The 57,671-nt window shown below is 36.1% G+C and carries 49 protein-coding genes (2 of these 49 cut by a window edge); 47 read left to right on the top strand and 2 right to left on the bottom strand.

The window, feature by feature from the left end:
• From G634_RS0101460 to G634_RS0101395, 14 genes are all read left to right on the top strand, one after another.
• Positions 1–1,210: the 3' portion of a nucleotide sugar dehydrogenase gene (locus G634_RS0101460; protein ID WP_026503797.1), read on the top strand. It extends 110 nt beyond the left edge of the window; the window shows 1,210 of its 1,320 coding nt (coding positions 111–1,320); its start codon lies off the left edge, out of view; its stop codon occupies positions 1,208–1,210.
• 60 nt (positions 1,211–1,270) lie between these two features.
• Entirely contained in the window at positions 1,271–1,444 is a 174-nt protein-coding gene (locus G634_RS21065; RefSeq protein ID WP_155830485.1) for a hypothetical protein, read from the top strand.
• Between the two features lie 76 nt (positions 1,445–1,520).
• Positions 1,521–2,636 (top strand): glycosyltransferase family 32 protein, encoded by a 1,116-nt coding sequence (locus G634_RS20000; RefSeq protein ID WP_026503796.1) that lies wholly within the window; start codon positions 1,521–1,523, stop codon positions 2,634–2,636.
• Positions 2,637–2,766: 130 nt separating this feature from the next.
• Positions 2,767–3,168: a glycosyltransferase family 2 protein gene (locus tag G634_RS0101445; protein WP_026503795.1), complete on the top strand. Its 402-nt coding sequence runs from the start codon at positions 2,767–2,769 to the stop codon at positions 3,166–3,168.
• Positions 3,169–3,548: 380 nt separating this feature from the next.
• Entirely contained in the window at positions 3,549–4,859 is a 1,311-nt protein-coding gene (locus G634_RS0101440; RefSeq protein WP_026503794.1) for a phage integrase central domain-containing protein, read from the top strand.
• Positions 4,860–5,192, top strand: a complete 333-nt coding sequence (locus G634_RS0101435) for a helix-turn-helix domain-containing protein (RefSeq protein ID WP_026503793.1) — start codon at positions 4,860–4,862, stop codon at positions 5,190–5,192.
• Positions 5,193–5,233: 41 nt separating this feature from the next.
• Positions 5,234–5,497, top strand: a complete 264-nt coding sequence (locus G634_RS0101430; RefSeq protein ID WP_026503792.1) for a hypothetical protein — start codon at positions 5,234–5,236, stop codon at positions 5,495–5,497.
• A gap of 209 nt (positions 5,498–5,706) precedes the next feature.
• Entirely contained in the window at positions 5,707–6,024 is a 318-nt protein-coding gene (locus G634_RS17550) for a flavodoxin family protein (RefSeq protein ID WP_051233618.1), read from the top strand.
• A 155-nt stretch (positions 6,025–6,179) separates the two neighbouring features.
• Entirely contained in the window at positions 6,180–6,779 is a 600-nt protein-coding gene (locus tag G634_RS0101420) for a cyclic nucleotide-binding domain-containing protein (RefSeq protein ID WP_026503791.1), read from the top strand.
• Positions 6,780–6,959: 180 nt separating this feature from the next.
• On the top strand, positions 6,960–7,118 hold the full coding sequence (locus G634_RS21060; RefSeq protein WP_155830484.1) for a hypothetical protein: 159 nt from the start codon (positions 6,960–6,962) through the stop codon (positions 7,116–7,118).
• Between the two features lie 269 nt (positions 7,119–7,387).
• Positions 7,388–9,262, top strand: coding sequence for an ABC transporter ATP-binding protein (locus G634_RS0101410; protein WP_051233617.1), 1,875 nt, complete (start codon positions 7,388–7,390; stop codon positions 9,260–9,262).
• On the top strand, positions 9,240–11,057 hold the full coding sequence (locus G634_RS0101405; RefSeq protein WP_196805268.1) for an ABC transporter ATP-binding protein: 1,818 nt from the start codon (positions 9,240–9,242) through the stop codon (positions 11,055–11,057). Before G634_RS0101410 ends, G634_RS0101405 begins: the two co-directional genes overlap by 23 nt.
• A gap of 5 nt (positions 11,058–11,062) precedes the next feature.
• Positions 11,063–11,185, top strand: a complete 123-nt coding sequence (locus tag G634_RS21735; RefSeq protein ID WP_256379354.1) for a hypothetical protein — start codon at positions 11,063–11,065, stop codon at positions 11,183–11,185.
• 18 nt (positions 11,186–11,203) lie between these two features.
• On the top strand, positions 11,204–11,386 hold the full coding sequence (locus tag G634_RS0101395) for a hypothetical protein (protein ID WP_026503788.1): 183 nt from the start codon (positions 11,204–11,206) through the stop codon (positions 11,384–11,386).
• 399 nt (positions 11,387–11,785) lie between these two features.
• Here G634_RS0101395 and G634_RS17545 read toward each other — a convergent pair whose 3' ends face one another.
• Complete coding sequence (locus tag G634_RS17545) at positions 11,786–12,469, bottom strand: TIGR00266 family protein (protein ID WP_035798483.1); 684 nt, start codon at positions 12,467–12,469, stop codon at positions 11,786–11,788.
• 388 nt (positions 12,470–12,857) lie between these two features.
• On the opposite strand from G634_RS17545, the gene G634_RS17540 reads away from it, so the two are divergent.
• The 25 genes from G634_RS17540 (at position 12,858) to thiD (ending at position 47,000) form a co-directional block, all read left to right on the top strand.
• Entirely contained in the window at positions 12,858–16,493 is a 3,636-nt protein-coding gene (locus tag G634_RS17540) for a DUF4011 domain-containing protein (RefSeq protein ID WP_051233616.1), read from the top strand.
• Positions 16,494–16,517: 24 nt separating this feature from the next.
• Positions 16,518–17,504, top strand: a complete 987-nt coding sequence (locus tag G634_RS19995; RefSeq protein ID WP_051233615.1) for a DUF559 domain-containing protein — start codon at positions 16,518–16,520, stop codon at positions 17,502–17,504.
• A 189-nt stretch (positions 17,505–17,693) separates the two neighbouring features.
• Positions 17,694–19,472: an ABC transporter ATP-binding protein gene (locus G634_RS0101380; RefSeq protein WP_026503787.1), complete on the top strand. Its 1,779-nt coding sequence runs from the start codon at positions 17,694–17,696 to the stop codon at positions 19,470–19,472.
• Complete coding sequence (locus G634_RS0101375) at positions 19,469–21,208, top strand: ABC transporter ATP-binding protein (protein WP_026503786.1); 1,740 nt, start codon at positions 19,469–19,471, stop codon at positions 21,206–21,208. The genes G634_RS0101380 and G634_RS0101375 overlap by 4 nt, the downstream gene beginning before the upstream one ends.
• A 250-nt stretch (positions 21,209–21,458) precedes the next feature.
• On the top strand, positions 21,459–22,064 hold the full coding sequence (locus tag G634_RS0101370) for a hypothetical protein (RefSeq protein WP_026503785.1): 606 nt from the start codon (positions 21,459–21,461) through the stop codon (positions 22,062–22,064).
• Positions 22,064–22,741 (top strand): GNAT family N-acetyltransferase, encoded by a 678-nt coding sequence (locus tag G634_RS0101365; protein WP_026503784.1) that lies wholly within the window; start codon positions 22,064–22,066, stop codon positions 22,739–22,741. The genes G634_RS0101370 and G634_RS0101365 overlap by 1 nt, the downstream gene beginning before the upstream one ends.
• A 159-nt stretch (positions 22,742–22,900) precedes the next feature.
• Positions 22,901–24,454 (top strand): sodium/proline symporter, encoded by a 1,554-nt coding sequence (locus G634_RS0101360; RefSeq protein WP_026503783.1) that lies wholly within the window; start codon positions 22,901–22,903, stop codon positions 24,452–24,454.
• Positions 24,455–24,588: 134 nt separating this feature from the next.
• Positions 24,589–25,437 (top strand): metallophosphoesterase, encoded by an 849-nt coding sequence (locus tag G634_RS0101355; protein WP_155830483.1) that lies wholly within the window; start codon positions 24,589–24,591, stop codon positions 25,435–25,437.
• A gap of 92 nt (positions 25,438–25,529) precedes the next feature.
• Complete coding sequence (locus G634_RS0101350) at positions 25,530–26,348, top strand: hypothetical protein (RefSeq protein ID WP_026503781.1); 819 nt, start codon at positions 25,530–25,532, stop codon at positions 26,346–26,348.
• A gap of 362 nt (positions 26,349–26,710) precedes the next feature.
• Complete coding sequence (locus tag G634_RS0101345) at positions 26,711–28,228, top strand: Y-family DNA polymerase (RefSeq protein ID WP_026503780.1); 1,518 nt, start codon at positions 26,711–26,713, stop codon at positions 28,226–28,228.
• Positions 28,229–28,237: 9 nt separating this feature from the next.
• Positions 28,238–28,723, top strand: a complete 486-nt coding sequence (locus tag G634_RS17535; protein WP_051233613.1) for a hypothetical protein — start codon at positions 28,238–28,240, stop codon at positions 28,721–28,723.
• Positions 28,720–31,167 (top strand): adenosine deaminase, encoded by a 2,448-nt coding sequence (locus G634_RS0101335; protein WP_026503779.1) that lies wholly within the window; start codon positions 28,720–28,722, stop codon positions 31,165–31,167. The genes G634_RS17535 and G634_RS0101335 overlap by 4 nt, the downstream gene beginning before the upstream one ends.
• 49 nt (positions 31,168–31,216) lie before the next feature.
• Entirely contained in the window at positions 31,217–31,753 is a 537-nt protein-coding gene (locus tag G634_RS0101330) for a hypothetical protein (RefSeq protein WP_035798479.1), read from the top strand.
• Between the two features lie 95 nt (positions 31,754–31,848).
• Positions 31,849–33,954 (top strand): hypothetical protein, encoded by a 2,106-nt coding sequence (locus tag G634_RS0101325; RefSeq protein WP_026503777.1) that lies wholly within the window; start codon positions 31,849–31,851, stop codon positions 33,952–33,954.
• A complete protein-coding gene (locus G634_RS0101320; protein WP_026503776.1) occupies positions 33,941–34,792 on the top strand; it encodes a hypothetical protein in 852 nt (283 codons plus the stop codon). Before G634_RS0101325 ends, G634_RS0101320 begins: the two co-directional genes overlap by 14 nt.
• Before the next feature lie 86 nt (positions 34,793–34,878).
• Complete coding sequence (locus G634_RS0101315) at positions 34,879–36,828, top strand: fructose-bisphosphatase class III (RefSeq protein ID WP_026503775.1); 1,950 nt, start codon at positions 34,879–34,881, stop codon at positions 36,826–36,828.
• Positions 36,829–36,854: 26 nt separating this feature from the next.
• Entirely contained in the window at positions 36,855–37,754 is a 900-nt protein-coding gene (locus G634_RS17530) for a metallophosphoesterase family protein (RefSeq protein ID WP_051233612.1), read from the top strand.
• A 285-nt stretch (positions 37,755–38,039) separates the two neighbouring features.
• Positions 38,040–38,324: a co-chaperone GroES gene (locus G634_RS0101305; protein ID WP_026503774.1), complete on the top strand. Its 285-nt coding sequence runs from the start codon at positions 38,040–38,042 to the stop codon at positions 38,322–38,324.
• Positions 38,325–38,361: 37 nt separating this feature from the next.
• Positions 38,362–39,981, top strand: coding sequence for a chaperonin GroEL (groL, locus tag G634_RS0101300; protein ID WP_026503773.1), 1,620 nt, complete (start codon positions 38,362–38,364; stop codon positions 39,979–39,981).
• 316 nt (positions 39,982–40,297) lie between these two features.
• Positions 40,298–41,029 (top strand): PrsW family intramembrane metalloprotease, encoded by a 732-nt coding sequence (locus G634_RS0101295; RefSeq protein WP_026503772.1) that lies wholly within the window; start codon positions 40,298–40,300, stop codon positions 41,027–41,029.
• Between the two features lie 55 nt (positions 41,030–41,084).
• Positions 41,085–41,609 (top strand): adenine phosphoribosyltransferase, encoded by a 525-nt coding sequence (locus G634_RS0101290; RefSeq protein ID WP_026503771.1) that lies wholly within the window; start codon positions 41,085–41,087, stop codon positions 41,607–41,609.
• 113 nt (positions 41,610–41,722) lie between these two features.
• Positions 41,723–44,008, top strand: coding sequence for a RelA/SpoT family protein (locus tag G634_RS0101285; RefSeq protein ID WP_035798477.1), 2,286 nt, complete (start codon positions 41,723–41,725; stop codon positions 44,006–44,008).
• A gap of 15 nt (positions 44,009–44,023) precedes the next feature.
• Complete coding sequence (locus G634_RS0101280; protein WP_051233611.1) at positions 44,024–44,680, top strand: MBL fold metallo-hydrolase; 657 nt, start codon at positions 44,024–44,026, stop codon at positions 44,678–44,680.
• A gap of 23 nt (positions 44,681–44,703) precedes the next feature.
• Positions 44,704–46,206: a coproporphyrinogen dehydrogenase HemZ gene (gene hemZ, locus G634_RS0101275; RefSeq protein WP_026503768.1), complete on the top strand. Its 1,503-nt coding sequence runs from the start codon at positions 44,704–44,706 to the stop codon at positions 46,204–46,206.
• Positions 46,203–47,000, top strand: a complete 798-nt coding sequence (gene thiD / locus G634_RS0101270) for a bifunctional hydroxymethylpyrimidine kinase/phosphomethylpyrimidine kinase (protein WP_026503767.1) — start codon at positions 46,203–46,205, stop codon at positions 46,998–47,000. The genes hemZ and thiD overlap by 4 nt, the downstream gene beginning before the upstream one ends.
• On the opposite strand, the gene G634_RS0101265 is transcribed toward thiD, so the two are convergent.
• Positions 46,997–48,322 (bottom strand): tRNA(Met) cytidine acetate ligase, encoded by a 1,326-nt coding sequence (locus tag G634_RS0101265; RefSeq protein ID WP_026503766.1) that lies wholly within the window; start codon positions 48,320–48,322, stop codon positions 46,997–46,999. The two genes, thiD and G634_RS0101265, sit on opposite strands and share 4 nt — an antisense overlap.
• 188 nt (positions 48,323–48,510) lie before the next feature.
• Here G634_RS0101265 and G634_RS0101255 point away from each other — a divergent pair, with 188 nt between their 5' ends.
• The 8 genes from G634_RS0101255 to ilvA all read left to right on the top strand — a co-directional run.
• Complete coding sequence (locus G634_RS0101255; protein WP_026503765.1) at positions 48,511–49,704, top strand: acetate/propionate family kinase; 1,194 nt, start codon at positions 48,511–48,513, stop codon at positions 49,702–49,704.
• A 155-nt stretch (positions 49,705–49,859) separates the two neighbouring features.
• The gene (gene rpmF, locus G634_RS0101250) at positions 49,860–50,042 is read left to right on the top strand and encodes a 50S ribosomal protein L32 (protein WP_026503764.1); all 183 of its coding nucleotides are present in this window, start codon (positions 49,860–49,862) and stop codon (positions 50,040–50,042) included.
• 156 nt (positions 50,043–50,198) lie between these two features.
• A complete protein-coding gene (gene plsX, locus G634_RS0101245) occupies positions 50,199–51,224 on the top strand; it encodes a phosphate acyltransferase PlsX (RefSeq protein ID WP_026503763.1) in 1,026 nt (341 codons plus the stop codon).
• Between the two features lie 57 nt (positions 51,225–51,281).
• The gene (gene acpP / locus G634_RS0101240) at positions 51,282–51,512 is read left to right on the top strand and encodes an acyl carrier protein (protein ID WP_026503762.1); all 231 of its coding nucleotides are present in this window, start codon (positions 51,282–51,284) and stop codon (positions 51,510–51,512) included.
• Between the two features lie 106 nt (positions 51,513–51,618).
• Positions 51,619–52,323 carry a ribonuclease III gene (gene rnc, locus G634_RS0101235; RefSeq protein WP_026503761.1) on the top strand — a complete coding sequence of 235 codons (705 nt, stop codon included), beginning with the start codon at positions 51,619–51,621 and terminating at the stop codon, positions 52,321–52,323.
• An 82-nt stretch (positions 52,324–52,405) separates the two neighbouring features.
• Complete coding sequence (gene smc, locus G634_RS0101230; RefSeq protein ID WP_026503760.1) at positions 52,406–55,963, top strand: chromosome segregation protein SMC; 3,558 nt, start codon at positions 52,406–52,408, stop codon at positions 55,961–55,963.
• 53 nt (positions 55,964–56,016) lie between these two features.
• Positions 56,017–56,916, top strand: a complete 900-nt coding sequence (gene ftsY / locus G634_RS0101225) for a signal recognition particle-docking protein FtsY (protein ID WP_207637777.1) — start codon at positions 56,017–56,019, stop codon at positions 56,914–56,916.
• 64 nt (positions 56,917–56,980) lie between these two features.
• Positions 56,981–57,671, top strand: the 5' portion of a protein-coding gene (gene ilvA, locus G634_RS0101220) for a threonine ammonia-lyase (protein WP_026503758.1). The gene runs 536 nt beyond the window's last position; 691 of the gene's 1,227 nt are visible here — the first part of the coding sequence; it begins with the start codon at positions 56,981–56,983; its stop codon lies off the right edge, out of view.

Below are 57,671 nucleotides of genomic sequence, written 5' to 3'. Positions count from 1 at the left end.
TGGGTTTGATCTTAATCATGAAAAAATTAATCTTTATAAGTCAGGAATTGATCCGACAAATGAAGTTGGGGATGATGAAATCAAAAAGACGGGGATTGATTTTACATTTGATGAAAAGAGGCTTAAGGAAGCTAAGTTTCATATAATTGCTGTGCCAACGCCTGTTAATGCAGATCATACTCCAAATCTGTCACCAGTTATAGGAGCAAGTGAGATTGTCGGTCGTAATCTGAGCAGAGGGTCGATAGTGGTTTATGAATCTACAGTATATCCCGGTGTTACAGAGGATGTGTGCGTACCGATTTTAGAAAAAGAATCCGGCTTAAAGTGTGGCATTGATTTTAAGGTGGGATACTCACCTGAGAGAATAAATCCAGGCGACAAGGAACACAGACTTGAGAATATTAAGAAGATAGTTTCTGGTATGGATGGTGAGTCTACTGAAATCATTAAGAACATCTATGATTTGGTGATTGAGGTTGGTACATATCCCGTTTCGAATATAAAAACAGCAGAGGCAATAAAGGTAGTGGAAAACAGCCAGAGGGATATAAACATTGCTTTTATGAATGAATTGGCGATGGTATTCGATCGCATGGGTATTGATACCAATGAAGTAGTTGATGGAATGAATACAAAATGGAATGCGCTCAGATTCCGTCCTGGCTTGGTCGGTGGTCATTGCATTGGAGTGGATCCCTACTATTTTACATATGAGGCTGAAAAATTGGGATATCACAGCCAAATAATATTAAATGGACGAATCGTTAATGATTCTATGGGAGCTTATGTTGCTGATGCAGCAGTGCAGAAGATGATCGAGGCAGGGCAAGCACCAAGGAAATCCAAGGTGGTTATTTTGGGACTGACATTTAAGGAAAATTGCCCCGATATTAGAAACAGCAAGGTTTATGATATTGTAAAGAGATTTGTTGATTATAAGATCATTCCTGATGTTGTTGACCCTTGGGCGAACAAAGTCGAAGCCATGAGGGAGTATGGTATAAAGCTTAAGGAGCCATCTGAAATCGAGGATGCTGACTGTATAATAGTTGCTGTGGGACATAAAGATTTTAAGGATATCGGATTAAATGGAGTGATGAAAATGTTTAGGAATGACATGTCAGCTGAAAGAGTGCTATTAGATGTGAAGGGGCTTTATAGTGTTCAGGATTTGGAACATAGTGGATTAGTTTGGTGGAGACTGTGATAGACAATAGTCTTTTTTACAACATGATTGGAATAACTGTGATGCTCAGGTTTTGTATTTTTGAAATTATATTTGGAACATATCAATGAAATTGCAGAGATACTTGAAACAAGCCCTAGTTATCTGCCTTGTGGAGTAGATAATTGTGGTGAACCTTTATCAGATGCACAAAAGGCTGCTGATAAAGGAATGTACAAATGCTGGTTGTTGGACAATGGAGTTCTTATATTCTAGACGCATGAAAAGGAAGGAGGAGGGGGGACGAATTGGTTTCAGTAAGAATGAAATCGATAAAAAACCACAGTCTTAGATGAATAATATTTGTACAATATTTAAGAAAATGGCTGACCGAATAAAGGTAAGAAGTAGTAAGATTGTTCTTTTTGGATCTGGAGTTCTCGGTCAGGTGACAATGCCACAGGTTTTGAAGGAATATGGTTTATTAGACCAGGTTAGCTGCTATATAGATAATGATAGTTCTAAGTGGGGAACAAGAATCAATATCTTCGACAGAAAAATACTTATACTTAGTCCAGAGGTTCTGAATAATTATGATAGTAATACGGTTATTCTTCTTAACATTAGTAGATTCTCAAGTGTATTAGAACAACTTGAGTCTATGAAATGTACAAAAGATATGGATTGTTATATTACAGGGATGATGTGCATCCACAACTTTTGTTTAGCACCTTCTGGTGGCAGTCCGGTATTGAGTAATTATCAGATTATTCCGAAGAAACTTCATTATATGTGGTTGGGAAAGAAGGAGATGCCAGAAAATTTAAAGCTTTGCATTGAATCTTGGAGAAAGTACTGCCCTGATTATGAGATAATAGAATGGAATGAAGATAATTATGATTTCAATAAGCATCCATATATGAGAGAGGCTTACTCTGCCGGTGCGTATGGATTTGTTCCGGATTATGCAAGGCTTGATATCCTATTTAATGAAGGTGGGATATATTTAGACACAGATGTTGAGTTGAAGAGGAATATTGATCCACTACTATTTCAGGATGCCTTTTGTGGAGTGGAAAAATGGCAGGTTATTAATTTTGGAGGATGTAGTGGTGCTGTGAAGGGAAACAAAGCTATTAGAAGATTCTTGTATGCACGCGAGAATCTGCATTTCATCGATAAAGATGGAAAGCAAAACAGAAATACATGCGGATTTTATGATACTAAAGTTGCAATAGATATGGGGTATAAGCTTGATGGAACAACGCAGAATGTTCAAGGAATGAATATATATGCATCTGATTATTTCCAACCATATGATTATATGTCGGGAAATATAAACATAACAGATCATACATATTCAGTTCATTGGTTTAATGGAGGATGGCTTGATGAGGAAAGCAGAATGGCGAACCAAAAGACTGCCCAAGAGTACAATGATTTATATAAATCATGCTTGTTAGTGTAATAAAGCGATGTAATTATGTGAGGATTTTGTCAAAAAAAGGAATATACTTTAAATATTTCAAAAAGCATATAAAAAAGTGTACTTTTTACAAGGCGTTTAACGTCTTTTTTTGTACCAAAACGGGAAATAGATGAATACTAAACCAAAAGTATCAGTAATCATAGCCACACACAACAATTCAGAAACCATAAGGGAATGTATAGACATTATCTGGAGCAGGTCATTTTCTGAGATTGAAGTGATTGTAGTAGATGTCAATTCCACCGATGGTACAAAGGATGTTTTATCAGAGATTACAGCAGAGGATCATCAGATTACATACCTTGCAGACAGCATAGTCAGTATGGGACATGCAAGAGCACCATATATTATCTTTGCAGAACCGGAGGGATATTTTTCAAGTGATGCCATCGAATACATGTTTCTTGAACTTGATGATTCTCCCAATGCAGATATGTTCACCTTCGATACGGACTGTTTGGGTTCTGATTCATTTGGAAGGACTTGTGAAGATAAAAGAACTTCCATCTGAGATGCTAACCGCAAGGATTGAATAGGGAATGGCTCATGGATGAAATGTCGCGGGATTTGGCGTCACTTCGACTGCTTCTTGAAATGACAATAGATGAGATGAGCAACCTGCTCGGGGTATCCGGGAATACTTATAAGAATTTGGAATCAGGCAAGAGGGAGAACAGCAGGAATCAGTACATGGCGTTGCTTTTTGTTTTCATTATAACGATAGAACTTCTCCCGTTACGGATACACTTGGGCTGTTTCCGGAGCCTTTGAAGGTCAGAATGAAGAAAGGAACCAACTCGATATATGGCTGATATGGCATTGCAGGAATTAAATACAATAGACCGTGATACTTTGATGGAGCGCATGGCGAAAGATAGGGCAGTGTAATTAATGGCAAGAAAAGGTGAGAACATTTACAAAAGATCAGACGGTCGTTATGAGGCGAGATATATCACTTGCAGAGATGATAGCGGAAAGGCTGTTTATAAGTCTGTCTATGGCCGCAGCAAGGCTGAAGTCAGGGAAAAGGTGGAGAATGCTAGGCGTGAGATTTATGGCGAAGCATCACCTCTAAAAGGCAAGACTTTTAAGCAGGTGGCTGAAGAGTATCTAGAGGATGCCAAAAGCACGATTGCGAGCACTACATATGACAGGTATCTTGATGCGCTTGAACGTGACATTTACCCTGAATATGCCGATACCCCAATGTCTGATGTAACGTCTGCTGAGATAAAAAGATTCCTTAAAGTTGCCACTGAGTCGGCATCCAGGCGTGGGCGCTCACTGACTAAGAGCGGTCTTATGGTGATTAAAGCCGTCATGAGCAATGTGATTAATTACGCCAATGCTGCCGTGGGCTTTGAAAAAGCTGAAATCAACTGGGACAGGACATCATACGAAGAACTTACGGCACAGGAGATAGAGATGCTATGCTTCAAGGCAAAGCATAACCATTGCCCGGAACTGCTTGCGGCGCTGCTTTCGCTGTTTTGTGGTATGAGGACTGGGGAACTATGCGCATTGAAGAGTGAGGACGTAGATTCATTAAGGAATGAGATATATATTCACGAAACGGCACATAGGGTGCGAAATCCCAAAAGAGGTGAAGATGGAGAAAACAGAACAATTATCATCGTTGAGGAAATTCCGAGAAAGAAACAGATCAGAAGGGTATCATATCCTTCGGTATTAAACGACTATATTGACGAGTTCAGGATGCCAGGAAAGCCGCTTATCAGGAACAGCAGTAACGAGCAGACAGATCCAAGGACTCTAGAGAACTGGCTGAAGCGTATCATGAGCGTATTTCGGATGAAAGAGATTGTCTTTGAACGTTTGCGTAAAACCTATATGAAGGGTAAGGCTGATGAGCAGGTGCTTAATTATTTTTTCCTAGGGATACGTCCTGATTCTCCTTATGCCAATCGTGTTGATGTGAAGTGGCTGACGGAAGAATTGAGTAGGGATCTGACATCACTGAGATTATTGATTGGTCTGTCTCTGGAAGAAGCGGCGGATATCCTCGGTGTGTCCGTCGGGATGTATCGGCAGCTGGAGAATGGGAGCAGGATAGCTACATGGGATCAGTATATGTCGATTCTCTTTTTTTATCATTATAATATGCGGACAACAGAGATCGTGTCTAATCTGGGACTGTACCCGGATTCGTTGAAGGAAAAGATCAGGATAGGCGAGGTGTAGATGGCGGCAGATGTTTTGGACGAACTGAAATTACTGGACAGGGAAGCCCTGATGGAGCGGATGGCGGCAGAGCTGCCGGCTATACGTGAGAAGCTGAAAGTATCACAGGAAGCCCTTGCGGAAAAGACCGGTGTTGATGCGGCGAAGATCAAGGCGGCTGAGAGCGGGAAGCGTCCTTTCAAATGGAGCGAGTACATGTCCATCCTCTTTGTAATCTGGAACAATGACATAGGGAAGGGAATGCTGGATGCTAGGGGGCTGTTCCCAGATGTGTTGAAAAAGGCGATGTCCGTGAACAGAAATGCTCATGCACCGGAAAATGAAGTGATGTAATTGTTAATTCTGATAGGCATATTTTAGTCGCTGAGACTGATATGCCTTATTCTGATGTGCTTAAGATTTTGATCCTTTCTGATAAAATCTGCAAGGCAGGCAATGAACTTGTTGGTCTTATGAGAAAGAATTATGGTCAGCTTTTTCGAACAAAGAGGTATCGCAAACTATTATCCCTATATGGTAATACAGGAGATAAAGCTAAACGCAAAATTCGTGCGGATATTGGCACTCAGACAATTGCCTACACTTTCCGAATAACTACAGGGCTTCGCAGTATGACCATACAGCAGATGTTTATATAAAAAAGAAGCTGTCCGACAGATTGTTTAAACTACATGATGGTACTGAAGTACAGAGAGATTGGTATTCATCGTTCTTACTATCGCTTTAAAAATACACATAAAATAAAGATTGTGTAACTTTTTCTCTATGTATTTACCAGCATACTTTTTGATTATATCATTACTAAAAAGATACACAAGTGTGTATTATCTGTAGGAGAAATAATGCTATGAAAGTAATGATTATTAACGGTAGTTCTAGAACAAACGGGATAACAGCAACTGCTCTGCATATGATAGAAAACGTGCTTGTAGAAAGTGGAGCCCATGTTGAGTTTATAGATTTATGTAAGATACAGATGAAACATTGTATAGGGCGTTGCTCTTGTTACAAAACAGGTTTTTGCCACATAGATGATGATGTCGATAAGGTGATTCAAAAAATCTCTAATGCGGATGGTATTGTTTTGGGGTCTCCGACGTATGCTAGTAATGTTTCAGGGTTGGTGAAAGATTTCTGGTCATGCTCTTATCAAAGTTCCTTTTAATGATGTTAATGCAGTAAAAAAATGATGCAAAGAAATAGTCATATTTAATAAGTCGAATAGATATTGCCGATTAATTCGTATACAAGTGAATAGAAACTGCAAATATACCGATAAACAACTTGAGGCGGAATTTAAGATTTGTGAGGTATATTAGCATGGAAAAAAACGTTTTTGACGCATATACAATAAAAAATCAAAGCAAGATTATAACTGTTCCTGCAAATGTTAAGATTTTGGCCGAGGGCGAAGTGAATCTTGACATGTATAAAGTGGTCTCAGGTCATGTGGAAATGTATACCGGATATGGAACAAAATACGAAGTTCTCATAGGAATACTAGGGCCTGGTATGTGTTTTGGTGAGTTTGGGATACTTCTTCATAAGCCTGCTATTTATACGATAATTACATTCGATGAAGTTAGGCTTTTACGAGTGACAGAAGGAGCGCTTGGAAATTTTGTTCAAGAGAATCAGGATTACATCATACATATAATGCGTAATATGGCGAATATGATGATGGCTATGACTCATAACGTTGTCCAGCTTAGTAGTGAAGTGGAGAAGATTAATGATAAGGAAGAGTTAAATGAAGCGGTAAAGAAATCACCAGACATTAAGAAAGAAGAAACGAAACGTGCTGTTAAAAAGCAAGATGAAATGATATCACAGGAGAAACTTCGTGATGAGATAAAGAAGGTATTGAGAGAATATACACGAGGTTATAGATATGACTTTTTCGGTAGATATTTAGAGTGACACAACACAGGTTCTTGATTTTCCAAGTGAAAACAAGAACCTGTGTTTTTATGTAGAAAGGTTATGTGACATTATAAAAATCAAAGAATCGGTGTAGTTTTTAGAGCGTGTGAAAGTTTTTCTGTAAATATCGCGATGAGATTATTATGGTAAACATCTTTGAGTGAGGAGGAGTGGACTATGTTGAAAGACTTTTATGATGATAAGACCGAATCAATAGTAAAACTGGAGCATTTTTATGGAGAACAAAAGCATCTGGTTAATAAGTGCCTGATTATTTTTTCAAAAGTTATCCATGATTATCTCTTGGAAGAATATGAGATCAAGGGGCGTGTTTAATTAACTGATGATATAGAATAGAATGGAAAGGTGAGGGGAAATGAAATGAGTTTTAAGGAGCTTCACGATGCTGAGGCTCCTTTTAGAAGCGGTCGACTTGAAAAATAGATAGCAAAATATGAACATAAGATATGAAAAAATGAGTAGAGTGCTAATTCCTTTTTAACATATAATTAACATACGTCATTTATATATGTCTTCTAACGGCAAAAAGTGGAAAAAACCGTGGGAATCTATATTGTGATTATGGACAAAAAGAGGTAGATATCATGGAAATCGAATATAAAGAAAGCAAAGATAACCCGCTTCATAAAGAATATGGGATATGGAGTAACACGGTTTATATACTAAAGAAAATGTGGCAATATAAGCCCTGTGTTATCTTTTTGGTTATTCTTGGAATTGTATGTAATTCCGTCTTATCGTATTTCTGGGGAATTTTTGGAAAATACGTCATTGATATTATCCAACTTGGATTAAGCAGGCAGGAAGGGATACGGCAGCTTACAAGGCTAATGCTGATAGCAGGAAGTATAAATCTTGCCTTGAATTTTGGAAGAGCTTTGTCTGATAACAGAGTCTGGTACAACCTCATACTCATTCGTATGAATATGCTCACAGAGAGGATTGCGAAGGTATTAACTCTGCGATTTGAACTAGTTGAGAGACCGGATGTACTTGATATTGCTGATCGTGCCATGAGGGCAACTAATTCTGATAACAACGGTGTACAGGGCATGATGCAACTAATGAGGCAGGTTTTAACAAGTGCCTTTACACTTGTTGTCACTTTTGCTGCTATTCTGATTCTTGATTACAGACTGATCATTGCGCTTATCATTCTTGGACTATTACAGTTTCTTTATTACAGAAAAATAGTCAGGGTTGATAAAGAAGAGGTGTGGGATAAGATGTCTCCCGCATCCCGCAAATCAGAATATATGACCAGGATTACTCAGGATTTTGACTTTGCCAAGGATATAAGACTCTTTGGACTTAGCGATTTTTTGTCCGGTAAACAGGAAGAAGTAAATAAAGAAACAATTGAAAAAATGGATCTTCACCGCGATCTGTGGTATAAGCATGCCTTTGTTGTTCAGATAGCTTATGTCATTATAAAGGGGCTTATTTATGCAACTCTTTTTGTGGCTGTGTTTAAAAAGAACCTCTCAATTTCTGATTTTACTATGTTCTTATCGCTGGCAATGGCTTTTTCCTCTGCGCTATTAAATTTCTTGCAGAGATTTGGCGATTATAAAAAAGCTTCTCTCGAGGTTGATGACTTCAGGTCATTTTTATCTCTTGATCTTGATATGGATGAAAGCATGTGTATTCCTATTCCTGAGGCAGATAACTACGAGATTGAATTTAAAAATGTCTCCTACAAGTATTATAAAGCAGACAATTACTCATTAAAGAACCTGAATTTGAAGATAAATGCCGGAGAAAAGCTTGCAGTTGTCGGTCTTAACGGGGCAGGCAAGACCACTATGATAAAGCTCCTTTTAAGATTGTATGAACCGACAGAAGGCAGCATTACTCTTAATGGCATAGACATTAGAAAATTCAAAAGAGAAGATTATTACAAACTGTTTGCACCTGTTTTCCAAAACATTGAAATATTTGCTTTTAATATAGCGGAAAATATTGCTATGCTAAGCGGCGATGACCTTGATAAGGAAAAGGCTTTAAATTGCGCAATAGAAGCAGGGCTGGAAGAAAAGATTGCATCCCTGGTAAAGGGTATCGATACGCCTCTTACAAATATCATGGAAGATGATGGCATTGATATGTCTGGAGGTGAAAGGCAAAAGCTTGCGCTGGCAAGAGCTCTTTATAAGGGCGGCAAATTTGTAGTTCTAGATGAGCCAACCTCAGCACTTGATGCTATAGCAGAGCAGAAGCTTTATGAACGTTTTGATGAAATGATAGGAAAAAAATCAGCGGTATATATATCACATAGACTGGCATCGACCAGGTTCTGTGATAGGATTGCCATGTTTGAAAATGGCTCTCTGGTAGAGCTTGGAACTCATGACGAGCTTATGGAGCAAAATGGAAAATATGCAGAAATGTTTAATGTCCAGGCTCATTATTATCGTGAAGGTGAGGCTGCAGAAAGTGAGGTGGAAAAAGTTGGCTGATAAGAAAAAAGAAACCACACTAAGGAAAATAAATTCTGTTATACGTGTTTTATTTGGTACTGCCGCCAGAAAATATCCGCTTTTCTTTGTATGGGAGAGCATTAAGACTGCTATTTCCATTGCTCAGCCGTTTATTGCCATAATGATCTCGCCCATGATAGTAGATGAGATTGTAGGAGAGCGAGATCTTAAGAAACTGATATTCTACGCAGCAGCTCTTATAATTGGCGAATTTATCGCAGCAATGCTGATTGAAAAAAGTAATGCGGTTCTTGGCAAATATCAGGAAAGACTTTCATGCTATTTTGACGTTCTTTTGGGCAAACAAACTATGGAACTTGATTTCCAGCTTACTGAAGATAAGGAAGCACTTGATCAGCTGCAGAAAGCCAAGACCGGTATGAGCTGGTACTCAGAGGGAGTCTATGGTGTAGCGGAGCAGGTATTTATGTTTGTCGGGAACATCATCAAAATGGCAGGTCTTGTCACTGTTATAATCCTGCACGCGCCTATCCTTCTGTTGATGCTGGCTATATATGCTGTATTTCATTTTGCACTTACAACCAAGATCAACAAATTTGCGGTAACTACATTTAATAAACTTTCCAAGTTTAATAACATGTTTGGATACTTTGCCTGGGAAGTGGTAGATTCCCGATATGGAAAAGATATAAGGCTGTATGATGCCAAAAATCTGATGCTGAGAGCCTGGGAAGGAAATACGAAGAAAACTATAGATATGTGGAAATGGCAAGCTGATAAGGAGCTTCCATACAGCTTTTTACTTGAAATTGCAGTATTTGCAGAGTCAATGTTTACATACTTTTATGTTGCACTTCTTGCGATAAGTGGAGCTTTCGGAATAGGTATATTCACTCAGCTTATTGCAGCAGAGGGTTCTCTTGAAAATACACTGTTTAATCTTGTATGGAATATTACAGAGCTTGTTAAGAGATGCAATTATGCTTATGAATACGTTGTTTTCATGGATTATCCTGCTGCGCTTCCTAAGGGTGATAAGCATATTGAGAAAAAAGATCATGAGATTGAATTTAGACATGTCTCTTTTGCATATCCAAAAACAGACAGGAAAATACTTGATGATATCAGCATAAAAATAAGACCCGGCGAACACCTGTCAATAGTTGGTCTTAACGGTGCAGGAAAAACCACATTTATAAAGCTTTTGTGCAGACTCTATGACCCGACTGAGGGAGAAATCCTTGTGGATGGTGTAAACATCAAGGAATACGATTACAAAGAATATATGCAGCAGATAGCGCCTGTTTTTCAGGATTTCAAGCTCTTTGCTTTTAGCATGGGCGAGAATATTGCATTTGATAAGGCTGGTAACGCAAAAATTTCTAAATATACAGATATTGTTGGCCTGCAAGATCTATTAGGAAAACTTGATAAGGGCTTTGATACTAATATTTTTAAATATTTCGATGAAAAAGGCATAGAGCCTTCAGGTGGAGAACAGCAGAAAATTGCTATTTCAAGAGCACTTTTCAAGGAATCTCCAATCGTTATCCTTGATGAGCCTACAGCTGCGCTTGATCCGCTGGCTGAGTATGAGGTATATAAACAGTTCCATACTCTTGTAGGTGGAAAGACTGCTGTTTATATTTCTCATAGGCTATCAAGTTGCAAATTCTGTGACAAGATTGCAGTATTCTTCGAAGGTCACATAGCAGAATATGGAACACATGATGAGCTTATAAGCATTCCTTCTGGAATTTACGCAGAAATGTTTGAAGCTCAGGCAAAGTACTACATAAAGGAAAGCGCATAAAGTAAATGTTTACGAAAGAGATTGATGCAGGTGATATGTCTGAAAAATCTTGTGGAGCAATAGTTTATACTGTAGAAGATGGGGTGATAAAATATCTTCTTGTATGTATTAAATTCCAGCATCTCTGATGAAAGGTTTGTTAAAAAATGTGTACTGTTACTAAGATTGAAACGATACTTTATGAAGTTGAGGATAAACGCGATTTGCCAGATGAGCTGGAAACTATGGTGTCCAAGTATTGGAAAGAGCAACTAAATAGTTATCCCAAAATGTTCAACGGGCCATTGTATTCAGTAAAAAGCATGGAAAATAAAAATGGAAATATCTGATGATAAACTCTTATGACCTAATAGTTGTTGGATAATCTGACGCTTACCGTCTGTCATCTGAACTTTGTGTACGGGTTTCTTTTATTTTGCCATAATAAAAGGCCTCCTTAAGATTTCTTTTACCTTAGGAGACCTCGTTCGAATAGTGTTATTCCGTTTTTACAGAGATTTTTTCACATACTCAGTTTTTATGTTTGAATGCGTGGTTTAACTCAGTCGGAGAAATCCCCCACCTCTAAGCGTTAGCGTAGGTGGGGGTTATGACAAACTATACTCAGTCGGGGTACAAGCTCCGACTGAGTTAAACGCTCCGCGAGGATGCGCACGGATTCGGACAGGAATTTGTCTGCTGAAGCAGACCCGAATCCGGCGCGCAAGACTCGCGAGCGAGTCTTGACATTATTTCTGAGTTCTTGCTGCAATCATAGTAGCAATTTTAGATACAAACTGAACCATAGGCTGAGTTTGTATCATTATTTTACCAGGACCTGATACAACTGTATTAAACAATCCCTCTCCGCCGAAGAGAATGTTGCCAACTCCCTTAATCATTTGAACATCAATCGAACATGTTGCATCCATCATTACAAGGTAGCCTGTATCGATAGTAAGTCTTTCGCCAGCATTAAGAGTATATTCTACCACTCCACCATCTATTTCGAGAAGAACATCACCTGTACCAGAAAGCTTGTTCATGATAAATCCTTCTCCACCAAATAAACCTGTTCCAATTTTTTTTTGGAAGAAAATTGATAAATCAATGCTTTCATCTTTTGCAAGGAATGATCCTTTTTGAACTACGATAGGATGTTCCGGTGAAAGAGTTATCTTTCTTATTTCTCCAGGAGCATGTGCTCCGATTGCAATTATTCCCCCGCGCTCTGCAACATATCTGTTCATGAAAAGTGATTCACCTGTGAAGGCTCTTCCGAACAGTTTCCCTATTCCGCCACCTGTGTTAGTCTCCATTTTTATACCATCACTCATCCATGCCATTGCACCTGACTCACAGTTTAATGCCTGACCAGCTCCAAGATAGCAAACAGCTACTGGAAAATTTCCACCCTTAAATTCACATTGCATTAGTATACCCTCCTGTTTGTTTGTTTTTGTAAAAAACTATTGCTATTAGTTTTTTAGCGCAAGACAGTAACAATTATTATTGCGTTATTGTAGATCGTTGATAGAAGTGTCTAACTATACTTATATTGTACCAAGAATTTGAAAAAATATGTTGTTTTTTTATTTGTGATAAAATGTATTGACAAAAGTAACTAAATAGCATAAACTTTGGATATATTTTTTCGGATATGGGACATACAACAAGGATGGGGATAAAAATATAGGTTGTTAGAGGAGCATTTGAATTAAGGGGAACCTTTTTCAAATGCTTTTTTGTTGTGGAAAATTGTAACTGTTTTTTATAAATGATTTTGTGATAAAGATTTAGTAGGATTAGTAAGGTAGTAATATGGATAACGAAAAATTAGAAAAATGGGCTCAGAAACTTCTTGATACAAGTAAGCGCAACAATATGATAAATTTTAAAGCTTCCAAAACGTTAGGAGCCGAAGTGGTTTATCCAGATGGCGAAACTTTTTTTAATAAATGTATTAGCAAATCTACGTTTGAAATTTATAATCCATTGGTGGAAGATTTAGATACAGACGATGAAACAGAAATAGTAGCAGGTCTTGTAGAAGATAATACTAATGATGCAGTCAATAATGATAAATTGGGAAAAAATGAATATATTGCTTTGTATTCGCATAAGATTAATCAAGATAATCAGATTTTGGTTTATTCTCAATCACTAAATCCAATTGATACTATTAAAAGAATCCATAAAAAATCCAAGGAGAGTCTTGAAGAAACTGGTAACAATTTTGCACATATGGCATTTGGCTTCATTCATTGGAAAGAGCAAGAAGATTCAACTGTTGTGAATAAAGCTCCATTACTACTTGTTCCGATTACTTTTAAAAATGAATCTGTAGTTGATCCATACTTTATCGAGCTTACTGATGAAGAGGTTATTGTCAATCCGACGTTTAGTTATTATTTAAATGCACAATATGAATTGACGCTTCCAGAGTATGAGGAAGATGAATCGCTTACTTCATATATTGAAAAGGTACAAGAAAAGGTTTCCAAACTTCACTGGCAGGTGACGTCAGAGTGTCAGATTGGTATTTTTGCTTTTACGAAGATAAATATGTATCTTGATTTTATCAATAATGAAAAGAAGATACTAAGAAATGAAAATGTTCGCTTGCTTCTTGGAGAAGCTAGGGATTTTCTAAGTTTTTCATATGATTTTGAAAGAAAATCTGATATAAACGGAATAATAGATTTACATACAGTTGTTGATGCTGATTCGAGTCAGATAGAAGCAATTGAAATGGCTAAATCGGGACAGAGTTTTGTGTTACAAGGTCCTCCTGGAACTGGTAAGTCTCAAACTATAACGAATATAATTGCAGAATGCTTGTATGATGGAAAGAAGGTTCTGTTCGTATCTGAAAAGCTTGTTGCACTTAATGTTGTATATGAGAAGTTGAAACAAGCTGGTTTGGAAGAATTCTGTCTGGAATTACATAGCCATAAATCAAATAAGAAAAAAGTTATAGATAATCTATATAAGACTTTAATTACAGAAAAAAGTAGTGTTTCACCCAAAGCTGAGGAAGAAATATGGGAAAAAGAAAATCTTCAGAAAAGGCTTGATAAATATGCAGAGGAATTACATAAACCTATTCCTGGTATTAATAAATCTATGTATCAGCTTTATGAAGCATATTCAGCTCAGAGAGATGCGCCAGAATTAGATTTTCTATTAGAACACATTGTCGACAAAGATGAAGAGTATTTAAAGAGTGCATCAGAACTTCTTTGTAAGTATGAAGAGTATATACCTACTATTGGGTATGATTATCGAAAAAATGTATGGTATGGATATAATAAACACATGCTTTCTTATGAAGAACAAAGTAAGTTTAAGCAAAAACTTCAAAAGACATTTGAAGATTTAAAAGGCTTGATTGATGAAATCGATGATATTGAATCAAAGTATTGCTTTAATATTACTCATTGGACAGATGTTGAAGAAGTGGTGAGTATATTTAACATTTTTTCTGAGGCTGTTTTTATTAGACCTAGTATGATTATAGTTGATAAGCTGGATTTGTTGCTTAATACACTAAATAATATGGCTAAATTAAGTGAAAGAATTATTCCGTTAAGGGATAGTATTAACGAGGTATTTGAAGAAAGCATCTATAAGCTTGATGGTCAAGATTATTACAATAAAATAATAAGGCTTTATTCTGGATTTTTTTCGCGGTTGTTTAGTGCTGATTATAAAAGAATCATTGCAGATATACGTTTGACATCAAAGACAGGAATGAAATTAGGATATTCTAAGGTGCAGACATATATGAAATCGCTTATGGATTATCAGAATCTTATAGAGCAGTTTGATGAAGAGAAAAATAAGATATCAGATGTCTTAAAGATAAAAGTATTAAATGTTGATACTGACTATACAAAGTTTTGCGAAGAATTAAAAATAGTAAAAGGCTTCTTAGATAAAAAAACTAATTCGGGAAATATTTTGTCAATGTCAGATGAAGAATTTGATTTAGAAAAAACAACTTTTGGCAAACATGCAAATTCCTTAACAAAATCTGTGAATTTAGCTAAGGACAATTTAAATAAATTACAGAATGACTTTGATACTGATTATGTAGCATTTGATTCAATGTCTATTAGAACTTTATTTAGTAAAATACAGCAGTACAGAGATTGTTATGGTACGCTAGGTAATTGGAATAGTTTCAGTGAATTACTTGAGCAGTTAGATGAAAAAGGCCTGCTTAAATATATTATAGTTGCCATTGAAAATGAAGTTGATTCAAAGAAAATTGTTTCTACATATAAGAAACTTTTTTATAATCAATGGATTAATCATATGATTTGTGAAAAGCCTGTAATACGAGCTTTTACACGAATTGAGCAAGACAGAGTAGTTAAACGTTTTAAAGACAAAGATAAGTTACAGTTTGAAATCAGTAAAGCACAGATAAAAGCAGAGCTTTCTTCAAAACGTCCGGATTTTGATATGATAGCAGGCGGAAGTGAGGTTGAAATTCTAAAAAGAGAAGGTCAAAAGAAAAGTAGACAAAAAAACATCCGAAAGCTTCTTGGCGAAGCAGGAAATATTATACAGACCATTAAACCTTGTTTCCTTATGTCGCCTCTTAGTGTTAGTACATTATTAGGAGATAATGACATAGAGTTCGATACAGTTGTATTTGATGAAGCTTCACAGATATTTCCTCAGGATGCTATAGGCGCTATTTATAGAGGAAAACAGATTATTGTTGTGGGAGATTCCAAGCAGATGCCACCATCTGATTTTTTCAAAAACAATGGTGAGACTAACACTGATGAAGAAGATGATAATGATATTTCCAGCTATGAGTCTATTTTAGATATGTGCAAGAGTTTGTTTCCTCAAATACAGTTAAAATGGCATTACCGTAGTAAATATGAACAGTTAATATCGTTTTCTAATAAGTATTTTTACGATAATGCATTAATAACATTTCCTTCATCTAAAATTGATCATGAGGGTATAGGTGTAGATTACTATCATGTGAATGGTTTTTATGATAGAAATAGCAGAACAAATAGAGCAGAAGCTGATTTTATTGTTGATCTTATATATAAGAATATTGAAAAGTATCCCGAAAGAAGCATTGGAGTTGTTGCATTTAATGAAAAACAAATGGATCTGATTGAAAGATTACTTGACAAGAGAAGAAAAGATGATTTTTCTAAGGAATGGTATTTCAAAGATACCGAAAAAGAAGCATTTTTTGTAAAAAATCTTGATGCTGTTCAGGGAGATGAACGAGATACTATTATTTTTAGTGTTGTTTATGGAAGAGATTCTCAAGGAAAGTTATTGTATAATTTTGGACCGTTGAATAAACTTGGAGGTGAACGTAGACTAAATGTTGCAGTAACAAGAGCAAAAGAAAATGTTCAGCTTGTGTCCATTATGAGTGCTAATGATATTGACTTGAAAAGAACAGGAGCATAAGGAACAAGGCTTCTTAGAGAGTATTTGGATTATGCAGAGCATGGTGAGATTGCTCTTGATAGATCAATTTCTGTAAATTCTTTTGATCAATTTGATTCTGAATTTGAGATGGAAGTATGCGATTACTTGCGGGATCATGGCTTTACAGTAGATACTCAGGTTGGCTGTAGCGGATTTAGGATTGATTTAGCTCTTAAGAAAACTGATAGTTCGGAATATGTTCTTGCGATTGAATGTGATGGTGCAACTTATCATTCTTCAAAGAATGCTCGTGATAGAGACAGACTTCGTCAGGAAATTCTAGAAAACATGGGATGGAAATTCTATCGTATCTGGTCTACTGATTGGTTTAGGAATAATCAAATTGAAAAGGAAAACTTGTTAAAGGCTTGTATTCAGGCAATTAATTCTGAGAAAAATGCAAATAATGAATATTGCGAAGATGGAAAAAGTAAAGAGGAAGAGGATAATGTAACTACATTTACTCAAACAATTTTTAAGGAAAAACTTTCTTTTCCAATATATCAAGATGCTGATGTAGATGAACTTTATTATACTCATTCGACCACGCAGAGCTTTGTAAAAGCTATTATGGAAAAAGAAGCGCCTGTATCAGAGGAATATTTGTTAAAACAGATTTGTTTTAAGTATGGTCAAGAAAAGGTTTCAAGCGCATTTAAACGTCAGTTTAATACAGAAATGCGTGGATGTGAACGAATGGGAATAAGAAGGCAAAATGGCTTTTTGTATTTAATAGAGCAAAAAGAATTTGAACTTCGTATACCAGGTCATAAGCGAGATATAAAATACATATCAGCTGAGGAATTGGCAGCAGGTTTAATTACAGTTTTGAAGCAGAATTATTCAGCTGATAGAGACGGGTTATATAAGACAGTTGCAAATCAGCTTGGCTTTTCACGCATGGGTAAAACTATAAGTGCAAAGCTAGATGAAGCTTTGGCATTATTAGATAATATTGTTATTGAAGGTAATACTGTATCTTTAAAATAAAAGTCGCGTAAGCGGCTTTTATTTTTTCGTTGAAAAAAACTCATAGGTGCAATATAATTCTAAATGAGAGTTAGTGCGCGCTAACAAAGATTAGAATATCCTAAGCTGGGATAATATTTTCTATTCAAGTCTATGTTTTTGGCAAATTGTGAAAAAACAAAAACATAAATTACAGATGGAGACAATAACATGGGAGAAAAGAAAAAAAGTGATGTGGCAAGGCTGATGGAATATGCTTCAAGGTATAAGTATTTTACTTATTGTTCATGGATTCTTGCTACGATTAGTGCATTTATTGCGCTTGCGCCATTTTATTTTATATGGCGCATTATCAAAGAAGTAGTCGAAGTAAGAACGGATTTTAGTAAAGCAACGCATATTGTGTCCTATGGATGGTCCGCTGTAGGTATGAGTCTTTTGGCGATGGTTATCTATATTGCAGCACTTATGTGTTCTCATTTGGCAGCATTTAGAGTTCAGGCTAATTTGAGAACAGCTATGATGCAGCATATAATGAAGCTGCCTATGGGATACATTGAAACAGAGGGAAGCGGCAAAATAAGAAAGATAGTTACAGAGTCAAGTGCTGCAACAGAAACTTATCTTGCACATAGTCTTCCTGACAAAGCAGTAAGTTTTGCAACTCCTGTAGGACTTCTTGCGATGCTTTTTATTTTCGATTGGAGAATAGGTCTTATATGCCTTATTCCTGCTGTTATTGCATTTTTGATGATGGGCGGCATGATGGGATCTAAGATGCAGGCTGATATGAAAGAGTACCAGAATGCTCTTGATGAAATGTCTTCTGAGGCGGTTGAATATGTAAGAGGAATTCCGGTAGTAAAGACTTTTGGTCAGTCTGTTTTTTCTTTTAAAAGGTTCAAGAATGCAATAGATAAGTATGAAAAATGGACTATTGCTTATACAATAACAATGAGAATGCCTATGGTAGGTTTTACTACTGCTGCCAATGGTGTGTTTGCAGCTCTTGTTGCCTGTGGATTCTTTTTTACAAAAAACGGTGTTGAGAACGAATTTCTTTACAATATTCTTTTCTACATTATTATTACACCTATTCTGACGGTCACTTTAATGAAAATCGCATATGCAGGCGAAAGTCAGATGCTGGTTAAAGATGCCCTTAACAGAATGGATGTTTTGCTAAATGTTGAGCCACTTAAAGAGGCAAAAAATCCTAAAAAACCTAATAATAGTGGAATAGTTATTGAAAATGCTTCTTTTTCATATGATGAGAAAAAGAAAAATGCGCTCGATGGTGTGTCACTTGAAATAAAGCCTGGAGAACATGTAGCTTTCGTTGGCCCTTCCGGAGGTGGTAAGACAACACTTACATCCCTTATTACGAGATTTTGGGATGTAAAAGAGGGTAGTATCAAAATTGGCGGAGTTGATGTTAAAGATATATCGTCTTCAGAACTTATGAAGACTGTATCTTATGTATTCCAGGATAGTAAGCTATTAAAGATGTCAATACTAGAGAATGTCAGAATGGGTAGACCAGAAGCTACAGATGAAGAAGTTATAAAGGCTTTAAAAGATGCTATGTGCTGGGATATTATCCAGAAACTTCCAAATGGTGCCAATACAATAATAGGAAGCAAAGGGACTTACGTATCAAGTGGTGAAGCACAGAGAATTTCTATTGCAAGAGCGTTCCTCAAAAATGCGCCTATCCTTATTCTGGACGAAGCGACTGCGTTTGCTGATCCTGATAATGAAGCAAAGGTTCAAAAAGCTTTTGAAAACCTGTCAAAAGATAAGACGGTAATCATGATTGCTCATCGTTTATCTACTGTTGTTGATACTGATAAGATATATGTTTTGTGTGATGGAAAGATAGTTGAGTCTGGAAAACATCAGACTCTGCTTACTCAAGACGGAATTTATAGTCATATGTGGAATGAATATCAGAAATCTGTTAATTGGAAAGTAGGTAAAAGTGCATGAAATTAAAAGAAAAATTACAGCATAAATACGCGCTTTCAGAGCAAGGTGCAAAAGATATGTTCAAGGCTTTTGCAGCCTGTACACTGGCAAATTTGGCTCAAATGCTGCCGGTTGGATTGTTATTCATGCTGACAGGTGATTTATTAAATGGAAAAATACCGCATAAGCATACAATACTATACATTGCAGGCACTATCATATGTCTTGCACTTCTTGCGTTTACTGAGTTTTTGCAGTATAACGCAACATTCTTTTCTACATATATTGAAAGCGGTGTAAGAAGACGCTGCCTCGCAGAAAAGCTTCGTAAAATTCCTCTTTCATTTTTTGGAAAAAAAGATCTCGCAGATCTTACAAGTACCATTATGTCAGACTGTGCGACTATTGAAACAGCTTCATCTCACTGGCTTCCTGAACTTGTAGGTGCATTTATTTCTACAACACTTGTAGTGATTAGTCTTTTTTTCTACGATGTTAGAATGGCTCTTGCAGCAGTATGGGTGCTCCCGGTAGCTTTTTTTATAGTTTTTTCATCTAAAAATATTATTCATGCAATTAACAGAAAAGGCAATAAATATAGAATTGCCTGCAGTGATGGTATCCAGGAAGCGCTAGAAACTTTGAGAGATTTAAAGTCTTACAATGCGCAGGATACTTATATGGAGGAACTTAATAAGAAAATCAAGGCAGTTGAGAATCATAGTGTTTCTGCTGAACTTCTAAATGCTGTTTTTGTAAGCAGTGCCCAGATGATTCTTAAATTTGGAATTGGTACTGTTGCAGTAACAGGTTCAACTCTTTTGATGAAAAATGAGATAAATGTTATAACTTTTTTCATGTATCTTCTTGTAGTATCAAGAATGTATGAACCATTACAGATTGCACTTCAGAATTTCTCAGCGCTTATAATTACTGATACTCAGTGCGAGAGAATGGATGAGATTCTTTCACACAGTGAGCAGACAGGAACACAGACTTTGACTAACAATGGATATGATATTGAGTTCAAAAATGTTAAGTTCTCTTATGTGAGCGGTGAAACTGTTCTTAAAGACGTCAGCTTTGTAGCAAAACAGGGCGAGGTTACAGCTTTGATTGGACCTTCTGGTGGTGGTAAGACCACGGTTTCAAGGCTTGCTGCCAGATTTTGGGATATTGATGAAGGGCTTATTACAGTTGGTGGAATGGATATATCCAAAATTGATCCTGAGATGCTTCTGTCCATGTATTCTATTGTTTTCCAGGATGTAACTTTGTTTAATAACTCAGTTCTTGAGAACATCAGAATAGGTAGAAAAGAGGCTACAGATGAGGAAGTAATATCTGCTGCAAAGCTTGCTCACTGTGATGAGTTTATTAATAGACTTCCTGAAGGATATAATACACTTATAGGCGAGAACGGATCAGAACTTTCAGGTGGTGAAAGACAGAGAATATCAATTGCCAGAGCTTTCCTTAAGAATGCTCCAATAATTCTTATGGATGAAGCCACAGCATCTCTTGATGTTGATAACGAATCACTGATTCAGGAAGCAATAAGCGATTTGATAAAAGATAAGACAGTTCTGATAATCGCACATAGAATGCGTACAGTTGATGGTGCTGATAAGATTGTAGTGCTAAAAGACGGCACAGTTGCCGAATCTGACACACCGGCAAAACTAAAAGAGACAGATGGAATATATAAGCATATGATCTCTGTACAGCTTCAATCAGAAAAATGGAAGATTGCTTGAATTCAAGCTGATGATTAGCCATAATCCTGGCGAGAATTCAAATTAAAGAACATCCTTCTTTGTAAAAAAGTATTGATTTATAAAGCAATACAAAACAAGGGGGGATGTTTTTTTGTGTAAGATGTTATAAACTTGTTAGGAGGAGTTAATTCGTAATATTTTATATGTGAGGCTTTCACTGATAAAACATCTGTGTGGATGAAAATTATGAATATCAGTAGAATGTTTTTTAGAAAAACGGGATAATAAGATGAAAAAAAGAGTTTTTTTAGCATTAGTAGCATTGTTTTCTATCAATGCATTAGCGTGCAGTACTCCAAAGGTTGATGTAGGAGTTACAGGACAAACAGTTTTGTCAGTAGAAACAGAAAAATCAGACCAAGTAAAAAAAGCAAAAGATTCAGAACAAGTATCATCGTCAGAACAAACGGTAAAAGAAGATAAAACCGCGCAGTCAGGGGAAACATCAGTATCAAATCAAATGTCTCAAAAAGAAGAAAATACTTCTTCTAAGGATAACGAAAACAGTTCTGATACTAATAATACTGAGAAAAGTTCCGATGTTAATAATAAGCTTACAAATGAGCAAGCTCTTCTTGCTATAAAAAAGTATAATTACAAGAATAATCCAGAACTTGAAAATATGGAAAAATCTGGAGAATACACTATTGAATGGGATGTATCAACTAATGAATCTGGTCAGATAGTTGTTTATTTCAGGTCATACACGGCTGCTCAGATTCGTTATTATATAGATCCTGTTACTGGTGATGCATATGTAACTGAGCTTGTTCCAGGAATAATAGATGAAGAAACGCGTAGCGGTGAAACTCTTAATGTAAGGGATTATTTGTAATGGATATTAATTTAATTGAGAATTTAAATTTCAAACATGTTATTGATCGCGGAACAGGCAGGATTATAGTTAATACTGAAAAAGAACTTATCGTATTTGATGAGCGCAGTAAAACTTTAATGATTGCTTGTGATGATGCTCATGAAGGTTTGGAAGAATTAGATAAAATAGATATGTCAGATATTTTTCTTGTCCTAACTTCAAACTTGAAATTAGGCAATCTTATTTATGATAAATACAAGTTTACAGGGAAAATGAATTGTTATCAGGTAGCATATCTTCAAAAAGGTGTTCCTTTGCTGGATGGTGAATTATCTTTTCGAGAAGCTACACTTGATGATTTTTCTTTTATCATTTCCGAGTATAATCATATAAGCGAGGAAGATATAAAAAAGGCTATTGAAAGAAAGAATATTATTATCGGTTACAAAGATGGTAAGGCTGTGGGGTTTATCGGAGAACACCAAGAAGGTAGTATGGGAATGCTACAGGTTTTATCTGATTATAGAAGGTGTGGTTATGGTCAGGAGCTGGAAAAGGAAATGATTAGACGCACTATATCAAAGGGGTTTATTCCATTTGCTCAGATTGTAGAAGATAATACGGCTTCAATATGCCTTCAGAAAAAACTGGGGTTGTCGAAATCTGATAATCTTATCATGTGGATGTGGAAATAGATTTGTTAACTTATGTAAAAATATAATATTGGCAAATAGAGCGGTGTTTCTTGTGACAGTAGTTGTGGGAGATGCCGTTTTTTACTTTGATTTAATACTTTATTGTGGTATACTAGCAAAGAATTAGTCTATTAAAGTGAAAAGAGAGGAGAAGGAATTATGACAACTGCTCAAATAGGTATCATCATTTCTATTCTGGTATATCTTGCCATGATGCTTATGGTAGGATTTGTTAGTTCAAGAGATACTAACGATGTTAAGGATTTTTATCTTGGAGGAAGAAAACTTGGTCCATTTGTCACAGCTATGAGTGCGGAAGCATCTGACATGAGTTCATATCTATTAATGGGTGTTCCAGGGCTTGCATATCTTACGGGTATTGCTGATGCTGGCTGGACTGCAGTGGGACTTATAGTTGGAACTTATTTAAACTGGCTTTTTGTAGCTAAAAGACTTCGTAACTATACTGAGAAACTTGATGCTATTACAATTCCGGATTTTTTCAAAAAAAGATTTCGTGATGACAGTAATATTATTTTGTGTATAGGGGCTCTTTTTATTTTAGTATTTTTTGTTCCATATACAGCATCGGGTTTTTCAGCTTGTGGAAAGCTTTTTTCATCATTGTTCGGAGTAAATTATCAGCTTGCTATGATTGTTTCTGCTGTGATTATTGTGGGATACACTACTACTGGAGGATTTTTGGCGGCATCTAAGACTGACTTTATTCAATCGATAGTCATGTCTTTTGCACTATTATTTGTACTTGGATATGGAATTTCATCGGCTAAGGGAATGGAAGCGGTGTTTTCCAATACAGATGCACTTCCTGGATTTCTAAATCTTAGTGCAACTTTTGACAATGTTGCAAATTCTGCTGCACCATATGGATTTTTTAGCAAGGTCACTACTTTTTGTTGGGGGCTTGGATATTTTGGAATGCCTCACATTTTGTTGAGATTTATGGCGGTTAGAAAATCAAGTGATTTGAAACTTTCAAGAAGAATAGCATCGGTATGGGTTGTTGTTTCACTTGGAATTGCAGTATTTCTGGGAGTTGTTGGAAGAGCAATGACTCAGGTGGGTGTTTTGAATAGCCTTGTTGACGCAGACAATCCTTCAAGTGCATCCAAGGCTGAAACTCTTATTGTTATTTTGGCTCAGCAGATAAGTGAGAGAGGATTTTTGTTTGCTCTTGTAGCTGGTCTTGTACTTGCAGGAATCCTTGCTTCTACAATGTCGACTGCCGATTCTCAGCTTATTGCAGCATCTTCATCTGTTTCTGAGAATATTATTCAGGAGACATTTGGAATTAAGTTATCTGAAACAGCTGCTATGCTTGTTGCAAGAGCAACTCTTATAGCTGTGGCAATATTTGGTGTTGTGATTGCCTGGGATCCTAATAGCTCTGTATTTGGAATAGTTTCTTTTGCCTGGGCAGGATTTGGAGCTGTATTTGGACCTATCATGATTTTGTCTTTATATTGGAGAAGAGCTAATAAATACGGCGCTATGGCTGGAATGGTATCTGGTGGTGTCATGGTTTTTGTTTGGAAATATCTTGTAAGACCACTTGGTGGTGTATGGAATCTATATGAGCTTGCGCCAGCATTTCTTGTAGCGATTATAGTTATCATCGTGGTAAGTCTTCTTACTAAAGAGCCAGAGAAGGAGATTGTAGATGCGTTTGATCATGTCAAGATGATGTCGTAATGCTTTTTGCTTCTTTAGTTCAAAAACTTCGCAGATTAGGCATTTACTATCGTTTCTTGCACTTTTTTTAAAAATGTGAGATAATTGTGACAATTTCTTGTAATTAAAATGAAATAAAAAGGGGTGGTCTTGATTTGCGAAATAAAAAAAGGCTAGAGATTACTAATACCCAAAAAGGGTGTCGCAGGATTCTTATTGGAGGGATTGCACTTGTACTTATGGCGTTGGCTGCGCGGTATGAAAAGGTAGTAGCAGAACACATAGTTCTAAAAAGTGGAGGCAAGATTAAAAAAACGGTACGCTTTGCACTGGTTTCTGATCTTCATTCCTGCTATTACGGGAAAAATCAGTCTACACTTACAAGATTGATTGATAAAGAAAAAGTTGATGCAATTCTTCTACCTGGAGATATTTTTGATGACAAGTTTAGTGATGACAATTCCAAGATTTTTATTGAGCAGGTTGCATGCAAATATCCTTGTTATTATGTTGCAGGGAATCACGAACTTTGGAGTGGTAGATCAAGGGAAACGAAGAATTACCTTAGGTCAAAGGGGATTGTTGTACTGGAGGGGGATTTTACAACAACGTTTGTAAAAGGCAATACTATTGACATATGCGGCGTTGATGATCCTATGTATATGTCAATGGATGAATGGAGAATGCAACTTGATGCTGCAGATCCTAAGTCTTCTAATTATAAAATTCTTTTATCACATAGGCCGGAGAAGGTTGATATATACAAAGAATATGATTTTGATCTGGTAGTGGCAGGCCATGCACATGGAGGTCAATGGAGAATTCCTTTTACCAAATATGGCGTGCTTGCTCCAGATCAGGGACTTTTTCCGGAATATGTTGATGGATTGTATTTTCTTTCAAATGGTACCAAGATGGTGGTAAGCAGGGGATTATCACGAGAGAGAATGCCATTACCGCGATTTTTCAGTTCACCTGAAATTGTGATAATAGATATAGAGTAACTGTTGTTTTGTATGAAAAAAGTGTTATTGGTGTTATTTCCTGAAATTTGACTGTTTTGGAAATAATACAAAAGTTACAGGGAGAAAAAGAAATGAAGATTAAAAAAGTAGTAATTGTAACATCAATGCTGTTTTCCATGAGTACTCTGTTGTCAGGGTGTTTTATTGGAGATACAACTCTTCCTTCTGAAAAGTCTAGCGAAAGTGCTACGCTGGAAAGTTCTGGAGAAAGTGATGATTTGGTAAAATCTGGCAGAAGTAGTGCCTCTGAAGATGACACCTTGAAAAACGCTAGTGAAAGTGGCATTGCAGATAGTTCTAGGGAAGATGTTAACAACGATGGCGAAAAAAAATCCGAGCAGAATTCTGTTTTCAGTGCAAAAGACTATTTTTTTAGTGACGAAGGAGAGTATTCCTATGACGTTAAAGAACTTATGTTAGAAGATACTGATAATGTTAAAGTAAAGGTCAAGGTTAGTAAAAGAGCAGAATATACTAAAGGAATGGTCTATTCTATCACGATTATCCATGATGAATGCCCTGGAAGTAAAGATGTGGATGGTTCTGACAGATTTAAACTTGGTCTTTTCTATGTAACAGATGAGGAAATTTATTACCTGCAGGATTTAACAGATAAAGTTCCGACTGAAGATGATTTTTTGAAAAATGGAATTAGTGTTTGTTCAAAGGATGATGAACAAAAAACTAAGGATACTTATGAGCTTAGAATAGAACATGATAATGATATCTGCAGATATAGATGTTGGGATACAGCTGTAGAGACCGGATGGTACTGCAGAATGGAATGGACAAGGGGCAAGGGTCTTACGTACTACAGATCAGGATATGGTGCTGGAGGTAATCCAATTGATATTTCAATGGAAGGCGTAGAGGTTAATAGAGACAACTGATTAACAACTAAGATAGAAATAACTAAATAAAGAATTTGTTACCAGTGAAAAATAAGTAAATGAAATATTTGCTGAGTTTTTTCTTTTAAAATGCTAAAGGTGCGAAGATTGTACTAATTTTACAAGCGTTAGATTTTACATCTGACTTTTGAAGACGGTACAAAATCTTCGCACCTTTTTTGATATTTTTTGGATATACAATGGCGGATGCGAAGGAATTCAAACAGAAAGAAACTACTTGATTGATAAAAATAGCATGAAATATGCCAAAAACAAGAAAAAAGAGTACCATTTTCTAGCAGAATAGAGTATAATTTTAGCAGAAAGAATGTAAAAACTATAATAATTGATGAGAGAAAAATATGGAAAAGAAAGCTCAAAGAACATATATTGCAATAGATTTGAAATCTTTCTATGCATCAGTTGAATGTAAGGATAGAGGTTATGATCCTCTTTCTGTGAATCTGGTTGTTGCGGACGGCGAAAGGACTAACAAGACAATATGTCTTGCGGTTTCACCTTCTTTGAAGAAATATAAGATTCCTGGTCGTGCAAGGCTTTTCGAGGTGGAAGCCATGGTTAATAACATTAATAAGGCAAGGAAAATTGCAGCTAAAAATCACGTTTTTACTGGCAAATCTTTCTTTGAAGCTGAGCTTTTACAGGATAATTCGCTAGAACTTGATTATATAGTAGCACCGCCCAGGATGAAGAGATATGAAGAAATTAGTGCGAAAATATACAGTATTTATTTAAGGTATGTTGCACCGGAGGATATTCATGTTTATTCAATAGATGAGGTTTTTATAGATGCAACGGGATATCTTAATACTTATGGTCTTAATGCATTTGATTTCACGAAGAAGCTAATAGGAGAGGTATTCAAAGAAACCGGAATTACAGCAACTGCTGGAATTGCGCCTAATCTGTTTTTGTGTAAGGTGGCGATGGATGTGGTGGCCAAGCATATTCCTGCAGATAAAAATGGTGTAAGAATTGCAGAACTTGATGTTATAAGTTACAGAGAGAAGATGTGGAATCACAGACCGCTTACAGATTTCTGGAGGGTTGGAAGAGGAATAGCAAAAAAGCTTGAAGCAAATGGAATGTACACTATGGGCGATGTAGCAAAAATGGCTCTTATCAATGAGGATTTTTTGTTCAAACTATTTGGTGTAAATGCTGAGTATCTGATAGATCACGCTTTTGGATATGAAAATTCTACTATTGCAGACATTAAGAACTATAGGCCAAGGTCAGAGAGTATCAGCACGGGGCAGGTTCTATCTATGCCTTATGATGTCATAAAGGCTAGAATTATAATACGGGAAATGACAGAACAGCTTATTCTTGATCTTATTGACAAAAATCTTGTGACAAGCCATATAGTTCTTACAATAGGATACGATCACGAAAACCTTGGAAATCCGGAAATAAGGCAAAAATACAAAGGAGAAATTAAGATGGATCCTTATGGAAGGCTTGTTCCAAAGCATTCTACAGGGTGTGTCAATTTAGAAAAGCCAACTTCCTCTATCAGAACAATAGCAGATAAGGTGCTGGAACTCTATGAGAGGATAGTTAATCCTATTTTACTTATAAGACGAATAAATATTGCGGCATCAGAGTTAGAAGATGAAAGAAAGGCTAAAAGTAATAAAGAACATTTTGAACAGCTTACTCTTTTTACAAATGTTGCGCAAGAGGAAGAAAAGAGAGAAAAGGAAAAACTTGCACTAAAGAAAGAACAGGATATGCAGAAAGCAGTTCTTGTAATAAAGAAAAAGTATGGTAAAAATGCTATTTTTAAAGGCACAGATTTATTAGATGGAGCTACCACAATACTTAGAAATGCTCAGATTGGCGGGCATAAGGCATAGGAGGTGCGTATGTATGAGAGAGATAAAACATCCGATATAAAGTACAGAAGTGATGCTGAAACTATGAGGAAATATGGAGATATACTAGACGTCGAGTGGAATGGCGTAAGAAAGCATGCTCATGCGCCTATATCACTTCGCGCAGCGATGTTTGCTCCATTTGCAGCTCTTACAGGATTTGAAGATGAAATATACGAAAAGGCTCGTTTTACCAGCAGGGAACCTATTCTATCTGATAATAGAAAAGAAGAAATAGACTATGAATTGCAAAAATTGTGCAAGGCTTTAACTCAAAATAAAGATACAGACGTTAAGACTTTTGCAGAGTTTACTTTTTTCGTCAAAGATAGAAGAAAAGAAGGCGGAAAATACGTGACGAAAGAAGGTTTTGTTAGTAAAATTGATGTGTATAACCAAATGATTTATATGGAATCAGGTGATTTGATTCCTATTAACAGCATAGTTGATGTTATGTGCAGGGAGAGTGTTAGATGACCTATTTTACCTTCTTTTTTCTAGATAATGAAAAAGACATAATTGTCAGTCTTTACAAAGATTTGGACAGAATGTATTACGAACTTGAAACGCCTAATCATCATTCGGGAAATCTCATTAGAAATCTGGCTAAGATGTGTGATTTACCGCTTGAATTAAATGATGATGACATGCTCGTGATAAGAGGCGAGGTACCATGCTTTATAAATGGTAATAATGAAGAAGTGTATATTTTTAGCTTAAAAGATGTAAAAGTGGCAGATATTTATCCAGACGGAAGTGTGAAGGTATGTGCTTCTATTCCGTCTATCGCCAAGACTCTTATGAGTCAGACAAGAGATTACAAGCTAGGACTGTCCAAGACTATTTTTAATACTTTTGTTCCAAGAAAGGTAAAATTCAGAGCAGATCTTCATACACATATGAATGGCAATATTTCGCCGGATGTTTTGATTGCACTTGGTATTTATCATCAGATTAAATATCCTCTTTATTATGTTAAAAAACTAGATCTCGATATGACAATGTCTCAGTGGGAAAAAGTTCAGAAGAAAAGAGAGAAGGTTGAGAGGCAGTTTATTTCGTCTGATTTGAAAGGAAAGTACCTAGACAGGAAAATTGACGATAATACGTTTGTGAATTTTGCGGATTTGATACTGGGAAATATTAATCATGCAGAAGAGAATATAGTGAAAATCCGGGGATCTCTATGTGTTTTGAAGGATGGTCAGGCTGTTTTTACAAATCTTGAAAAGGTTTATTTGTACAGATATGTTTTTACCAAGGGAAAAGAGAGCGAAGAAAAAATCAATTTTCACAACATTGAGCAGATTCCCGATAAAGATGTAAAGAATGCCCTTTATCAAATGCTTAAAGATAGAGAAAATCCCTATTATTGTAATAATACCATTTTTCAGGATGATTTATTATGGATTGCCAGGGGTTACAAGAAGCAGGGTGTACATTATGCTGAAATAAGTGATACGACTTTGGTGAAAAAATATGAATCAAGTAAGCAGCTTTGTCAGATTCATGAGATTATGCCCAAAATTTATGAAGAAACTGGTGTTATGATAAGATTTTTGGCTGCACTTCGAAGAATTCCTCTTACTATAATCAAAGATGAAGTGACACCAGAGGATTATCTTATGCAGAATCTGCAGGTATTAAATGCAGTTTCTTATGATCCGTATGTTGCAGGCTGCGATTTTGTAGGTGAAGAGATTAACGATATAATCACTTTGAAGCCTGTTTTTAAAGAGATTGTAAAGATAGCAGCAAGAGATCCTTCATTTGTTATAAGAGTACATGCAGGTGAAAATGATAGCCAGAAAGATAATATTTATCACAGTATTATGTGCGTAAAAGATAGTCTTGAACCCGGTCAGAAGATGCCTAAGATGCGTCTTGGTCATGGTTTATATACATATGGACTGAAAACGCAAAAAGGTAAGCGTATTTTCAATGAGATAGTGAAAAATAATATTGTACTTGAATTCCAGATAAGTTCAAATGTTCGGCTTAATAATCTCAGCAATCTTGATAATCATCCTTTGAAAGATTATTTGATGATGGGCGTAAAGTGTGTTCAAGGTACTGATGGCGCCGCTTTATATGGCACAAGTTCTATTGATGAACAGCTTTCTTTGCAGAAAATGCTCGATTTATCTGTTGAAGAGTTGCAGCAGATGAAGGATACAGAGACAGAGATTATCGAAGAGAGTAAAAAAGCATATTCGATGAAAAAGGAACGTTTTTTAGAACTTACGAAGAATAAGGGAATGGAAGCTTTTTTTATCGAGATGATGGAAAAATATCGAAAAGATATCCATTTAAAAATTCAAAGTGCTCGCAAATACGATGTATGCGTCGAACTTGGTAATAAAATTGAACAGCTTCCTTGGGATAAGCTTCCAATCATTATAATGGGTGGTTCTTTTAATTCAGAGAAACGAACTACAAGATTAATGCAGGAAGCTATAAAAGAACTTGATGATTTCGTAGAAACGCTAGATCCTGAAGAGGTATTTTTTGTAATAGGTAACAGATTTACCGGGTATGAGAAATATCTTGTTGATAAGTATGCAGATAGATTTAAGTGTTTCTCTATTGTTCCGGCGCTTATTACCTTACAGGAGAAAAATAATCTAATTAAGTCTAATGTTTCTATTCGTGTGTCGACTGAAGTCGAAAGTTCAGGAATATATAAGAGTTTTAACTATGAAATCTTTGAGAGAAGACCGTCTGTGGTAATTGCTTTTGATGGTAATCTCTCTGGTGCCAATATGATTCAGGAAGCCAAAAATGGTAAAGGTAGAGCAGAGATTTTTGTATGGGGACATTCAAATGCTTTAAGGAAAAAGGCTGATACGTTGGATGGATATGTGAAGATTTTTGATGAGGAAAATCACTTGCTTGAACAAACAAAAATAAACGATAAATGATTATATGTCAAAATATCGGGGAGGAGTAGTTTAGATGAAAGTGTGATAAATGATGAAGTCGTGTAAAAGATTGATTACTATATCATTTTTTATGTTTTTGCTTTTTACTGCATGTGGCAATACCTATTCTTTTGAAGAGTCAAGTGCCAAAATAAAAAACGATGGTGTCAACGAACAGAGTCTGGAAGTATCAGTAAACCCTCAGTGGCAAACTAAACCTTCTAAACTGTTTGTAAAATACTATCCGTACATGGCAAGTCAGATTGATGTGATGGATGTTGCATCAGCTAAAAAATATCTTGCAGAGAAAAAGGTAAAATATGAAATAATAGAAACAAGTCTTATTACTACGATTGATATTCATGATGAAGAAAATGGAAATATACTGACGTTATCTTTTACTAAGTATGGCGATAAGAAACAGGTACTTGAGATTGTTAAATACGGAAATTCAGAAATGAGCATTGATGTAGTTGATTTAAATCATATGAATAATATTCAGTTCAAGGCGAATACATTTTTGGGGGAACAGACAAAAATCATGGATAAAATGTCAGATTTATTAGATTTCTTTTTTGGAGAATAGAACTATAATGATAATAGTTTTTAAATTTCTGTGTTTGTTTTCCGTTTATAAGTAAATAATAATCTGATAATCCGATTGAAAAAGGGGTGAAGAGTATGAAAGAAGATAATACTGATGTATTAAGTCGGGGATTTGTGGAAAATTCTAATACCACCATGAATCCCAATGTTAATATGTATCAGAATCAGGGATTTGCAGGAAATCCTAATGTTAATATAAATCAGAATCAAGGATTTACAGGAAATCCTAATATTAATGGGAATGCAAATTTTGGTTATGACAATAGTTTTAATGGAAATTCGTTTATAAATCCAGAACATCATGATACAGAAAAAGTTCATAAAAAGGAAGCTTGGCTTGGAAGTAACCTTATGGGGATTCTTGCAAGTTTTCTTATAATTGCTGCGTTTATAATGTTTGCAAAAGCGCTTATTCCACATATGGATGAGGCAATTAAGATGTTCATAATGTACATGGTGAGCATCATAATATTTGCAACAGGTTTTGTCTTACACAGAAAATACAATAATATGGCTGTGTTCACTGGAATTGAAGTATGCGGTGCCGGTGCAGTATATGTGTCACTAATAGTATCTAAGACATATTTTCATGCTATAAATGATGTTGTGTTGTATGTACTTTTACTTGCATGGGGAATATCGATTCTGCTTGTAGACAAAAGTTCAAAAATTGCTCTTGGTTATGCAGGAAATGTTGGATTTATTTTATCTATGCTTCTTGCAATGGGGAACGAAGACACTGAAGTACTTATTCCACTTATGATATACATGGTGGTTTTTTCGGGGGTTTATGCATTTATTTGTTATTCTGAAAGAAATCAGATGTATCTGCAAGACATATTTAATATAACTGCATTTTTGATATTTACTTATAAAACAGATTTTATGCGTAATGAAGGTGATTATCCTTTTGTTATGATACTTAATCTTATAATTGCGCTGACATATTTGATATATATTGCGTATAAGGAACTGACCTTTTTGGATAAAAAGTGTGGCGGTGTAAGTGTAGCATGCTTTGCGTATGTCGCTTATGCAATAGCAAATGTGCTTAAATATTATGATGTACCTTCTTTTGTTGGTGTTATTCTCTTTGCCTGTACAGGTGCAGTGTATGTCTATTTGTCTATTGTGGTATTTTCCAAGTCACAAATCAGAAATCTTTTAGAAGCCTCAACAGTTGGTTCGTCATTGGCTTTTTTTGTGGCGTTTATCTACAATATGCATGATATGATGATTGTAAGTACAATTATACTTGGAGCATATATTTTAATAGTCATGGGACTTGGCTGTGTAACTTCTAACAAGTATTTGAAGTATCAAGCATATGATTTTTTGGCTATTAAGGTCTTTTTGTTATTGTTTTCTAACAATCCACAAGTGCATTTTGCACTGGGAACAGCATTTGTAATTTCTGTTGTATTTTTGGTATATGAATATATAACAGATGGAAAAGATGAAGATAAAGGATATTCGTATTTTTTGTCATTAGTTAGTGCGTTTATCCTTTTTTACAAGATTATTGACTATAATAAATTTGATTTGGAACAAAAAGAAATTATATATTTCTTTGAGATTTTGTTTATTCTAGGTATTAATGCTTTTGTCATGGTGCTTAACTATAGAAAAAGAAAAAGCAGTAATATATCGTTTTATTTTTTGGTTCAACTGATAATTAATTCGGTTGGAATAATAGTGTGTCTTGTTAGTATGCATTTTGTTAAGAATGAAATTTTGCATGTATTATACATTTTTTTGACTTTCATGCTCGTAACTGTAAACCTTAAGCATCATCTTGATAATAAAGATGAGCTGTTTTGGGCAGGACTTAAATATGAAATTGTGCTTTTGAGCGCGCTTATAAGTTATGATGCAGAAGGATATATTATCAGCATGTGCTCGCTTATAATAGCGCTTGCATGCATAGTGATAGGACTTATGCAAAAGTTCCGTTCAAAGGGGCTGCGAGTTTTGGGCTTTTTCTTATGTATTGTTTTTATTTTTAAATTGGGATTGTTTGATTATTCAGCAAAAGATACACTTGCAAAAGCGTTTGCAACTCTTATATGTGGTATTATCTGTTTTATAATAAGCGCTGTTTACAGCAGAGTTGAAAAACAATGCAGTAATGACGAGATAGAAACAAATGGAGATAATACAAGAATAAATGGACAGAGATGAATTTGAAAAAAGAAATTTTTTGAAGGCTTTTATACCAGATTATATTGATGGATGGCTCATAATAGGAGTCATCCACCTTCTTAGTCATATGCCTGTGACCAAAACAAAAAGGTTTAATAATCGCTGCATAAATACTAAAGTCATTGAAAAAGCTTACAAACAGGGAAAATATATTGAAAACCAGAATTCGATTGTCTGGGACAATATTAAATATGGAATTTCTACTATGGGTAAGTCGGGATGCGGAGTCATGGCAGTTGCAAATGCATATACCGCACTTGGATATAGTCTTAGTGGTGAAGAATTGTTATATCTTATTTCCGCATTTGAGAAAAAAGGTGTGGTATTACTGGGAAAATGGGGAACGACATTAAAAAGTGTAACGATTTATTTTTCTTCTTCGTTTTACAGAAAACGTTTTTGGAAAGAATATGAGCTTGGTTCTGCATGCAAAAATGATAAAAATCATGAACTGTCAGGATTTGAAGTAAAGACAATAGTAGGCGATAGCTCTAAAAAACTTGATGAGTTAGGTGAGTGGAGTGATGTTGTAGTGGCATCGGTGTTCAATGACAAAATAAATATCTTAAAAGGAATACATACATTTACAGTTGAAAAGAGAAAAAATAAGGCAGGCAAAATATGCTTTGTGGCTCATAATACAGCTCTTTTTCATGATGTAAATAAAAATGGTATTTATGATGAGGGAATAGATTACTTCATTGAAAGTAATGAATATCTTACTTTAAAGGAAGCAATAGATGATTCTACTCATACAAAGAGCAAGTTTCATAGAGCAAAGAATATAATTGCAACTGGAATAAGGCTAAATAATTAGAAACGTAAGCTGTTTTTGCTCTTGCAAATATTATCGTTCGACTTTACAATTAATTGTAAGTGTTTACAATTGGAGGAGAATGAAAAATGCGTGATTTGGATTACTTAAAACTTCTTTCAAAGGAATACCCGAATGTTCGAAAAGCGGGTGCTGAGATTATAAATCTCCGTGCTATCTGCGGACTTCCTAAGGGAACAGAATACTTTTTTTCTGACTTGCATGGAGAAAATCAAAGTTTTGTTCATTTGCTTAGAAGTTCATCTGGTATTATCAGAGCAAAAATAGAAGAGACTTTCGGACAAATGTTGTCAGAGAATGAACAGCTTGAACTTGCTAATCTAATTTATTATCCCGACAGAGTTTTGGCAAAATGGCATAAGGAAAGAAAAGACTGCGCTGATTGGAAAAAAGTTACTATTTTTCGATTGGTTCAGATAGCAAGATGTGTAGGAAGAAAATACACAAGATCTAAAGTTAGAAAGAAAATGCCACAGGATTATGCATATGCGATTGATGAACTTCTTCATTCTGATGGCAAGGATATAGATAAGAGAATATATTACCAGGAAATTGTCAATGCCATAATAGAAATAGATGCAGCAGACTGCTTTATAATGGCGTTATGCCAGCTTATACAAAATCTTACAATCGACAGCCTTCATATTATAGGAGATATATTTGATAGAGGCCCTAGAGCCGATATAATTATGGATGAACTTATGAATTTCCATGATGTTGATATTCAGTGGGGAAATCATGATATAAGCTGGATGGGTGCGGCAGCAGGAAATACCGCGTGTATTGCAAATGTTCTAAGAATTGCGACAAGCTATAATTGCTTTGACGTTCTTGAAGATGGTTATGGTATAAATTTAAGACCACTTAGTATGTTTGCTGCGGAAGTCTATGGTGATGATAACTGCGATTGCTTTAGACCGCATCTTTTGGATGAAAATATTGTTGACTGTGTAAATCCGGATCTTGCTGCGAAGATGTGTAAAGCTATAACGATTATTCAGTTCAAACTTGAAGGTCAGCTTATACAAAACCATAAGGAATATAACCTTAATGAGAGACTTCTTCTTGATAAGATGGATTTGGAAAAAGGTACTGTTAAGATTGGTAAAAAAGTCTATAAACTAAAGGATACCTATTTTCCTACAATTGATATGAAGAATCCATATGAGCTTTCTGATCAGGAAAAAGAGCTTATGCATGCATTAAAGGTTAGCTTTGTGCATTCAACTCTTTTACAGGAGCATGTTCAATTTTTGTATTCTCATGGAGGAATGTACAAGATTTGCAATAACAATCTTCTTTTTCATGGATGTATACCTATGAATGAAGATGGCAGTTTTATGACTGTCCACACAAAAGATGGAGATTTTTCTGGAAGAAAGTTAATGGACTATGTTGAACAAAAATGCATAGATGCATATTTTCTTGATCCACGAGAGCATGAAAAAGAGAAAAAAGAAGCGATGGATTTGATGTGGTATCTTTGGTGTGGTCCTCATTCTCCGCTTTTTGGAAAGGATAGGATTACAACATTTGAGCATTGCTTTGTTGATGATAAAGAGGCTAAAATTGAAAGATACAATGCTTATTATTCTTTTTCAAATGATGAAAAATATGTTGATCAGATTTTGAAAGAGTTTGGACTTCCAGAAAAAGGAACTCACATTATCAACGGACATGTTCCGGTTGAAGTGAAAAATGGCGAAAGTCCTGTCAGGGCGAATGGTAAACTGTATGTAATAGATGGTGGTTTGTCCAAAGCATATCATAAGAAAACAGGTATAGCCGGTTATACACTTATAGGAAATTCACACCATTTAGCTCTAGCAGTTCATAAACCTTTTGTTCCTGGAAGGGAGGTCACACCTGATATTCAGGTAACTGAAGTTTTCGAGAGACGTATTATGGTTCATGATACAGATGTGGGCAAAAAGCTTTTATCACAGATTTCAGATTTAAAAGATTTGCTGGAGGCTTATAAGAAGGGGCTTATAAAAGAGAACAATCTGTACAAATAATAAAGCGAAAGGTTTTGGGTACGGGAATGGATATAGCTGTATTTAGTGATATACATGGTAATCATACTGCACTTCAGGCATGCTTTGACAAATCAGTTTCAAAAGGCATTACCAATTTCCTTTTGCTCGGAGACTATGTGACAGACTGCCCAAATCCGCAAAAGACAATGGAAATGATTTATATGCTGCGTAAATATTTTACAGTGTGGATGATTCGCGGCAATAGAGAAGAATACCTTCTGGATTATAGAAAAAAAGGTGACAATAGCTGGAAAAAGGGATCTGCTAGTGGTTCTTTACTTTATACATACAAAAATCTTACGACAAAAGATTTAAATTTTTTTGATTCAATGCCCAATTATTCTGTATGGAGAAAAGATGGATATCCCTCTTTTGAATATTGTCATGGCTCGCCTTCATCAAGTAGAGAAGTGATGCTTCCAAATGGAAGAAATACAAGAAGGATTGTTACGCATCTAAAAACTTCATTGCTTGTACATGGACATCACCATGAACAATCCTGCTGCAGTTTTAGGGATAAACGTGCAATCAATCCTGGTTCTATAGGTGTACCGTGGTCGTATGGCGGTAGAACACAGTTTTGCATTTTGCATGGAAATAATAAGACATGGGAAGAGGAGTTTTTTCAGCTTGAGTACGACAGGAAAGAGATATTAAAAGAGTTTTCCTCTTCAGGTCTTATGGAGATTGCACCTGCATGGTCAGCGGTTACTATGCATACAATTCGTACAGGAATAGATCTTAATGAAAAGGTACTTCTTAGAGCAACACAGTTGTGTGAACAGGAAATGGGATTTGCTAAATGGCCGGATATTCCTGAAAGATACTGGGCACTTGCTTTGAAAGAATGTAATATTGATTTATCTGGAAAAGATATTCCAAATGTAAAAATAAAAAAAGAATAAACAAACGTTATTAAATGATAAAAAGTCTGCAAAGCGTAGAAAATATCAAGCTTTGCAGACTTTTTTATATATATTTTTCAAAAGCGCATCAAGTAAATGCGAGAAAAACGGAGAATAAAAGAGAATATATGAGAATACTGGTGATTAAACTGCTGTAAACGGGTTTGCAACTTGGAAACTATAAAAGTATTATAGTTCTAGAGGTTAGCACTCAGGGGAATAGAGTGCTAATAATCAAAAAATTAATCCATGAAAAATATATATGCATATAAAGGAGGCTTTATCATGAAATTAACACCACTTGCAGACAGAGTTGTTTTGAAACAGCTTGAGGCAGAGGAAACAACAGCTTCCGGAATCGTTCTTCCGGGCAAGGAGAAAGAGAAGCCACAGCAGGCAGAAGTTATTGCTGTAGGACCTGGCGGAGTTGTAGACGGCAAAGAAGTTAAGATGGAAGTAAAAGTTGGCCAGAAGGTAATCTATAGCAAATATTCAGGAACAGAAGTAAAGCTTGATGATGATACATTCATTATCGTAAAGCAGAATGATATTCTTGCAGTTATTGATTGATTTCTAGCATTAATTCATATACAGGAGGCTATTAAAAATGGCAAAAACAATTAAGTATGGTGATGAAGCTCGTATGGCAATGGTTGCTGGCGTAAACAAGCTAGCTGATACAGTAGGTGTAACAATTGGACCTAAGGGAAGAAACGTAGTTCTTGACAAATCTTATGGTGCTCCTACAATTACAAACGATGGTGTAACTATCGCAAAGGAAATCGAACTTGAAGATGCTTATGAGAACATGGGTGCTCAGCTTGTAAAGGAAGTTGCTACAAAGACAAACGATGTAGCAGGTGATGGTACAACAACAGCTACCGTTCTTGCACAGGCAATGATTAACGAAGGAATGAAGAACCTTGCAGCAGGTGCTAACCCAATCGTACTCAGAAAAGGTATGAAGAAGGCTACAGAAGCTGCAGTTGCATCTATTCAGAAGATGGCTACAAAGGTTAGTGGAAAAGAGCAGATTGAGCGTGTTGCTGCTGTTTCTTCTGCAGACGATGAAGTTGGTAAGATGATTGCTGACGCTATGGAAAAGGTTTCAAATGATGGCGTTATCACGATTGAAGAGTCCAAGACAATGCAGACAGAGCTTGATCTTGTTGAAGGAATGGAATTTGATCGTGGTTATATCTCTGCTTACATGGCAACAGATATGGACAAGATGGAAGCTACAATGGATGAGCCTCTTATTCTTATTACAGATAAGAAGATTTCTAATATTCAGGATATTCTTCCACTTCTTGAGCAGATTGTAAAGACAGGTCAGAAACTTCTCATCATTGCAGAGGATGTAGATGGTGAAGCTCTTACAACTCTTATTGTTAACAAGCTTCGCGGAACATTTAATGTTGTAGCTGTTAAGGCTCCAGGATATGGTGATAGAAGAAAGGATATGCTTCAGGATATCGCTATTCTTACAGGTGGTAAGGTAATCTCTGCTGATCTTGGTCTTGAACTTAAGGATACAACAATGGATGATCTTGGACGTGCTAAGAGCATCAAGGTTACAAAGGAAAAGACAACTATTGTTGATGGTGAAGGTGATAAGGAAGAAATCAAGTCTCGTGTTGCTCAGATTAAGAAGCAGATTGAAGAGACAACATCTGATTTCGATAGAGAAAAGCTTCAGGAGCGTCTCGCTAAGCTTGCTGGTGGTGTTGCAGTTATCAGAGTTGGTGCTGCTACAGAAACAGAGATGAAGGAAGCTAAGTATAGAATGGAAGATGCTCTTAATGCGACAAGAGCAGCTGTTGAAGAAGGTATCATCTTTGGTGGTGGAAGTGCATATATCCATGCATCAAAAGAAGTTAAGAATCTTGCTGATTCTCTTGAAGGTGATGAGAAGACAGGTGCATATATCATTGTTAAGGCTCTTGAGTCTCCACTTCGTCATATTGCTGAGAATGCTGGTCTTGACGGATCTGTTATCGTTAACAAGGTTAAAGAGAGCAATGTAGGTATGGGCTTCAACGCTTATACAGAAGAGTATGTTGATATGGTTAAGGACGGAATCATTGATCCTGCTAAGGTTACAAGATCTGCACTTCAGAATGCAACATCTGTAGCTTCAAGCTTCCTTACAACAGAGGCAGCTGTAGCTACAATCAAGGAGCCAGCTCCAGCAGTTCCAGCTCCTCAGCCAGGAATGGGTTACTAATCTGGAAGTAGATTTTAACTATTCGATAAAGTTTGTCACTGAAGTTGAAAAACGTCGGGCAGACAGAATAATACGTGTTTTTTATCGTAATAGTAGTATTTTTATCGATAAGAACTTAAAAACAAGCAGATGCAGTATTGCACCTGCTTGTTTTTCTTGGTAATATATTGTATATCTGTGCAAAAATTGAGTGAATGTATAATAAAGCTACACAGGTAGAGAATGCAATTGACTGCGGTCTACAGGCAATTAAACAGTCATAAGTATGTTGCTTTTTATAAGCGGCAAAAGAATTATTCGGGGAGAGGGAAAATAAATGAATGCGCTTGAAGTTTTATTGGTACTTCCAATACTTCCGGCTATTGCACTTATGTTTTTAGTGTACAAGCAGGATAGAATTGAGAAAGAACCCAAGGAACTGGTTGTTTATCTTATGTTATTAGGAGCCGTTTCATGTTTGCCGGCTATGGGACTTGAACATATGGCGGATGCGATATTGAAATACCAGAGTGAACATAATGATATTTCAGCAACTGTATATAATATTTATAGTAATTTCCTTGGTGTTGCTTTGATGGAAGAAGGTGTAAAGCATCTTGCAGCAAGACAGATAACATGGAAGCATCCATCTTTTGATTATACTTTTGATGGAGTTGTGTACTGTGTTGCGTCTTCTCTTGGTTTTGCTGCATTAGAAAATATATTATATTTTGCGACAAGTGGAATGAGTCAGAATCTTGCACTTATGAGAGCGCTTACCGCAGTTCCAGGACATTGCATATTTGGCATTTACATGGGACATTTTCTTGGAAAAGCCAAAAGGTGCAAAAGACAAAAAGACACTGTTGGAAAATGGTTTAATATGTTTTTGAGTATGTTTGTACCAGTTATGATTCATGGTTTTTATGATTTTGTAATCAATCAGGTGCAAAGCTCAGGAGATGAAAGTTCACTTTGGTTTGTTTTGTTTTTGGTTTTTATTATTACACTCGATGTTGTTGCAATTATACAGATAAAAGGATTTTCCAAGGCGGATGCTAAGCTTTAATCTGGAAAAATCCGAAATAAAAGAAGTGGTTTATAAAACCGGAAAGAAGAAAAAAATGAAAGATTTAAAAGACTATGTAAGAACAATTCCTAATTTTCCTCAGGAAGGCATTATGTTCCGTGACGTTACTACTGTAATTGGTGATGCTGATGGACTTAAGCTTGCTGTTGATACTATGCAGGATCTTGTGAAAGATTTGGATTTCGACGTAGTTGCAGGAGCTGAATCAAGAGGATTTATTTTTGGAGCTCCAATCGCATATAATCTGCATAAGCCTTTCGTACTTATCAGAAAGAAAGGAAAACTTCCTTCAGAGACAGTATCTGTTGATTATGATCTTGAATATGGTAAGGCTACTCTTGAAATGCACAAGGATGCGCTTAAGAAAGGTCAGAAGGTTCTTATCGTTGATGATCTTATCGCAACAGGCGGAACAACAGAGGCTATGATTCGTCTTGTTGAAGAGTGTGGCGGAGAAGTTGCAGGTGTTCTGGTTCTTATGGAACTTGCAGGACTTGAGGGAAGAAAGAAGATTGCAAATTATCGTCTTGATAGTGCAATCGTTTACGAAGGAAAATAATCGTTGCAGTGACAGTAACACAGTAATAACAGTTCTTATAAAAGGCGCAGTTTATAAAGCTGTGTCTTTTATAAGAGACTGACTAAGCATAAAACACTAGGATAGAGGGATGTATGGAAGATAGGACGTTTGATGATGGAAAAATTGAATCGATAGAGGAATTTCAGAGCCCTGAAAAACTATATGGAGATTTAATTGAGCGCGTCCGCCGTTACCATCCGTCGGACGATATTTCGATGATTGAAAAGGCGTATAATATTGCGCACGAAGCACATAAAGATCAGCTTCGTCGCTCTGGTGAGCCCTATATTATACATCCATTGTGCGTTGCAATCATTTTAGCTGATTTAGAGCTTGATAAAGAGACTATAGAAGCGGGACTTTTACATGATGTTGTTGAAGATACGATTCTAACTAAAGAAGAAATAGAAGAAAGTTTTGGAGCGGACGTAGCTTTGCTTGTTGATGGAGTTACTAAACTTCAGAATTTGCAGCTGCCTGCTGACTATAAAGACAAGACTGCTGAACAGCTTGAAATGCAGGCTGAAAACTTAAGAAAAATGTTTTTGGCTATGGCAAAGGATATCAGAGTAATCTTGATAAAGCTTGCCGATCGTCTACATAATATGCGAACTTTGGAACACATGCCGCCTGTAAAGCAGCATCGTATTGCACAGGAAACGCTAGATATATATTCTCCAATAGCAGGACGTCTTGGTATCAGTAAAATCAAGGTTGAACTCGATGATCTTTCTTTGAAATATCTAAAACCAGATGTTTATGAAGACTTGAAAGAGAAAGTTGCGCAGAAAAAAGGCGAAAGAGAAGCATATGTTGAAGAGATTGCCGAAAGTGTCCGCCTCGCGATTGCCAGAGCTGAAATTGAGGGTGATGTTAATGGCAGAGTAAAGCATTTTTTCAGTATATACAAAAAGATGCGTAATCAGGGAAAAACTCTCGATCAGATATATGATTTATTTGCTGTGCGCATAATTGTGAAGTCCGTAAAGGATTGTTATGCAGCGCTTGGTGTGATTCATGAAATGTATAAGCCAATTCCAGGACGTTTCAAGGATTACATCGCTATGCCAAAAGCAAATATGTATCAATCGCTTCATACTACTTTGATTGGACCAAAAGGAATACCTTTTGAGATTCAGATAAGAACCTATGAAATGCATCGTGCTGCAGAATACGGTATTGCTGCTCATTGGAAGTACAAAGAAGCTTCCGATGGAAAGAAAGTAGAGAATCAGGAAGAAGAAAAACTTGTTTGGTTACGTCAGATTCTGGAATGGCAAAGAGACATGAGTGATAACCAACAGTTTATGAATCTTCTGAAAAGTGATTTGAATTTGTTTTCTGAAGATGTGTATTGTTTCACTCCTCAAGGTGATGTCAAAAATCTTCCAAAGGGTTCTACTCCGATAGATTTTGCTTATGCTATACACTCTGCAATTGGCAATAAGATGATAGGTGCTAAGGTTAATGGCAAACTTGTTCCTATCGAGTATGAAATAAGAAATGGTGATAGAGTTGAGATTTTAACAAGTCAGAATTCTCGTGGACCTTCTAGAGATTGGCTTTCTATTGCAAAATCTACTTCGACTAAGAATAAAATTAATCAATGGTTCAGAGTTCAACTCAAAGAAGAAAATATTCTTCGCGGGAAAGAACTTATTAATGATTTCTGTAAGGCGAAAAACATTGATTTTTCTCAAATTGGAAAAGCTGAGTATGTAGATATTATTGTTCGAAAGTACGGTTTTCATGATTGGGATGCTGTGCTTGCAGCAATAGGCCACGGTGGTCTCAAAGAAGGCGGCGTAGTTAATAAGCTTGTTGAACTATATGAGAAAGACCATAAGAAGAATCTTACAGATGAAGAAGTGCTTGCAGCTGCAAATGAATCAAATGTTCCTGTTCAGATATCTAATACAGGAAATGCAATTGTAGTTAAGGGAATTCATGATGTTGCAGTTAGATTTTCAAGGTGTTGCAATCCTGTTCCTGGTGATGACATTATTGGATTTGTAACTAGAGGAAGAGGTGTCTCAATTCATCGTAAGGACTGCATAAATGTTCAAACAATGATTACAGAAGACCGCTCCAGACTGATTGAAGCCAGATGGGAAACGGATGGAGCAGTCAGTGGGGAAAAGTATACTGCTGATATTAAGATTTTTGCTAATGACAGACAAGGACTTCTTGCCGATGTATCGAGAATTCTTACTGAGAATAATATCAGTATAATTTCTCTGAATACAAGGACTAGCAAGCAAGGACTGGCTACTATGGAAACTTCTTTTCAGGTTTCCAGTAGAGAAGAACTTAAAAATGTTACAGAAAAACTTCGACAGATTGATAGTGTAATTGACATTGAGCGTTCAACTGGCTAAAAAAGGGTATTGAAAATGAATGAGTTAATTAAAATTGGTCTGATTGTACTTGGACCTGTTCAGACTAATTGTTATTATATTTATTCTTTGAAAGAAGAAATAGTAAACGGAAAGAGACCTTGTATCGTAATTGATCCTGCAGATGAAGGAGATTTGATATACGAGCATTTAACTAATCAGGGACTTGAAGTAGGACTTATTTTGTTAACTCATGCTCATTTCGATCACATAGGTGGTGCCGAAAGACTTCGAGAGTTATCAGGTGCACCAATATGGTGTCATGAAGAAGAAAAACTTTTATGTGAAGACACAGATGCAAATTTGTCAGCAGCCTTTGGAAATCCAATAGCTATAAAAGTAGATAAGTATCTTAAAGATGATGAGCTTATAGAAGCTGCAAATCTTAAGTGTTTTTGTATATTTACTCCAGGTCACACAAAGGGAAGTTGTTGCTATTATTTTGAGAGGGAACAGGTTCTTTTTAGTGGTGATACATTGTTTGAAGGCTCTGTTGGAAGAACAGACTTTCCTACAGGAAGTGCAGCAACTTTGTTCCGCTCAGTACATGATAAGCTTGGAAATCTTCCAGGTAATACAAAAGTTTTTCCTGGACATGGATCTGAGACGATTATTAAAGATGAAAAAGAGTACAATCAGTATATGATAAACTGATGTACTCTATAGGTATTTAAAAAATGATATCAGTAACAACAGATATAGAAAAATATTTTTATGACATCCATTCTCTGATTAAAAGTTTTTATCCTGAGGAGGATGTCCTTGTTTTTGTCAAAAATTCAAGAAATGAAAAATCTTCTGAGAATCAGATATCAATAGACATTGAGATGACTTTTGAACAAGGTGAGATTTCAATGACTATTTTTGAAACAGATAATGCTCAGAAAAGAGGTAAGATTAGATGTGATACCATGACATCTGAAGAAAATGGAAGCAGTAATTCGGAACTTGGAAATGAATTAGATACACCTAAAAATGCTCTAAAAAAGCTTATTTATGACATGTTGTCCAAAGAAACTGGTAAAGTTCTTCCATGGGGAACTCTTACGGGAATAAGACCGGTGAAAATCGCGGTTCATTTAATGGATGAAGGCGCTAGTGATGAAGAAGTAGAGAAGTATCTTAAAAATGTATACTATTGTAGTGATGAGAAAATAAAACTAAGTCTTGAAATTGCACACACAGAAAGAGAACTAAAAAAGAACGCCGCCGATGGAAACGGATATAGTCTGTATATAAATATTCCTTTTTGTCCAACCAGATGTGCTTATTGTTCATTTATGTCGTCACCAATTGGACTATGGAAGGGTAAGGTTGATGATTATCTGGAATGCATTCATAAGGAAATAAAAGAGATATCTCCTCTTTTTGCAAATAAAAGATTAGATACAATATATGTTGGCGGTGGAACGCCAACCACACTTTTGCCGGAACAGATTGACAGATTACTGGGATGGGTCGAAGATTATTTTGATTTATCAAGTCTTCGCGAATATACTGTTGAATCTGGTAGACCAGATTCAATTACTATTGAAAAGCTTATGGCAATGAAAAACAGAAAGGTAACGAGAATTTCTGTAAATCCGCAGACTATGCAGCAAAGAACGCTTGACCTTATTGGAAGACATCATACTATAGAACAGACAATATCTTCTTTTAAGATGGCAAGAGAAGCTGGTTTTGATCATATCAACATGGATATCATTTTAGGGCTTCCTGGTGAAAATGTTGAAGATGTAGAGAAAACTATGAGTGAAATTGAGAAGCTTTGTCCGGATGAGCTTACAGTACACTCACTTGCAATAAAAAGAGCATCAAGACTATATGATTATGTGGAGAAAAATGGTTTGGCCGGCATGCAGGCAACAGAGAAAATGATGGATATAGCTACAAAATCTGCAAGAAAAATGGACCTTTCTCCATATTATCTTTATCGTCAGAAGAATATAAGCGGAAATTTTGAAAATACTGGTTTTGGAAAAAAGTATTGTTTATATAATTGTGTAACAATGGAAGAGTGGCAGAGTATTGTGGCACTTGGTTCGGGAGCCGTTTCCAAGAGAGTGTTTGCTGATGGCAGAATTGAACGAAACGGCAACGCTAAAGATGTAAAACTGTATATGGATTTAATAGATGAATCTATTGCAAAGAAAAAAGAATTTTTTGGGGAGGAAAAATGAATACAGCACTTACAATAGCAGGAAGTGATTCTAGCGGCGGAGCAGGCATTCAGGCTGATATTAAGACAATGCTTGCTAATGGCGTATATGCAATGAGTGCTATTACAGCACTTACAGCACAAAATACGATGGGAGTATCAGATATCATGAATGTTACTCCTGACTTTTTGGGAAAAGAAATAGATAGTGTTTTTGAGGATATTTTTCCTGATGCAGTAAAGATAGGAATGGTTTCAGAAAAAGAACTCATTAACGTTATCGCAGAAAAACTTGTTTTCTTTAATGCAAAAAATGTTGTTGTAGATCCTGTGATGGTGGCTACAAGTGGTGCAAGACTTTTGAAAGAAGATGCAATTGATATTCTTGAACGAAGACTTTTTCCACTTGCAGATATTCTGACGCCTAATATTCCGGAGGCTGAAGTTATTGCGAAAATGACTATTGCAAATGAAAAAGATATGGAAATGGCTGCCAGAATTATTTCTGAAAAGTTTAATTGTTGTGTTCTGTGCAAAGGCGGACATTCAATCAATGATGCAAATGATTTGTTGTGTGTGGATGGAAATATGAAATGGTTTGAGGGAAGAAGAATTGATAATCCTAATACTCATGGAACAGGGTGTACTCTTAGTAGTGCAATTGCTTCAAATCTCGCCAAGGGATATGACCTTCAAACATCAGTTTTTCGTGGTAAAGAATATGTTGCCAAGGCGCTTGAAGCTATGCTTGACCTTGGCAAGGGAAGCGGACCTTTAAATCATGCTGTTACGATTGATGAAGTGGTCACTGTTTAGAAAATAATGATTTTTTTCTGATATTCATTTAAGGGTTCTTTTTCTTTGTCCAATAAGTGATAAATATCAGATGCTTTAATATCTAGATGTAGAATGAATTTGTGTTCTTCGTCCAGAATGTGGTTGGCATCTGACATTCTGCTTATTATAGGAGAAAAAGAACTTTTTTTCATAACAGAAAGAACATCACTGGATTCTTTTCGAAATCCAAGTAGTCTAATATACGATGGATAGTTATGTTCTTTTAATGTTTTCATATCTTTCTCGTATATATCTAATAAAATATGCAGTAAACACCTTGAAATTCTTGTATAGGTTAAGTCCTTAGATTTTAATAAAAGTGAAAAACTGTCAATATTTGTAAAATTGGGTAGATTTTTAATTATTTTATCTGCTAAATCTGTATGTACATCAAAAAAGCCTGTAAGAAGATTTCTATCTGAAAGGCAGGTTAATTTATAACGAAGGAGCATCGAAAAATCATTCATTGTCCTGTATTCTTTTTCGCTTACTAGCTGTTTGAAAACTTCAGGCGGCATAGAGTTTTGAAGAAGTAAAAGTGTTTCTTTTGACAAAAAATCTTCAGCTTTTTCACCTTGTCTATGTGAATTTTCCAGTAATTCTCTTATACCTGTGGCGCTTGCAAAAAAACTTGAATTATTATTAATACTATTGTCACTTGTTTTTGGGTCATTAGGCAATGAATCATGGTAGGCTGCGCCAAGCCTTTTAGTGGTAAGAGGCTGTATTTTACTATGAGTTTGTATAAGGCTTTTGCAATATTCGATGCCTAATATATTGTTGGGGCTTATAAGAACGGAAGGTGAAATTTCCAGGTCTTTTACGAGGTCTAATTCATTTGAGACAGATAAAACCTTTCTAAGAGCTATATCTCTTGCAGCAGCAAAATTTTTTCCGGCTTTCATGGCTTTTTGTAATTCTTCAGAAAAAAGGATGTTTTCTGAGGATAAAATATGAGCAATTTGTTGTAATAGCTTAATATTTCCGCATTCGCTGCCGAATAATATAGCGTCAACACAATTAAGTGTGTTGCAGATGGAAATTGCGCCAAATGCAAAGTATTCAGCACTTCCTGTGGCATAGCATACAGGAAGCTCGATTACAACATCTGCGCCAGCTGTAAGTGCCATTTTTGTTCGTACTTCTTTTGGAACGATAGCTGGAGTGCCTCTTTGAGTGAAATCTCCACTCATTATTAGAATGACGCGGTCAGCGCCAAAGCTTTTTTTAGCTTCGTTTATAAGATATGCATGTCCATTATGCAGAGGATTGAGTTCACATATAATAGCAATTGTCTTCATGGTTATTCCTTTGAATTTTGTTAAAAAAATATCTATTCTTGAACTTAATAAATTCTCTGTTATTATAGAAATAGTGCTTGATATTGTAAACTCTTACATTCAGTATTTAAAGCACAATTATTTCTGTAAAAAGTTAGAAAATTATTATTTTTTCTATATTTTTCTATACTAACATAAAAGGAGAAGTCATGAAAGTATTAGTAATTAACTGTGGTAGTTCATCTTTGAAATTTCAGCTGATTGATGCAGAAACAGAGAAACTTTTATTCAAGGGTCTTTGCGAGAGAATCGGTATTGAAGGAAGCTGTATTTCCTTCACTGTAACAGGTCAGGAGAAGATTACCCGTGAAACTCCTATGCCAGAGCATAAGACAGCAGTTAGCCTTGTCCTTAATGCACTGACTGAGACTGGTGTCGTTAAGAGTCTTTCAGAAATTGATGCTGTTGGTCATCGAATTGTTCATGGTGGTGAGAAGTTTACAAAGTCAGTTGTTATTGATGAAAATGTTATAAAAGCAATTGAGGAAGTAAGTGATCTTGCACCTTTGCACAATCCAGCAAATGTAATTGGTATTCGTGCTTGTCAGGATCTTATGCCAGGAACACCTATGGTTGCAGTATTCGATACAGCTTTCCATCAGACAATGCCTCAGGATGCTTATTTATACGGGCTTCCATATGATTATTATGAGAAGTTTAAAATTCGTAGATATGGTTTTCATGGAACAAGCCACTCATTTGTTTCTAAGAAGACTGCAGAGCTTGAGAATAAAGATTATTCACAGCTTAAGACAATTGTTTGCCATCTTGGAAATGGAGCATCTGTATCAGCAGTTCTTAATGGAAAGTGCGTAGACACATCTATGGGTCTTACTCCACTTGAAGGTCTTATTATGGGAACACGCTGCGGTTCAATTGATCCTTCTGTCATCGAGACAATCGAGAAAAAAACTGGAAAAAACACTGCAGAAGTTATGAAAGTTCTTAATAAGGAATCTGGCGTTTATGGCCTTTCTAGAAACTTAAGCTCTGATTTCAGAGATCTTGAGGATGGATATCTTGCAAAAGATGAAAATGCTATTCGTGCAGTTGACAGCTTCTGCTATCAGGTAGTTAAGTATATCGGTGCATATGCACTTGTTATGGGTGGTGTTGATTGTATCGCATTTACTGCAGGTGTTGGTGAGAATAGCGGATTTGTTCGTAAGCTTATTATCGATAAGCTTGGTATGCTTGGAATTACTCTTAATGAAGAGGCTAACAAAGTTCGCGGCGAAGAAAAGCTTATTTCCACACCAGATAGCAAGGTTCATGTATGGGTAGTTCCTACAAACGAAGAACTTGCTATTGCTCGTGATACATATTCTTTACTTGCTAAATGATAATAAAAAAAGTTTTTTCATATCATTGACAAATTAGTAGTTTGTGCGTATAATCATTTAAGTGTGCAAACAATATGTTTGTCATTCGAATGGAAAATTGTTACCGGCGCCTCGCGCAGGTAATCTAATACGACCAGCGTAAGGAGGTGTTATAAATGTCTATTTGCCCAAAGAATAAATCTTCAAAAGGTCACCGCGATCAGAGAAGAGCAAACTGGAAGATGACAGCCCCAGCTCTTGTAAAGTGCAGCCACTGTGGTGCGCTTATGCAGCCTCACAGAGTATGCAAGGCTTGTGGTTTCTACGAGAGCAAGAGTGTAGTTGCTGTTAACCAGTAATTTGCGACTTAGAATTATATGACTTGTATTTCAAGGCTTTCCGATTGCTCGGAGAGCCTTGATTTTTGCGCATTTCCCTAGTAATATGTTAAGGGTGGTTTGTTTTTTATAAACTAATAGAGTGAGAATTCTAAGAACTACTACGGGAGGTGACAGATGACAGAAAAGGTCAGGGTTGCAGTTGATGCAATGGGCGGCGATCTTGCTCCAACTGAGGTTGTCAAGGGAGCTATTGAAGCTGCTAAAGAAAACGACTTGGTTAAGGTTTTTTTAGTTGGTCAGGAAGATAAGATTAACGTTGAACTTGCCAAATATGAATATGATCATGAACGCATAGAAGTAGTTAATGCAACAGAAGTAATCGAGATGGCTGAAGCACCGGTTCTTGCAATTAGGAACAAAAAGGATTCATCGATTGTCAAAGCAATGTACATGGTTAAACATGGCGAGGCAGATGCCTATGTTTCTGCAGGAAGTACAGGAGCCAATCTTGTTGGTGGACAGCTTATTGTAGGTAGAATAAAAGGCGTGGAAAGAGCGCCTCTTGCTCCATTTATTCCTACTGAGAAAGGGGTTTCTCTTCTTATCGATTGCGGAGCAAATGTTGATGCAAGATCTTCTCATCTTGTTCAGTTTGCCAAGATGGGTTCTATTTACTATGAAAGTGTCATGCAAAAGAGAAATCCTACAGTTGCACTTCTTAGTATTGGTGTTGAAGAAGATAAGGGTAATGCTCTTGTAAAAGAAACATATCCTCTTTTAAAGAACTGTCCTGATATTAATTTTATCGGTAATATTGAGGCAAGAGATATTTCCAGTGGAGTAGCTGATGTAATTGTTACAGAAGCTTTTGCGGGAAATATTGCATTGAAAATGTACGAAGGTGTTGCTAAAACAATGTTTAGTACTTTGAAAAAAGGTCTTCTATCATCGACAAGAGCCAAAATCGGTGCACTTTTGATAAAGCCAGCTTTAAAAGAAACACTTAAAGATTTCAATATAGATAAGTATGGTGGAGCACCTATGCTTGGATTGAATGGACTTGTTGTAAAAACTCATGGAAGTTCTAAAGCTGTAGAGATTAAAAATTCAATTTTGCAGTGTGTTGTTTTTAAAGAGCATAATGTCAATGACAAGATTCGAGAAGTTTTAAATCTGCAAGATGCACATGTTAAAGCCTGAAGTCTTTGTCTAAAGGCATTTTATATTTTTATAAATTAATTTTAAGGAGATATTTCTATGGAACTTGAAAAGTTAAAGGAATTAATCGTAGATGTACTTAATGTTGATCCTAACGAGATTAAGGATGATACTAAGTTTATTGATGATCTTGGAGCTGATTCTCTTGACGTTTATCAGATTATTATGGGAATCGAAGATGAGTTTGGTATCAAGCTTCCGGAAGATAAGATTGAGAAGATCACAACAGTTGGAGAAGCTGTAGAACTTATTAAAGAAGTAAACGATTAATATATATATTAACTTCTTGCTGATGATTAGGAGATTGCCAGGGTGTATTTATGAGTGGCAGTTGCTTTTTTCAGCAAGAAGTTTTCAATATGAATGGAGGAACATCATGACAACCGATAAAGAAATTGAAGAATTAGAAGAACGTATCGGGTATCATTTCAAGGATAGATCTTTGATTCGCATGGCTCTTACACATTCTTCTTTCGCAAACGAACAGAAGATGCATATTCAGAAAGATTACGAGAGATTGGAGTTTCTTGGTGATTCTGTGCTTGAAATGGTATCTAGTACATATCTTTACAACACATATTCTGACAAAAAGGAAGGCGAGATGACTAAAATGCGTGCTTCTATGGTTTGTGAGCAGGCATTGGCTTTTTGTGCAAAAGATATTGAGCTTGCAAAATATATCCAACTTGGAAAAGGTGAAGAAGCTACAGGTGGTCGTCACAGAGATTCTATTATATCTGATGTTATGGAGGCTGTAATAGGAGCTATTTATCTTGATGGTGGAATTGAAGCTGCCAAAAAGCATATAGATAAATTTATTCTTAATGATCTTGAAAATCAGCAGATTTTTGTTGATGCAAAATCTAAATTGCAGGAACTTGTTCAGTCTAAAGCAGGTAATACACTTGAATATGAAATTTGTGGCGAAAGCGGCCCTGAACATGATAAAATATTTAAGGCAAGAGTAATAGTAGGCGGAAAATTACTTGGTGAGGGTGAGGGACACACCAAAAAAGCAGCACAGCAGCAGGCTGCATATCAGGCAGTTTTACAGATGACGGGTAAAACAAAAGAAAAATGATTCAGATAATTTGGCTGAACAGTTATTTGTTAGTGCCTGTATTTTTCGCATTCTGCCAATTTAATGAGGGGATTTCTTTTATATGTATCTTAAAAGTATAGAAATTCATGGATTTAAATCTTTTGCAAATCGAATTAAATTTGAATTTCACAATGGAATAACTTGTATTGTAGGGCCTAATGGTTCTGGAAAAAGCAACGTTGCTGATGCTGTGCGCTGGGTTCTTGGCGAACAAAGCGCTCGTCAGCTTCGTGGTGGTTCTATGCAGGATGTTATCTTCTCAGGAACACAGCTTCGTAAGCCATTAGGCTTTGCTTTTGTTGCGATAACACTTGATAATTCTGATCATGCTCTTCCCATAGATTTTGAAGAAGTTACAGTTTCGAGACGTTTGTATAGAAGCGGCGAATCTGAATATATGATAAACAATAGTTCTTGTCGTTTGAAAGATATAAATGAACTGTTTTATGATACCGGTATTGGTAAAGAAGGATACTCTATCATTGGACAGGGTCAGATTGACAGGATTTTGTCTAGTAAACCGGAAGATAGAAGAAATCTTTTTGATGAGGCTGCAGGAATTGTAAAGTTCAAGTTGCGAAAAGAAGCAGCTATTAAGAAACTTGAGGATGAGAAGATTAATCTTACAAGATTAAAAGATATTTTATCAGAACTTGAAAAACAGATTGGTCCTTTGGAAGAACAGTCTGAAAAAGCAAAGATATATTTAAAAGACAAAGAGCGCTTGAAGTTTTTAGATGTTAACATCTTTTTGCTTGATAATGAACGTTTAAAAGGGCTTTTGGATGAGGCTTGCGATAAACTTTCTATTGCTGAAAATGATCTTAACAATACAAGCAATCAATATGACAAGGCACGTATAGATTATGACGAAGCTCAAGAAAAACTCGAAAAGATTGAAAAAGAGATTGAAGAAGCCAGAGATTTGATGGCGAGTTCCAGTATCATGAAGGAGAAGCTCGAAGGACAAATAGGTATTTTAAAAGAGCAGATAAAGTCTTCCGAAAGCAATGCAGAACATTTCAAAGAACGTCAGAAAAGTATCGAAGAGATAATCAGTCAGAAAGAAAATGAAAAGAATAAAGTTTTAAACTCAAAGCAAAGCATTGATGAAGAGGTTTTGGAGTTTGAAAACAATCAGAAAAATGCTGGCGATAAATTGGCAAAAATCCAGGAAAAGTTGAAAAAACTGGAAACAGAAGTTGAAGAAAATAAAAGTCTTATTTTACAGACGTTGAATTCTAGGGCAACGATTAAGTCAAGGCAAAGTTCTTTGAAAACGATGAAAGAACAAATTGGTATCAGAAAAGCTGAACTTACCAGCAGGCTGGTAAGAGCCAGGTCTGATGAAGCTCAAAAAGAAGAGAAACTTACTGCATTAAGAGAGATATTTGACAGGATAAATGAAGAGATAATAACTCTGTCACAGACGCAGAAAACTCAAGAAAAAAGACTTGATGAAATTAGAGAACTTCTTTTAAAAGACGACGAACAGATGCGAAAGGCAAGAGATGGAGCAACAGAGGTTCGTTCTAGGCTTAATGCACTGGCAAACCTTACTGAGCGTTATGAAGGTTATGGTAACGCAGTTAGAAAGGTTATGGAGCAGAAGGAGAAAAGTCCTGGAGTTATAGGTGTTGTCGCTGATATTATTAAAGCTGAGAAAAAGTACGAAACTGCTATTGAAATAGCTCTTGGTGGCAATATTCAGAATATTGTTACCAAAGATGAATCAACAGCTAAAGCTATGATTACATTTCTTAAGAACAATAAGGGCGGACGAGCAACTTTTCTTCCAATAACTTCACTTTCACAAAACTCAGAGTTTAAAAATGCTGGTGCATTGAATGAGAAAGGTGCAATTGGTCTCGCAGATTCGCTTGTTGAAACAAGCGATGAATATAAAGTTGTTGCCAAAAATCTTTTGGGCCGTGTTTTGGTGGTTGACAATATGGATAATGCAACCGATATAGCAAAAAAGTACCATTATTCAATTAGAATGGTTACTTTGGACGGAGAGCTTTTGGTTCCAGGAGGTGCTATCAGTGGTGGTGCTTTCAAGAATAATTCTAATCTTCTTGGACGAAGACGAGAGATGGATGATCTTCAAAAGAATATGCAGGAGTTATCTGCAAAAGCGGCTTTTTTTGAAAAAGAAATAACAATGATTCGTGAAGAAAGAACAAAGCTTCGAATTGATTTGGAGAAAACAAGAAGCAGTCTTCAGGATAAGTTTATTGAACAGAATACCGCACGTATAAATGTAAATCAAGAAGAAGAACGTCAAAAAGAAGAAGCTACTTCTTATGAAAATTTAAAAGCAGAAAATGAAGATATTCAGAACAAGGTTGCAGAGATTGAACTTCAGGAAAAGCAGGCTTGTAATAGCCTTAAAGAGTCTGAATTAACCGAGGAGAATTGTCAGACAAGGATAGAGTCTTTACAGACAGAAATAACAAAATTGCATCTTGAGGAAGAAAGTGCATTAGTCGAAGTTTCCAAGTGGGAACTTGAAAAAACAAAAATAAGCCAGCGACAGGAATTCCAAAAAGAAAATATTGATAGAATAAATGAAGAAATAAATGCTCAGAAAAAAAATCTTGATGAGGTTTTGAATCATATCAAGATGAGTGAAGATGAGTTGGTTGAAAAGAAAAAAGAAATAGAGTCAATAAGAAATACTATGGAGAATTCTCTTGAAGCTTCTTCAACAGCTAAGTCTTTACTGGTAGAAAAGCAGAAAATTCGTGAAGAATTATCCGGAAAACAAAAGAGTTTCTTTGAAGTTAGAGAAAAGCTTGCAGAGCAAAAATCATCACTGGATAAAGAAGTTAATAGACTTTCATCTCAGAAAGAAAAAATAGACAATCAGATAGAGGGACTTATTAACTATATGTGGGAAGAGTATGAAATAACTCTCTCTTCTGCAAGACAGATGCGTGATGATAATATGACAGATGCGTTGGGGATGAAAAAAGAAATTCAAAAGCTCAAGGATAATATCAAAAAACTTGGCGATGTAAATGTTAATGCTATTGAGGAATATAAAAATGTATCTGAGCGTTATACTTTTATGAAAGAACAACACGATGATCTTGTGACTGCCGAAGAACAGCTAAAGGTTATTATTTTGGATTTGGATAACAGCATGCGGGCTCAGTTCAAAGAACAGTTTAGTAAAATAAACGAGCAGTTTGATGTAGTATTCAAGGAAATGTTTGGTGGTGGTCATGGAAGACTTGAACTTGATGAATCAGAGGATATTCTTCAGGCAGGAATTAAGATTATTGCAGAGCCACCAGGGAAGAAACTTCAGAATATGATGCAGATGTCTGGTGGAGAAAAGGCACTTACTGCAATAGCACTTTTGTTTGCAATTCAGAACCTTAAGCCGTCTCCATTTTGTCTTTTGGATGAAATTGAAGCCGCATTGGATGAAAATAATGTAGTTCGATTTGCGAAATATCTTCATAAACTTAGTAGCACGCAGTTTATTGTAATAACTCATCGTCGTGGTACAATGGAAAGTGCAGATAGACTTTATGGTATTACAATGCAGGAAAAAGGTGTTTCTGCACTTGTAAGTGTTAATTTAATTGATAAGGAGCTGACAAATTAGTGGCTGGATTTTTTAAGAAGCTCAGTGAGGGCTTAACAAAAACAAGAGACAATATGGTAAAAGGTCTGGATAACGTTATAAACGGATATTCAGATATCGATGAAGATTTCTATGAAGATCTCGAGGAAACGCTCATAATGGGTGATATGGGTGTTAATGCTACGAGCAGAGTAATGGATAACCTACGGGCAATGGTTAAGGAGCAAAACGTCAGGTCTACTGAAGAGTGTCGTAAACTTCTAATCGAAAGTATTAGAAATGAGATGCATACTGATGAGCATGCATATGATTTTGAGAACAAAAAGACTGTTCTTTTTATCATAGGTGTTAATGGGGTTGGTAAGACCACATCTGTTGGAAAACTTGCTTCTATATTCAAAAACAAAGGCAAAAAAGTTTTGGTTGCAGCTGCAGATACTTATAGAGCAGCAGCAACAGAGCAGCTTGAAGAGTGGGCAAAAAGAGCGGATGTTCCAATTATAAAAGGCAGTATCGGAGCAGATCCTGCAAGTGTTATTTATGATTCTGTCAATGCTGCAAAAGCAAAAGATACAGATATTTTAATAGTGGATACTGCGGGCAGACTTCACAATAAGAAAAATCTTATGGAAGAGCTAAGAAAGATGAATCGTATTCTTGATCAGCAGCTTCCTGAATATGGAAGAGAAAATCTTATTGTACTAGATGCTGCGACTGGTCAGAATGCTATGTCACAGGCAAAAGAATTTGACGATGTTGCAGATCTTACAGGTATTATTCTTACCAAGATGGACGGTACATCAAAAGGTGGTATTGCTGTTGCAATTTGTTCTGAACTGAATATTCCAGTTAAGTTTATAGGAGTAGGTGAACAAATTGATGATTTACAGCGCTTTGATGCAGATGAATTTGTAAAAGCTCTCTTTGACAAAGAAGAGGAAGATCCTATCGATATATTGACGGGAAAGTACTGATGTGATAAAACAGAACGTAAGGTTTTAACACTGTAAAGCATAGTAATGAGAGGTTCATTGAATTATGGCAGAAGAGAAGAAAATGACGTTAGAAAAATTTGAAGAGGCATGTGAACAGGTAAATAAGGTTACGCTTAAAACCAAGCTGGTTTATAGTGACTTTTACAGTAATCAGAGTGGAAATAAGGTATATTTAAAGCCTGAAAATCTTCAGCGTACAGGTGCATACAAGGTTAGAGGTGCATACTATAAAATCAGTACTATGTCTGAAGAAGATCGTAAAAAAGGTCTTATTACAGCTTCAGCTGGTAACCATGCACAGGGTGTAGCTTATGCTGCAAAGCAATATGGCGTTCATGCAACAATTGTAATGCCGACTACCACTCCGCTTATCAAGGTTAACCGTACAAAGGCACTTGGGGCTGAAGTTGTACTTCATGGTGATGTTTATGATGAAGCATGCGAACATGCACTCAAACTTGCCAAAGAAAAAGGATATACTTTTGTTCATCCTTTTAATGATTTGGATGTTGCAACAGGTCAAGGAAGTATTGCTATGGAAATTATAAAAGAACTTCCTACTGTTGATTATATTCTTGTTCCTATAGGAGGAGGCGGACTTGCAAGCGGTGTAAGTACACTGGCAAAGTTGCTAAATCCCAAGATTAAAGTTATAGGTGTTGAGCCAAGTGGAGCAGCTTGTATGAGTGCTTCTATTAAAGAAGGCAAAGTAGTTACACTTCCATCGGTTAATA

This window comes from Butyrivibrio sp. NC3005 (assembly GCF_000424545.1).
Lineage (GTDB): Bacteria > Bacillota > Clostridia > Lachnospirales > Lachnospiraceae > Butyrivibrio.
Note: the sequence above shows the minus strand (reverse complement) of the source record. Positions and strands in the feature narration are given on the sequence as shown.

Coding starts and splice junctions, on each gene's coding strand:
- G634_RS21735 (WP_256379354.1), top strand. CDS start 11,063: ATGTTTACGAAAGAGATTGATGCAGGTGATATGTCTGAAAAATCTTGT.
- G634_RS17550 (WP_051233618.1), top strand. CDS start 5,707: ATGAAAGTAATGATTATTAACGGTAGTTCTAGAACAAACGGGATAACA.
- G634_RS0101290 (WP_026503771.1), top strand. CDS start 41,085: ATGAAAGATTTAAAAGACTATGTAAGAACAATTCCTAATTTTCCTCAG.
- G634_RS0101335 (WP_026503779.1), top strand. CDS start 28,720: ATGACCTATTTTACCTTCTTTTTTCTAGATAATGAAAAAGACATAATT.
- G634_RS0101350 (WP_026503781.1), top strand. CDS start 25,530: ATGAAGATTAAAAAAGTAGTAATTGTAACATCAATGCTGTTTTCCATG.
- G634_RS0101420 (WP_026503791.1), top strand. CDS start 6,180: ATGGAAAAAAACGTTTTTGACGCATATACAATAAAAAATCAAAGCAAG.
- smc (WP_026503760.1), top strand. CDS start 52,406: ATGTATCTTAAAAGTATAGAAATTCATGGATTTAAATCTTTTGCAAAT.
- G634_RS0101375 (WP_026503786.1), top strand. CDS start 19,469: ATGAAATTAAAAGAAAAATTACAGCATAAATACGCGCTTTCAGAGCAA.
- thiD (WP_026503767.1), top strand. CDS start 46,203: ATGAATACAGCACTTACAATAGCAGGAAGTGATTCTAGCGGCGGAGCA.
- plsX (WP_026503763.1), top strand. CDS start 50,199: ATGACAGAAAAGGTCAGGGTTGCAGTTGATGCAATGGGCGGCGATCTT.
- rnc (WP_026503761.1), top strand. CDS start 51,619: ATGACAACCGATAAAGAAATTGAAGAATTAGAAGAACGTATCGGGTAT.
- G634_RS21060 (WP_155830484.1), top strand. CDS start 6,960: ATGTTGAAAGACTTTTATGATGATAAGACCGAATCAATAGTAAAACTG.
- G634_RS0101365 (WP_026503784.1), top strand. CDS start 22,064: ATGGATATTAATTTAATTGAGAATTTAAATTTCAAACATGTTATTGAT.
- G634_RS17535 (WP_051233613.1), top strand. CDS start 28,238: ATGTATGAGAGAGATAAAACATCCGATATAAAGTACAGAAGTGATGCT.
- rpmF (WP_026503764.1), top strand. CDS start 49,860: ATGTCTATTTGCCCAAAGAATAAATCTTCAAAAGGTCACCGCGATCAG.
- G634_RS0101285 (WP_035798477.1), top strand. CDS start 41,723: ATGGAAGATAGGACGTTTGATGATGGAAAAATTGAATCGATAGAGGAA.
- G634_RS0101305 (WP_026503774.1), top strand. CDS start 38,040: ATGAAATTAACACCACTTGCAGACAGAGTTGTTTTGAAACAGCTTGAG.
- G634_RS0101255 (WP_026503765.1), top strand. CDS start 48,511: ATGAAAGTATTAGTAATTAACTGTGGTAGTTCATCTTTGAAATTTCAG.
- G634_RS0101295 (WP_026503772.1), top strand. CDS start 40,298: ATGAATGCGCTTGAAGTTTTATTGGTACTTCCAATACTTCCGGCTATT.
- G634_RS17540 (WP_051233616.1), top strand. CDS start 12,858: ATGGATAACGAAAAATTAGAAAAATGGGCTCAGAAACTTCTTGATACA.
- G634_RS0101430 (WP_026503792.1), top strand. CDS start 5,234: ATGCCTTATTCTGATGTGCTTAAGATTTTGATCCTTTCTGATAAAATC.
- ftsY (WP_207637777.1), top strand. CDS start 56,017: ATGGTAAAAGGTCTGGATAACGTTATAAACGGATATTCAGATATCGAT.
- G634_RS0101325 (WP_026503777.1), top strand. CDS start 31,849: ATGAAAGAAGATAATACTGATGTATTAAGTCGGGGATTTGTGGAAAAT.
- G634_RS0101330 (WP_035798479.1), top strand. CDS start 31,217: ATGATGAAGTCGTGTAAAAGATTGATTACTATATCATTTTTTATGTTT.
- G634_RS0101315 (WP_026503775.1), top strand. CDS start 34,879: ATGCGTGATTTGGATTACTTAAAACTTCTTTCAAAGGAATACCCGAAT.
- G634_RS0101320 (WP_026503776.1), top strand. CDS start 33,941: ATGGACAGAGATGAATTTGAAAAAAGAAATTTTTTGAAGGCTTTTATA.
- G634_RS20000 (WP_026503796.1), top strand. CDS start 1,521: ATGAATAATATTTGTACAATATTTAAGAAAATGGCTGACCGAATAAAG.
- G634_RS0101395 (WP_026503788.1), top strand. CDS start 11,204: ATGTGTACTGTTACTAAGATTGAAACGATACTTTATGAAGTTGAGGAT.
- G634_RS0101345 (WP_026503780.1), top strand. CDS start 26,711: ATGGAAAAGAAAGCTCAAAGAACATATATTGCAATAGATTTGAAATCT.
- hemZ (WP_026503768.1), top strand. CDS start 44,704: ATGATATCAGTAACAACAGATATAGAAAAATATTTTTATGACATCCAT.
- groL (WP_026503773.1), top strand. CDS start 38,362: ATGGCAAAAACAATTAAGTATGGTGATGAAGCTCGTATGGCAATGGTT.
- G634_RS17530 (WP_051233612.1), top strand. CDS start 36,855: ATGGATATAGCTGTATTTAGTGATATACATGGTAATCATACTGCACTT.
- G634_RS0101265 (WP_026503766.1), bottom strand. CDS start 48,322: ATGAAGACAATTGCTATTATATGTGAACTCAATCCTCTGCATAATGGA.
- G634_RS0101410 (WP_051233617.1), top strand. CDS start 7,388: ATGGAAATCGAATATAAAGAAAGCAAAGATAACCCGCTTCATAAAGAA.
- G634_RS0101445 (WP_026503795.1), top strand. CDS start 2,767: ATGAATACTAAACCAAAAGTATCAGTAATCATAGCCACACACAACAAT.
- G634_RS0101370 (WP_026503785.1), top strand. CDS start 21,459: ATGAAAAAAAGAGTTTTTTTAGCATTAGTAGCATTGTTTTCTATCAAT.
- G634_RS0101435 (WP_026503793.1), top strand. CDS start 4,860: ATGGCGGCAGATGTTTTGGACGAACTGAAATTACTGGACAGGGAAGCC.
- acpP (WP_026503762.1), top strand. CDS start 51,282: ATGGAACTTGAAAAGTTAAAGGAATTAATCGTAGATGTACTTAATGTT.
- G634_RS0101360 (WP_026503783.1), top strand. CDS start 22,901: ATGACAACTGCTCAAATAGGTATCATCATTTCTATTCTGGTATATCTT.
- G634_RS17545 (WP_035798483.1), bottom strand. CDS start 12,469: ATGCAATGTGAATTTAAGGGTGGAAATTTTCCAGTAGCTGTTTGCTAT.
- G634_RS0101280 (WP_051233611.1), top strand. CDS start 44,024: ATGAATGAGTTAATTAAAATTGGTCTGATTGTACTTGGACCTGTTCAG.
- G634_RS0101380 (WP_026503787.1), top strand. CDS start 17,694: ATGGGAGAAAAGAAAAAAAGTGATGTGGCAAGGCTGATGGAATATGCT.
- G634_RS0101440 (WP_026503794.1), top strand. CDS start 3,549: ATGGCAAGAAAAGGTGAGAACATTTACAAAAGATCAGACGGTCGTTAT.